Raw genomic sequence first — 57,030 nt, forward strand, 5'->3', positions numbered from 1 at the left:
GGTCGGCTGGTGGCTGTCGAGACCGTCCGGATCTGCCGCCGTATATTCGTTCATGACCTTCTCCGCTTGAGCCGTCCGTCGCCAGCATCGAACCGTGCTGGAACTTGATTGTTCCTCCACCGAACCGGCGGTAGGAACATTCCACGGAAGCCGCGGTTAGGTTCCGCGCGGCCGACCCTGCGCGGCTGAGGATCGACGTCCATGCTGGCGATAATTGCTGCGACACTGGTTCTGACGACGGTGGTTGGTGGGCTGATATCCGCCTTCTGGCTCGAGGCGCGTCATGGTCTCCATGACCCCATGCCGCCGGACATGTCGGTGCCCAGGCAACTGAACGCCCCGGCCTGGAGCCGGTGGTCCTGACATGGACGCGATCACCGCGACACTCGACCCGAGAACGCGAGCCGGCTGGCTGCTGCTCGGCTTCGCGCTCGGCGGTTTCTTCGACGGCATCGTCCTGCATCAGATCCTGCAATGGCATCATCTTCTCTCGGGCGTCGCCGATCCGGTGGGTTCCGACCTGCGCTTCCAGATCATGGCCGACGGCCTCTTCCATCTTTTCATGTATGTGCTCGCCGTCGCCGGCACGGTGCTGCTGGTGGCCGCGAGGGCGGCCGGCGCGCGGCCCGGGACCACCACGGAGATCCTGCGGCTCGCCTTCGCCGGGTTCGGCGTCTGGCATGTCGTCGATGCCGTCGTGTTTCACTGGCTGCTGGGTCTGCACCGGATCAAGATGAACAGCGACTTGCCGCTCGCCTGGGATATTGCGTGGCTGGTCATCTTCGGCATCGTGCCGCTTGTGTTGGTGCTGGTGCTGCCCAACCGCGGCGGACCGGCACGCGGTGCTTCGGCAGCGCTTACCAGCATCGTCCTGCTCGCGGGATTGGCAGCCGGCGCCGGCCCGTTCTTCAACGGTGCCGCCAATTCCATCATCGTCTTTCGGGCCGGGATGGAACCGGCGGCGATGATGCGGGCCGTTGAAGTCGCCGACGCCCATCTCAAATGGGTCGACGCCAGCGGCACCATCTGGGCGGTCGACCGCGTCTCATGGCGCGGGTTGGTATCCCTTCACGCGCGCGGCGCCCTTGTGGTCAGCACGACGCCTGTCATTGCCGGATGCCTCGCCTGGACCGATGCCGCCGGAATGAGCAGTAGCTCCAGCCAGCAGCGAGGCACTCCTGCCAGGCTATGACTTCCGGACAGGGATAGGGGAGTATCAAGCATGCAGTTCGCCACCGAGAGCAGCCACGGCCGGAGCCTGACACCGCGCATCGTCGTGGTCGGCGGAGGCTTTGCCGGTCTGGAGGTTGCCAAGGCGCTTGGCAAGGCGGAAATCGGGGTGACGATCATCGACCGCCACAATCACCACCTGTTCCAGCCCTTGCTCTATCAGGTTGCAACCGCCGCCTTGTCGGCGCCTGATATCGCCGAGCCCATCCGCAAGATCCTGGGCCGCTATCCCTCGGTTCAGGTCCTCTTCGGCGATGTCACCGAGATCGGCACCGAGGCCAGGATACTGGTGCTGGCCGATGGGACCACGGTCCCCTACGACATCCTGGTCTTGGCCACTGGTTCGCAGCCATTCTATTTCGGCCAGGAGAGCTGGGCTCGGGTTTGTCCCGGTTTGAAGACCATCGAGGACGCGCGCACGATCCGGTCACGGCTGCTGCTATCGTTCGAGCACGCGGAACGGACCACCGATCCAGTCGAGCAATCCCGGCTGATGACGATCGCCATTATCGGCGGCGGCCCGACCGGTGTCGAACTGGCGGGCTCGATCGCCGAACTCAGCCGGCACACACTGGCGCGCGACTTCCGCAACATCCGGCCCGAGAAGACAAGGATCATACTGGTAGAAGCCGGCGAGCGTCTGCTCGCCGGATTCGCCCCGGAGCTTTCCAGATATGCACGTCTGCGCCTTGAAAGCCTGGGCGTCGAGGTCGCGCTCGGCAACCGGGTCGAGGCGATCGAAGCGCATCAGATCACCGTCGGCGGCCAGGTGATCCCGGTGGCCTTGACGCTCTGGGCCGCCGGGGTGGCGGCTTCTCCGCTGGTCGCCCAGCTTGGTGTCGGGCTCGACCGCGGCGGTCGGGTGAAGGTCGAATCCGACCTGCAGGTCGTCGGCCATCCCGATGTCTTCGCGCTTGGCGACGTCGCACTGGTCCTCGATGGGAACGGCCAGCCATTGCCGGGTCTTGCCCAGGTCGCCAAGCAGCAGGGCGAGCACCTCGGCAAGGCACTGGCACGCCGGATAGATGCTGGCGATACGCTGCCCGCTTTTGTCTTCAGCAATCGAGGCAACACGGCCATTGTCGGCCGCCACGCTGCCGTGTTCGAATCGGGCAGGCTGAAACTGAAAGGCTGGTTCGCCTGGTCTGCCTGGGCGCTCATCCATGTCTACCTGCTCGTCGGTTTTCAGCACCGCGTTCAGGTCTCGATCCAGTGGCTCTGGCGCTACCTGACCTATGAGCGTGGCGCCCGGCTCATCGCCGAGGAGCGAGTCGAACCGGGTTCGAAATCATCGCCGGGAGCGGCCCCGAGAGAGCCGCTGCCAACCAAGGCAGACGCCGCCCCGGCATTGCACGCCCGCACTGACTAGATTGCCGGGTGCTCAGTTCGGAGACAGTGGCGATGCGGGGGTCAGCTCTGGATTCCGCCACGGCCCGTCGTCCCACGGCAGCCCGAACCTCGATAGTTGAGGCGGGTGGTTCCCAGCTTGTATCCGGTGCCGGCCTGATGGATCCGGATGGCACCAACGACGTTGCGTCCCTATATGAACAAATGAACACAGGCTCCTCGAAACGGGATCTGTTGAACCCCTCCTCTTCAGAGACAGCTCGTCATGACGTCACCTGCGACTGCTGAACAACCCCCGGTCATTCAGACGGGGCTTCCCGCCCTGAGCAACAGCTATGCGCAATTGCCGGAGCGCTTCTTCGCGCAAACAGATCCGAAGCCGGTGTCCGAACCGCGGCTGATCCGGTTCAACCGGCACCTCGCGGAGGAACTCGGGCTCGATGCCGACCAGCTTACCAGCCCGGATGGAGTGGCGATGCTTGCCGGCAACAGATTTCCGGAAGGGTTGCAAGCAATCGCCCTGGCCTATGCGGGCCACCAGTTCGGAAACTTCGTGCCTCAGCTTGGCGACGGGCGCGCCCTGCTGCTTGGCGAAGTGGTGGACGTCAACGGCGTTCGCCGTGACATCCAGCTGAAAGGATCGGGACCAACGCGGTTCTCGCGCAACGGCGACGGCCGCGCCGCACTCGGCCCTGTCCTGCGCGAATATGTCGTCAGCGAAGCGATGGGGGCGCTCGGCATTCCGACGACGCGAAGCCTTGCGGCGGTGCTCACCGGCGACCCGGTCTATCGCGAGGTCCGGCTGCCCGGCGCCGTCCTGACACGGGTGGCGGCAAGCCATATCAGGATCGGCACGTTCCAATATTTCGCCGCGCGCCACGACACCGAGGCGCTCAAGATACTGGCCGACTATGCCATTCAGCGTCACTTCCCACAGCTGGCGGGGGAAGCACGGCCGTACCGGGCTTTGCTGGAGGCCGTTGTCGCCGCACAGGCGGACCTGGTGGCGCGCTGGATGCTGGTCGGCTTCATCCATGGCGTCATGAACACCGACAACATGTCGATCTCGGGCGAGACGATCGACTATGGCCCATGCGCCTTCATGGACGCTTACGACCCCAGCGCGGTGTTCAGTTCGATAGACCGCGCCGGTCGCTATGCCTATGCCAACCAGCCTCGTGTCGCCACATGGAACCTTGCGCGCTTTGCCGAGACCCTGCTGCCGCTCATGAGCACGGACGAGAATGAAGCAGTGTCTGAAGCGGAAGAGGTGCTGAGGTCGTTCCAGGCCTCCTATGAGGCTGTGTTGCAGCGCGGCTTCCGCAGAAAACTCGGACTGCTGACCGAAGCGGAAGGCGACTTGCAGCTCGCTGCCGACTTTCTGGATGTGCTGGCTCTCGGCGAAGCGGATTTTACGCTCGGCTTCCGGCGCCTGGGCGATGACCTCGACGCTGCGGACGGCCAAGGCACGGCGCGGCAGTTGTTTAAGGATCCAGGTGCATTCGATGCCTGGTCGGCGCGGTGGCGCCAGCGCATCGCAAGCGAGGGCGACACGGCCACGCGCCGTTCTGCCATGCAATCGGTCAATCCCAAATTCATCCCCCGCAATCATCGCATCGAGGCGATGATCCAGGCGGCGTTGGGCGGCGACTTCAGACCGTTCGAGGAGATTCTGGCGGTCGTCAGCCGTCCCTTCGATGAGCAGCCGGGAATGGAACGCTTTGCTGAGCCGCCACGCCCGGATGAGCGCGTCCTGCAGACATTCTGCGGTACATGAGACATTCGTGATGGTCGCTTAACATGTGCAAATGCGGAAGACCCATTTGCAAGCTATCGTCACGGGCACTCTCGTAGGGGCTGAGCTATGACGATCATAGAATTGGCATTCGAATTGCTGGCACGGAAGCTCGTAGACCGTACCGGAATATCAGACGAAGATGCTCGAGACCTTGTCGCAGCCATGGGAGCTGACTGGTCATCGCTCGTGCGAGCAGCGAGGGCGATCAAAGAGACTTAGGTCTTTTGACGTCGTTTTTGCTGCCACCAGCTGCGGGCAGATCGGACCAGAGGCTGCTGCCGCGATCCAGGCGCGACACCGCGCTCGTCACCGATCATGTCAGCAACGTGGTCAAGCACTGTATTTCGGTCGCTCCAAATCGACCGGATACAACACGCTGCTCTCATGAAAGCCACTGTGGCCCGCTACGCAAGTCGCCGGAAGCTCGCAATAAACTGCGATAGCAGCCCAGGCTTAGGATTTATATTGCAGGCCCGCACCACTGGCGGGGCGACGCGGGCGGGCCTTCGTTGAAATCCGCGTTGGGAGTCAGATTCCGTCGGCACCGAAATCACAGGTGCTGACGAAGCAGACGGAACTTCCCCCCACGATCACGGTTTGGAGTCACGAGACCAACCCAAGGAGATGCAGATGTCGAGCAAAATGCCGCCCGTGCCGCCTGAGAACCAGAGCCAGAAGGGTCGAGGAGAAGGGCGACAGATTAGCCACGATGATGCCCAGCACGGCACTCACGGAGCGCCGGATCCGGAGCGCCAAGGGCAGCAAGCCAACACCAAGGTCAACACCACTCATCAGGGCCGTCAGCAGGATCGGTGATCATGTCCACATCGAAGAAACACCCGAACACGATCCGGCAGGGCGGGCCAGGCGCATCGCACGAGAACGCCAGAAAACCCCTGCAGGTCAACAAACCCCCGGCGGATGAAGACCGTCGATCCAAAAGCCGAGTTTCAGGGGGTGGCGGTGAAAAGGACAGTCATCATTCGCACAATCCAGCCAAGAAGGGTAGCAACAGTTGAACCCACGGCTTTGTGAATGATTGTGCTAAAGCGCGCCGCGTGTTCATGTCATTGTCTCACAACCGAGCCTTTTTTTGAGTGACATGCATTAGCCGACCAGGGTGAAGATCAGCGAGTCGAGACGCCCGGAAAAACCGGAGGCCGTGGGCCCGCACCACTGGCGGAGCGATGCGGGCCCGGCCAAGGGTTACGGCCCTCGACCAGCAGCGAGGGGCTCGCTGCCGGATGCAGAACAAGCCCCGTAATTTCAGGTTCCGCTAATATACAAAAAAGCCGGCCACCTTTCGGCAGCCGGCCAGTTCCAACAGAACAAGGGAACGTGCACTGATGGGGCAGTGCAACGCCCGAAGTGTTTCGAGGCGACGATGTTCCACCGGAAATCCACAGATTCGCCGTTTCGATCTACATTGGCCGGATTGAAAGATCTTTGACGATCTCTCCCAAGTTCTCGCGGAGCCCGGTCCGACGTGTGGCGCCCTGTCTGCGCCTTGGCCCTCTATGCGGCCAGCAAGCTCATCCTTGAAGAAGGCCCGCCGCGGCTGCCGCATGCGTCAACACCGGCGTGCAATTGGTCGAGCGCGCGTCAGACCGGGGACTGTCAATGCGAGCGTCTGTCGACGTAGGTGTAGACGCCGGCCCCAATGGCGACCGCGCCGACCGTGATCACGATCGATGGCGCGCCCATCAAACTGGCAAGGATCGCCCAGATGAGGGCGATGACGATAGCGCCGAGTGTTCCCAGGATCAGTCTCGGCATTGTCTACCCCTCCACGTTCGGACCGCCCGTGGATGGTCGTCACCCACCGGTCATGCGAAACACCGCATGAAAGCACAGTGTGGCCCATGAGGTGAAGGGCCGCGCCGGAATACTCCGGTGCGAAAAAGATGATGCCCGCGCCGCCAAAGCCCGGGTGTTCAATAGCCAAATGGCTGGACCGGCGCCTAGCGCCTCAGCGCGTGGACTTCCGCCATGCTTTCGCCGCCCATCGGCAGGGCCATGTCATCATCGAGCAGCCGGGTGATGCGGGCAAAGCCCGTAAACGCCTTCCTGGCTGCTTCGGCCGACATTCTGCCCGAGAGGGCCGCGGAGCAGCAATTCACGGCGCATTGATACACAGGCCCACGCCGTCCCAATGGCCATTTCTGCAAAAAGACCATCGCTTCGGCAACGCTATCGACTTCCTCGACGGGGTGTCCCTGCCCGCGCGCAATGCGCACGGGCGTAAAGAAATGCAAGCGGTCCATTTTTGTTCTCTCCCTGGTCGGCCGCAACGCGGACCAACCTTACTAAATTCGCGGATAGCGCGTTTGTTCCGCTTATTGCAAAAAAATCTGCGCTGGTGGGCTTGGGTTGCCGACGCCCGCTTTTGTCCGGAACGTTAGGCCGGCTGATGCATTTCGCTCTCGTGATTGCCTTGAGGGACACGTTCAAACCATGCGGATAGCCCATGTCGCCCCTTTGCACGAATCGGTGCCACCCCTTCTCTATGGCGGCACCGAGCGCATCGTTTCATATCTGACCGAAGGTCTGGTCGAACTCGGCCATGAGGTGACGCTGTTCGCCAGCGGCGACAGCCGGACGTCGGCCAGACTGATACCAGGTCGCGAACGCGCGCTACGCCTCGATCCGCGTCCACTGAAATCGGACACGGCGGCGCATCTTGCGATGCTTGCCGATGTGAGGAACCGAGCCCACGACTTTGATATCATTCATTTTCATCTCAGTCATTTCCTGCATTTCTCGTTCTTCGAGACCATGCCGGACAAGACGGTGACGACGCCGCATGGCCGGCTCGATTATGTCGACCTGGCGCCAGCCTATGAGCGCTTTCCGCGCTTTCCGCTGATCTCGATCTCACATAGCCAGAAGACCGGGCTTGCGAATGCCAATTGGCTGACCACCATCCATCACGGGCTGCCGACGGGTCTCTATAAGCCGACCTTCGAGACGGCGGCGGGCGAACCATACCTTGCCTTTCTCGGCCGGCTTTCGCGCGACAAGCGGCCGGACCGGGCCATCGACATCGCCTTGCGCTCGGGCATGAAGCTCAAGCTGGCGGCCAAGATCGGCGACGATGATCGCGCCTATTTCCATGAGACGATCGAGCCGTTGATCGATGGCGACCGCATCGACTATGTCGGCGAGATCGCCGAGAGTGAGAAGACTGAATTCCTCGGCAATGCCGCTGGTCTGCTGTTTCCGATAGACTGGCCCGAGCCGTTCGGCCTTGCCGCGATCGAGGCGATGGCGTGCGGTACGCCAACCATCGGCTGGAACTGCGGTGCGTTGCCGGAAGTCATCGACCATGGCGTTACCGGATTTGTCGTCGATTCTCTCGACGCCGCGGTCGCCGCGGTGCCGGCCTTGCTGCAACTCGACCGGCGAAAGGTGCGCGCCGTCTTCGAAAGTCGGTTCTCCGCCAACAGGATGGCGCGCGACTATCTCACTGCCTATGCGCGTCTCATCGGCGCCCCGGCTGAATCGAAAGCGTCGTGAACGACGGCGGACGTTCCGAGCCCGAAACAGAGATTTGTGACTGATGACCGAACTTGACGAGCGCAAGCTCGACCCTGCCGTGGCCCTTGCCTCCCTGGACGAAACCGCGCCGCGCGAGCCGCACCGGCTGTTTGCCCTGAAGCAAGGCGACTGTTTCGCCGTGGCCGATGCCTACGGCGATATCAGGGGTGCGGGCGACGGTTTCTTCCGTGACGACACCCGGGTGCTGTCGGAGTTCAGGCTCACCGTCGGCGGCCGGCAGACATCTCTGCTCGGCGCCTCGCTCAGCCAGGACAATGTGCTGTTCACCAGCAATATGACCAATTTGCCGATGCAAAGCGTCGGTGGCCGCGACATCCCCCAGGGCGCCATCCATATCGAGCGCGTCAGGCTGTTGTGGCAGGACCGGCTGTTCGAGCGCATCACCCTTTCCAACTACAGCCAGGAGCATTCGGCAATCCGCGTCTCGCTGCATTTTGCCGCCGATTTCCGCGACATGTTCGAGGTGCGCGGTTCGACCCGGCCGAAGCGCGGAATGGCGCATGCAGCGGAGATCGAGCCTGCCTCGGTGCTGCTGCGCTATGACGGACTGGACGGGCTGGCGCGGGTGTCTGCGATCACGTTCTCGCAGCCGCCGGACCAGCTGAGCGCCGAGCGCGCGGATTTCCTCATCGCAGTGACCAAGCGCAGCAGCAAGATGCTTTACGTCGAGGTCGGCGCGGAACTGACCGAAACGCCCGACCGCGACCGCTTCCGGGCGGCCGCGGCGCGCGCCCGTTTCGGCATGCGGGCCAAGCGCCGCCATGGAGCGACGGTGCACAGTTCGGGCCGCGTCTTCAACGATTGGGTCGAACGCGCTCGCGCCGATGTCGCCTTGCTGACCACCGAGCTGTCGACCGGCCCTTACCCCTATGCCGGCATCCCCTGGTTTTCGACGGCCTTCGGCCGTGACGGCGTCATCTCGGCGCTGCAGATGCTATGGCTCAACCCCGGCCTGGCGCGCGGCGTGCTTGCCTTCCTCGCCCAGCACCAGGCGACCGAGACATCGCCTTTCAGCGACTCGCAGCCCGGCAAGATCATGCACGAGACGCGCAAGGGCGAGATGGTGGCGCTGCAGGAGCTACCCTTCGGCCGCTACTATGGCGGCGTCGATACCACGCCGCTCTACATCCACCTCGCTTGCGCCTATGCCGAGCGCACCGGCGACATGGACTTCATCGCCAGCCTGTGGCCATCTCTCTGCGCCGCCGCCAAGTGGACGGAAGAGGCGAGCCGCGCAACCGGCTTCGTCACCTATCAGCGCGCCGCCGAATCCGGCCTTGCGAACCAGGGCTGGAAGGACAGCTTCGACTCCGTCTTCCACGCCGACGGGCGCATTCCCAAGGGGCCGATCGCGCTGGTCGAAGTGCAGGGTTATGTCTTCGCAGCCTTCAGGGGCCTTGCCGCTCTCGCCCGCCGCCGGGGCGAGTTCGCGCAGGCCGAGCACTGGGAAAATCGCGCCGAAGAGATGCGGATCGCCGTCGAGCGTGATTTCTGGCTGGACGATCTCGGCTTCTATGCGCTGGCGATCGACGGCGCCGGAGAGCCGTGCAAGGTGCGCACGTCGAATGCCGGACACCTGCTCTATGTCGGCCTGCCCGAACCGGCGCGGGCTAAGATGGTCGCCGACCAGTTGCTTTCGGCTTCCTTCCACTCCGGCTGGGGGGTGCGAACGCTTTCCGACGATGCTGTGCTGTTCAACCCGATGTCGTATCACAATGGTTCCATCTGGCCGCATGACACGGCGATGTGCGGCGCCGGCCTGGCGCGGTTCGGCGAGCGTGACAGCGTGGTGCGGCTGATGAGCGGCACGTTCGAATCCGCCGTGCATTTCAACATGCGACTGCCGGAACTGTTCTGCGGCTTTACCCGCTCGCCGGGTGAAGCACCGATCGCCTACCCCGTCGCCTGCCTGCCGCAAGCCTGGTCGGCAGGCTCGGCCTTCATGCTGATGCAGGCGTGCCTCGGTCTGGAAATCGACGGCTGGAACGGCGAAATCCACGTCACTCGACCCCGTTTGCCGATCGGCATCGATACGCTGACGCTCAGGCATCTGGGTGTCGGCGAAAAGAGGGTCGATCTTACCTTCCAGCGTGTCGGCGACCGCGTCGTCGCCTTTCTCGCCGACCGCCATGAAGGGCTGGTTCCGCTGATCGTGCGGACATGATCGGAACGGCTTTCAACGGGAACCGATCCCAGGGTTTGTGCGTTGCAAAAAACACAGGTTCTCACGGGCGATCGTCGGCTGCGAACACTCAAATGGAACCATGAAGAAAAAGGCCCTGACGGCCAAAATTGAGTTGGAATTGGAATGACCGATTATGGCATGGCCCTGCTCTGGGTCTTGATCCTTGCAAGCCTTGGCCTTTCGATTCTAGCCGTTCTGTTATCGATCTCCAGGCAACGTCGTAGCCATAGCTTGACGGTTGCACCGACTGCCGGCGAGGACGTCGCATCGGAAGCGACGCGCAAGGTTTTGCGGGAGTTCGAGAAGAATGGACAATCTCCCGACGCGGCGCTGGTGAACTGGTCGCCCGACACCTTGCGCAAGATACTTGCCGACGACCTGCCGGACGCGCAGGTCATCGTCGTCTCGAACCGAGAACCCTATATCCACAACATCAAGGACGACGGCGTCGAGCTTCTGGTGCCGGCCAGCGGCCTGGTGTCGGCGCTTGAGCCTATCACCCGCGCCTGCAGCGGCACCTGGATCGCCTATGGCGGCGGAACGGCGGATCGTCTGACGGTCGATAGCAACGATCGGGTTCAGGTGCCGCCGGACAATCCGTCCTATACGCTGCGCCGCGTGTGGCTGAGCGACGACGAATATCAGGGCTACTATCTCGGCTTTGCCAATGAAGGGCTTTGGCCGCTCTGCCATATCGCCTTCACCCGGCCGGTCTTCCGTGCCTCGGACTGGGAGGCCTATGAGGCCGTCAACCGCAAATTCGCCGATATGGTGGTTGCCGAGGCGCGCAATGAGCGGCCGATCGTGCTGGTTCAGGATTACCATTTCGCGCTCCTGCCGCGCATGATCCGCGAGCGCCTGCCGGAGGCGATCATCATCACCTTCTGGCACATCCCGTGGCCGAACTCCGAAGTGTTCAGCATCTGCCCATGGCGCGAACGCGTTCTTGATGGACTGCTCGGGAGCTCGATCATCGGCTTTCACACCCAGTTTCATGCCAATAATTTCACTGAAAGCGTAGACCGGTTCCTGGAAAGCCGCATCGAGCGCGCCGACGCCGCGATCTCGTATGGCGGGCGGACGACCCTGGTGCACGCCTATCCCATCTCCATCGAATGGCCGGCCGAACTCCTGGCGAAACTGCCACCGGTCGAGGAAAGCCGCGCCCGCCTGCGTGAGCGGTTCGGCCTGTCGGCGGACGTCAAGCTGTGCGTCGGCGTCGAGCGCCTGGACTACACCAAGGGCATCCTCGACCGCTTCCATGCGCTGGACGAATTGTTTACGCGCCACCCCGAGTGGATCGGCAAGGTAGTGTTCCTGCAGATTGCTGCCCCAAGCCGCGGCACGTTGCCGGCCTACCAGCAATTGCACGATGAATGCCTGCGTTATGCCAACGAGCTCAACCAGCGCTACGGTCATGACGGCTACAAGCCCGTGGTCATGGTGGCTGAGCACCATTCGCAGCAACAGGTCTATGAGATCTATCGCGCCGCCGACATCTGCATGGTCACCAGCCTGCATGACGGCATGAACCTCGTAGCCAAGGAATTCGTCGCCGCGCGTGACGACGAACAGGGCGTGCTGTTGCTCAGCACGTTTGCCGGCGCGTCGCGCGAACTGCTGGAAGCACTGATCGTCAATCCTTACGACGCGGCGATGATGAGCCAGGTGCTGCTGCAGGCGCTAACCATGTCACCGGACGAACAACGCGAGCGCATGCGCCCGATGCGCGAAATAGTGCGCGACAACAATGTCTTTCGCTGGGCCGGCAGCATGCTGCTCGATGCGGCGCGCCTGCGCAAACGCGGCGACCTCGAAAGAGCGACAAGTGTCGCCGAGCGGCCCGCAAACACCGGCAGCAACATCGTCTCACTGTTCGACCGCATGCGGAAGGTGGCGTCATGAATAGCCTGTCGAAAGCACCGGGCCTGCCAACCGCACCCGACCTGCCGGAAGGACAATGGGCGCTTTTCCTCGACATCGACGGCACGTTGCTGGAGCACGCCGCGCACCCCGACGCCGTGTCCGTGAGCGACGAACTGCGCAACCTCCTCGGCGCCGTCGACAAACGGCTGGACGGCGCCGTCGCCTTTATCACCGGCCGCTCGGTCGAGGGCGCCGACCGCCTGTTTCATCCGTTGAAGCTGCGTGTTGCCGGTCTCTATGGGCTGGAACACCGGCTGACGCCGGACGGCCCGGTCGTTACCGCCGATGCTCCCGCCGATATCGCTGCCCTTGCCGACGCCATCGAGGCCGAACTGGATGACGGCCTTGTTCATATCGAGCGCAAGGGTCCGATCCTCGCCATCCATACGCGTGCGGCGCCGCATCTGCTGGCCAGGGCAACGCATCTTGTCGAACAGGCATTGACCGAGCTTCCCAAGGGCTATCGGGTTATCCCGGGCAACGCCGGCGTCGAACTCATGCCGCTCGAAGCAGCCAAGGGCGCTGCCGTGCGGCGTTTCATGGCAATCCCGCCCTTTGCCGGACGGCGGCCGGTCTTTCTCGGCGACGACACCGCCGACGAAAACGGTTTCGAGGCGATCAACGAGGCCGGCGGCATCTCGATCCGGGTCAAGCCGCGTGGGCCGACCGTGGCCCAATACAGGCTCGATGATGTCACCTGCGCGATAGCTTGGCTTGCCGCCAATTTCGACGCATCACCGGCCCTCAACCGCAAAGCGTCCTGATCGCTGCCGTCTGCGGGTCGAATCAAGATCGCCGCGATTGCGCCGACCTTCGCCAAAAGCCGATCGATAAGCGCTGTTCTCATTGAATATCTTTAAGGCCAAAGCCGGCAAATGGATTGCTTGCCGGTTCCCCTGCGTCAGGCATAACCTGCGCAGTCGACGCGTGAGGGCGCGTGCGGCATCAAGGGGAGGACATCGCAGTGACCATACAAGGCGCATCACCTGATCTATACAATGAGGATCTGGCTCCGGCCAAAGTCCGAAACTGGGGGCCGTTCTCTATCTTCAACGTCTGGACGTCGGACGTCCACAGCCTCTGGGGCTATTATCTCGCCGCAAGCCTGTTCCTGTTTTGCGGCGGCTTCGTCAATTTCATCATCGCCATCGGCATCGGTTCGCTGATCATCTACGCGCTGATGAACATGGTCGGCTATGCCGGCGTGAAGACCGGCGTGCCCTACCCCGTGCTGGCGCGCGCCTCCTTCGGCATCTGGGGCGCCAACATTCCGGCCCTGGTGCGCGCCATCGTCGCCTGCTTCTGGTACGGCGCGCAGACGGCGGCGGCATCGGGCGCGATCGTGGCGTTGCTGATCCGCTCGCAATGGTTCGCCGATTTCAACGCCAACACGCATTTCCTCGGCCATACGGGTCTGGAAGTGATCTGTTTTGTGGTCATCTGGGCACTGCAATTGCTGATCATCCAGAACGGCATGGAAACGGTGCGCCGCTTCCAGGATTGGGCCGGACCGGCGGTGTGGGTGATGATGTTGATCCTGGCGATCTATCTCTGTGTAAAATCCGGGAGATTTGCCTTTACCAGCGACATCCCGATGGATGTGCTGCTCGACAAGACAAAGGATGCCGGCGTACCCGGAACCCCTGGCTCCTGGACGTCGCTGTTTGCGGTGGCGGCGATCTGGGTCACCTATTTCTCGGCGCTCTATCTCAATTTCTGCGATTTCGCCCGCTATGCCCCAGACAAGGCATCGCTGCGCAAGGGCAACATCTGGGGCCTGCCGATCAATCTCATCCTGTTCTCGCTGGTCGCCGGCGTGACCACCATCGCTGCCTTCGACGTGTATGGCGAAGTGCTTCTGCATCCCGACCAGATCTCGGCGAAATTCGACAGCTGGTTCCTGGCAGCGCTTGCAGCCCTGACCTTTGCCGTGGCGACGCTCGGCATCAATGTGGTGGCAAACTTCGTCTCGCCGGCCTTCGACTTCTCCAACGTCTTTCCGCGGCAGATCGACTTCAAGAAGGGCGGCTATATCGCGGCCGTAATCGCGCTGGTGCTCTATCCCTTCGCGCCGTGGGAAGGCAGTGCCGCATCTTTCGTCAACGTCATCGGCGCGACGATGGGGCCGATCTTCGGGGTGATGATGGTCGACTACTATCTGATCCGGAAGGGCGAGGTCGACGTCGAGGCACTGTACCGCGAAGATGGCGAGTTCCGCTTCCAGGGCGGCTGGCACATCAACGCCTTCATAGCCGCCGGCATCGGCGCCATCTTCTCCTCGGTCCTGCCGAACTTCACCAACTTGCTGCCGGCATGGTGGGGCGTTTATGGCTGGTTCTTCGGCGTCGGCATTGCAGGGGTCATCTACTACGTCCTTCGCACCGCCGCCCTTGGCGCAGGGGCCAGGACGGCGAAGGCGTGAAATTGAGGGATAGGGAGTAGTCAGTAGTCAGTAGTCAGTAGTCAGTAGGGAATAATACCCCTACTCCCTACTCCCTACTCCCTACTCCCTACTCCCTACTCCCTACTCCCTACTCCCTACTCCCTACTCCCTACTCCCTACTCCACCATCTCAGCCAACCTCCGCACCGTGTTCCAGTTGCGTGCGGTGCCGATGCCCATGCGCTTGTGGTTCATGGCAGCGAGCAGCCGCGAGCTTGGCCGCTCGCGCGAAAAGACGACCCAGATGTCGCCATCGACCGAAGCCACCTTCTCGTCCTCGGCGGCATAGGCCTGGAGCGCGGCCACACCATCCGCTGGCGCTGGCTTGCGCATCACCCGCACAGCCACCTGATCGCCTGCCTCGGCAGAGTCGGCCGGGAATGGGTTGCCGGCGGCAAGTTTCAGCCAATCCTCGGCAGTGCGCACGATGATGACGACGTTGCGGCCGAAGGTTTTTTCGAAGGCCGTTTCCAGCCGCTGTTCCAGCTTGGCGATGCCGGTCGCCCGTGTCTCGAAGACCAGATTGCCGGTCGCCACCAGGGTGCGCGGGTTCTTCAGCCCAAGCTGTTCAGCCATCGCCTTGAGGTCGGCCATGACGACCCGGCGGCCTTCGCCGAGGATAATGCTGTAGAGCAGCGCAACATAGGTCTGCATCAGCTGCGAAACCTCACCGTGGCCCTAGACCAGTCGCGACTGGTCCACCGCGGCCGAGATGAAGCTGGCGAACAGGGGATGCGGCTCAAGCGGCCGGCTCTTCAGCTCCGGATGGTACTGGACGCCGATGAACCAGGGATGGTCGGGGTATTCGACCGTTTCCGGCAGCACGCCGTCGGGCGACATGCCGGCAAACACCAGGCCGCAATCTTCCAGCCGCTCCTTGTAGTCGATATTGACCTCGTAGCGGTGGCGATGGCGCTCGGAAATCTGGGTGTCGCCATAGATGTCGGCGATCTTCGAACCCTTGGCGAGTTCAGCCTGATAGGCGCCAAGCCGCATGGTGCCGCCGAGATCGCCCGTTTCGCGGCGCTTCTCCAGCATGTTGCCTTTCAGCCATTCGGTCATCAGGCCGACGACCGGCTCGTCGGTCGGACCGAATTCGGTCGACGAGGCGTGTTCGACGCCGGCCAGCGAGCGCGCTGCCTCGATGCAGGCCATCTGCATACCGAAGCAGATGCCGAAATACGGCACCTTGCGCTCGCGGGCGAATTTCGCCGCCAGGATCTTGCCTTCCGAGCCGCGCTCGCCGAAGCCGCCGGGCACCAGGATGCCATGCACCTTTTCCAGCCACGGCGTCGGGTCTTCCTTCTCGAAAATCTCGCTCTCGATCCAGTCGAGCTTGACCTTGACGCGGTTGGCCATGCCGCCATGCGACAAAGCCTCGATCAGCGATTTGTAGGCATCCTTGAGGCCGGTGTATTTGCCGACAATGGCGATCGTTACCTCGCCTTCCGGATTGTGGATGCGGTTGGACACGGCCTGCCAGGGCTCCATGCGCGGCTTCGGCGCCGGATCGATACCGAAGGCGGCCAGCACTTCCGAATCGAGCCCTTCCTTGTGGTAAGCCATCGGCACGTCATAGATGTGGGGCACGTCGAGCGCCTGGATGACGGCACTTTCGCGCACATTGCAGAACAGCGACAGTTTTCTGCGCTCTTCCTTGGGGATGGCGCGGTCGGCGCGGACCAGCAGGATATCGGGCGCGATGCCGATGCCGCGCAGTTCCTTGACCGAATGCTGGGTCGGCTTGGTCTTCAGCTCGCCGGCCGTGGGGATGTAAGGCATCAAGGTCAGGTGGACATAGACGGCGTTGTTGCGCGGCAGATCGTTGCCGAGCTGGCGGATCGCCTCGAGAAACGGCATCGCCTCGATATCGCCAACCGTGCCGCCGATTTCGCACAGCACGAAATCATAGTCGTCATTGCCGTCGAGCACGAAATTCTTGATCTCATCGGTGACATGCGGAATGACCTGCACGGTGGCACCGAGATAGTCGCCGCGCCGTTCGCGCTCGATGATGTTCTTGTAGATGCGGCCGGTGGTGATGTTGTCTTGCTGGTTGGCCGAGCGGCCGGTGAAGCGCTCGTAATGGCCAAGATCGAGATCGGTCTCGGCGCCGTCATCGGTGACGAAAACCTCGCCATGCTGGTAAGGCGACATCGTTCCGGGATCGACATTGAGATAGGGATCGAGCTTTTTGATGCGTGCGCGATAGCCTCGCGCCTGCAAGAGAGCCCCAAGGGCCGCTGCAGCGATGCCTTTTCCAAGTGAGGAAACCACGCCGCCTGTGATGAATACATATCGCGCCATGGGAGTCATCGCTTAACGCGGCCGAATTGATTCCGCCAGAGAAAAAACCGCCGCTGAGGCTTTTTCCAGAGAAGGCGCGATAGTCCCGAGGTTCGAGACTGGTGTTTTGGTCAAAACAAAAGGGCCGGCAAAAGCCGGCCCTTTCGGCAGGTTTGTGAAAGCGTCAGATGATGACGACCTTGGTGCCGACCCTGACGCGGCTGTAGAGGTCCATGACGTGCTCGTTGATCATGCGGAAGCAGCCATTGGAAGCGCTGGTTCCGATCGACTGCGGCGCGATGGTGCCGTGGATGCGCAGATGCGTGTCCTTCTTGCCGTCGTAGAGATAGATGGCGCGGGCGCCGAGCGGGTTCTGGCCGCCGCCGGGCATGCCGTCCTTGTACTGGCCATAATGCTTGGGTTCGCGCTTCTGCATGTCGAGCGTCGGGATCCAGCGCGGCCATTCCTGCTTGTCGCCAACGGCAACCTTGCCCTTGAACTGCAGGCCTTCGCGGCCGACCGCGATCGCATAGCGGCGGGCGGTGAAAGCCGATTCGACGAGGTAGAGGCGGCGCGCGCTGGTATCGATGACGATCGTACCCGGCTCATAGCCGCTGAATTCGACGTCCTGCGGCACGAATTCCGGCTTCACCTTGAACTGCTTCTTGGCTTGCCGCTTGGCGAGAGCCTGGTCGAGCGCGCGCGTTTCGGGGAGATAGGCAATCGACGAGGCAGAGGACGTGCCGCCGAACAGGCCGGCGAACAGTCCGCCGCTCGTCGGCTTCTGGCCCGGGGCCTCGCTGCGCAATTCGCCATTGTTGCCGGTCAGCGCGATATTCATCGCTTCGGCCGGAAGCGGTTCAGCCGATTCGATCGGCTCGATCGGCGCGATCGGGTCAACCGGAGCGATGATCTTGGTGGTCTTCTTGCCTGGCTTGGCGTCGGCAACCACGACCGGCTTGCCCTTGCTTGCCAGGAACGCCTGGCGCTGGGCATCGGCCCTGGCTTTCGCCGCATCGCGCATCGCCAGCTTGCGGGCCTCGAGCGCCTTGACGCGGGCGAGATCCCTGTCGGCGGCGATCTTGTCTTCGAGCTTGCTGATCTGAGCCAGATCATCCGGGCTCGGGTTTTTCTTCTTCTTGAGAAGCTTCAGCTGCGTCGCATCGCTCTTGGCGGCGACGTTGATGACAGCGGTTTTGCCAACCGCCTGCGGTGAGGTCATTGCCGGAGTGCCGGCGAAGACCGCGGAGCTCATGCCGAATACGGCACAAAACCCCATGAAAATGAAGCTGCGAAGCTGCATGGCGAAGATCCGATCGTTCAATGCTTGTTGCCCACGGCGTCGCCCGGCGCCCCCCAAGGGCGCAGAAAGTGCCGCCGGCAATCTATAATCGAAGTGGCGTACGGGCCTCAAGCACGGGGTGCGGTCGAATCTTCGTGATCGTGTGCCATTTGCCGCGACTGTGTTGAAACAACAACAGATCGCGGCATCTGACGCTACCGACTACTGGTTCGGAACCTGCGGTGTCACCGGCAAGGTAACGCCATTGGTAGCCGGCGGCGTAGCCGAATCGGTTGCAGGTGGCGTCGCCGGAGATGGAGCCGTCGCCGGGGCCGTGGTGGCGGGCGGCGTGGTGGCGGCGCCGTTGGCCGCGGGCGCGGCCGGTGCGGTGTTGCCCGAAGGCGGCGTCGGCGCCGTCGTGCCGGGCAACTGATTGAGCACGCCGTTGCCGCTGTCGGCCGGCACGCGGTCGAGAATGTCGATCGGTTTTTCGCCATAGCGGGCAACGATCGAGAGTGTCAGCGACGTCACGAAGAAGGCCGCGGCCAGGATCGCCGTCGCCCGCGTCAGCGCATTGGCGGCGCCACGCGCGGTCATGAAACCGGAACCGCCGCCAATGCCGAGACCACCGCCTTCGGAGCGTTGCAGCAGCACCACGCCGACAAGGGCGAGCACGACCATGAGGTGGATGACGATCAGTACGGTTTCCATATTTTATCCTGGCAAGCCCTGCCGCTCCCTGGCGATCAGGGCCGGTGATTTGGAGGCGGCTCCATACAATGCTTTAACGGCATTTCCAAGCCCGTGGCCGGAATATGGGAAGCAATGCGCCCTTTGCAACGATTTCCGCCGAACTGCTGCGTTCATAAGTCTATGACCGAACTGGTCGGCAACGAAATTCCGGGGCCTACGAGATATTCTGGTATGCCTCGGCGATGGCGAGAAAGTCGGACGCCTTCAGGCTGGCGCCGCCAACCAGCGCGCCATCGACGTTTTTGACGCCTAGCAGTTCGACAGCGTTGGACGCCTTGACCGAGCCGCCATAGAGGATGCGCATCTTGCCGGCCACGGCTGCGCCGAGCGCTTCCGCCAGTTTTTGGCGGATATGCGCGTGCGCCTCCGCCACGTCTTCGGCGGTCGGCGTCAGGCCGGTGCCGATAGCCCATACCGGCTCGTAGGCGATAACGGTGTTGGCGGGCGTTGCGCTCGGTGGCACCGAGCCGGCGACCTGGCGCGATAACACGTCGAGTGCTGTGCCCGCTTCGCGCTCGGCCTTGGTCTCGCCGATGCAGATGATGGCGACGAGCCCTGCCCGCCACGCCGCCGAGGCCTTGGCGAGGACGATGGCATCGTCCTCGCTGCGCTGTTCGCGGCACTCGGAATGGCCGACAATGACGTGGCTGGCGCCCGCATCCTTCAGCATCTCGGCTGAGACGCAGCCGGTGAAGGCGCCGCTTTCCTTGATGTGGCAGTCCTCGCCACCGGCCCGCACCGGCGTGCGCGACAGGATTTCGACGGCGCGCGACAGTAAGGTCGCCGGCAAGCAGACCAATGCTTCGGTCTCTGCGTCGAGCCCGCTCATGAAGCCGTTGCCGATCATCCTGAGCTCGTTCAGCGAAGCGCTGGTGCCGTTCATTTTCCAGTTGCCGGCAACGAGCGGTCGAATTCCTGGCGTCATGGGGATCTGGTTCTCCGGGCGACATTGGGGTCTCGCCCTCCCTATCAAAATCAGGCCACAAAGCAATCGACAGTGAGCCGGAAGGGCGCTATTGCGCTTGTTTCAGACTCGGGCGCACGCAAAACTGCGCAAAAATCGGAAGTAACAATGCTTGGTATATTGAGAAGCGCGGCAGGGACCTGGGTCGCGAAAGCCCTGCTGTCGCTGCTGGTGTTGAGTTTCCTTGCCTGGGGCGTCACCACGCGGATGACGGGCGGCTTCCTGGCTGGCCATCATGCGGTGATCACCGCCGGCAGCACCACCGTGTCGATCACCGAGTACCGCCTCGCCTACGATCGCCAGATCGCCATGCTGCAGCAGCAGATCGGCCAGCGCATCAGCCGCGACCAGGCCAAGGCCTATGGCATCGACAACCAGGTGCTGGCTCAGTTGGTGTCCGGCGCCGTCCTTGACGAACAGGCGCGCAAGCTCGGGCTTGGCTTCTCCAAGGACAGGCTGGCCGAACTGACGCGGCAGGAACCCGCCTTCCAAGGCCCGAATGGCCAGTTCGACCGCCGGCTGTTCGAATCCCGGCTGCGCGAACTGGGAATGCGGCCGGAGGATTATCTGAAGAACCGGGCTCAGGTGGCGGTGCGCCAGCAGATCGTCGAAGCGGTTTCGGACGGCCTCAAGGCTCCGGACACCTTCTTCAAGGCAGTTGCGCTCTATCGGGGCGAAGACCGCACCATCGACTATCTGATCTTGCCAAAGGCGTTGGTGGAGCCCATCGAGGCGCCATCCGACAGCGTGCTTCAGGCTTATTTCGAGGCCAACAAGAAAACCTACGCGGCGCCAGAATACCGCAAATTCTCCTATGTCCGGCTCGAGCCCGAAGACATCATGGATGTCAGCGCCGTAACGGACCAGCAGGTCAGCGACGACTACAACAAGAACAAGGGCCGCTACACCACGCCGGAAATGCGCACCATCGAACAGCTGGTGTTCCCTTCCGCGGACGCCGCCAAGGCGGCATCCGATTCGCTGAAGACGGGCGCCACTTTCGACAAGATCGTCACCGCGCAGGGCAAGACCCCGGCCGACACGCTGCTCGGCACGCTCTCCAAGGATAAGATCACCGACAAGGCGGTCGCCGATGCCGCATTCGCGCTTGCCGTCAACGAAGTCAGCCCGGTCGTCCAGGGCGCGTTCGGTCCGGTGCTTTTGCGCGTCACCGAGATCAAACCGGAAACGGTGAAGCCGCTGGCGGAAGTGTCAGACCAGATCCGAAAGGATCTGGCGCTCGGCGAAGCAAGCCGCATCCTGCTCGACGTGCACGACAACTACGAAGACACCCGCGCCGCCGGCAGCACGCTGGCCGAAGCCGCCGCCAAACTGAAGCTCAAGGACGTCACCGTCGAGGCCATAGACCGCACCGGCCTCAAGCCGGACGGCACCATCATCAAGGACCTGCCGGCATCGCCGGACCTGATCAAGGCGGTGTTCGAGGCCGAGCCCAACACCGAGAATCAAGCCCTGACCACGCCTAACAACGGCTTCGTGTTCTATGAACTGACATCGATCACGCCGGCTCGCGACCGCACGCTGGACGAAGTCCGCCAGCGCGTGGTGGCGGACTGGACGACAGAGGAAACGACCAAGCGGCTGACCGCGAAAGCAGACGAACTCGACAAGCGCCTCAAAGCTGGCACCACACTCGACGTCATCGCCGGCGAACTGAAGCTTGAAAAGCAGACCAAGCGCGGCGTGAAGCGCGAGGCCGACGATGTCGATTTCGGCAAGGAGGGTGCTGCTGCGATGTTCGGGGTCGGCGAAGGCGGCACCGGGCTGATCCCCTCGCCCACCGGCGACGGCCAGATCCTGTTCAAGGTCGCCGAAGTGTTCGAGCCGGCCGGAGCCGACGCCAGCTCGGTACCCGACGATGCGCAAAAATCCTTCACGCAAGGCATGTCCGACGATCTGCTCGACCAGCTGGTGGCGCAGTTGCAGACGCAGTACGCCGTCAGCGTCGACCAGGCCGCCGTTTCCCAAGCCCTCGCCCAATGAATGGCCTTAGCCCAATGAACGTCTTGGCCCAATGAGCGCCCTGAAGACCCATATCGCCAAGGTCGCCACGGGAACCGGGCTTACCTTCGAGGAAGCGCGCGAAGCTTTCGACATCATCATGTCTGGCGACGCGACGCCGGGCCAGATCGGCGGCTTCCTGATGGCGTTGCGCGTGCGCGGGGAGACCGTGAGCGAGATTTCCGGCGCCGTCGCCACCATGCGTGCCAAGATGCTGCGCGTCGAAGCTCCTGAGGGCGCCATCGACATTGTCGGCACGGGCGGCGACAATTCGCATTCAGTCAACATCTCGACCGCTTCGGCCTTCGTCATTGCCGGCTGCGGCGTGCCGGTCGCCAAGCACGGCAATCGCGGCCTGTCGTCGCTGACGGGCGCTGCCGATGTGCTGGTCGCGCTCGGCGTCAAGATCGATATCCTGCCAGAGGTGATCGGCCGCTGCATCCAGGAGGCCGGCGTCGGCTTCATGTTCGCGCCGGCGCACCACCCTGCGATGAAGCATGTCGGCCCGACCCGCGTCGAGCTCGGCACGCGTACCATCTTCAACCTGCTCGGACCGCTGTCCAATCCGGCTGGCGTCAGCAGGCAGATGGTCGGCGTGTTCCTGCCGGAATGGATCGTGCCGGTGGCCGAGACATTGAAGGCGTTGGGCACCGAGCATGCCTGGGTGGTCCATGGGGATGGCTATGACGAAATCACCACCACCGGCGAAACGCAGGTGGCGGAACTGGCCGGCGGCGAGATCCGCCATTTCACGCTCACCCCGGAAGCCGTCGGCCTGCAGCGCCACACCAAGGACGAGTTGCGCGGCGGCGACGCCGCCTACAATGCCACGGCGTTGCGCGACATGCTGAGAGGTGCTGCCGGGGCCTATCGCGATACGGTGCTGATGAACGCCGGCGCCGGCATGGTGGTGGCCGGCAAGGCGACGACGCTTGCCGACGGCATGGCCGCGGCCACACAGGCCATCGACAGCGGCCGGGCGCTGGGCGTGCTCGACAGGCTGGTCGAGATTTCGAACGGATGAGCCGTGGCTGACATTCTGCGCAAGATCGAGGCCTACAAGCGCGACGAGATCGCGGCGGCGAAGGCGCGGATACCGTTGGCCGAGATCAAGGCGCGAGCCAAGGATGCCGACGCACCGCGTGGCTTTCGGAGGGCGCTTGAGGCGAAGCGCAGATCGGGCAGCTTCGGCCTGATCGCCGAGATCAAAAAGGCAAGCCCATCCAAAGGCTTGATCCGTGCCGATTTCGACCCGCCCGCACTGGCGCAGGCCTATGAGAAAGGCGGTGCCGCCTGTCTTTCGGTGCTGACCGATGCGCCATCCTTCCAGGGCGCGCCGGAATTTCTCACCAATGCACGGAAGGCAGTGTCCCTGCCCGCGCTGCGCAAGGATTTCCTGTTCGACCCTTACCAGGTCTACGAGGCTCGCGCATGGGGCGCCGATGCCATCCTGATCATCATGGCCAGCGTCGATGATGCCTTGGCGAGCGAATTGGAAGCGACCGCGTTCGAACTCGGCATGGACGCGCTGATCGAGGTGCATGACGAGGCCGAGACGCAGCGCGCGGTAAAACTCTCGTCGCAGCTGATCGGCATCAACAACCGCAATCTCAGAACATTCGAGACCAGCCTCGAGACCTCGGAACGGCTGGCATCGATGGTGCCGGGCGGCCGATTGCTGGTCAGCGAGAGCGGAATTTTCACCCACGACGATTGCTTCAGGATGCAAAAGACCGGCATCAGCACCTTCCTCGTCGGCGAGAGCCTGATGCGGCAAGAGGATGTCGCTGCGGCAACGCGGCTGCTTTTGACAGGCAAGGCGAAAGCAGAGGCCATCTGAGGATGGCAGCCGCCCTCACCCATCTCGGCGCCAAGGGCGAGGCCAACATGGTCGATGTCGGCGAGAAGGCGGAGACGACGCGCACGGCGGTCGCCGAGGGCTTTGTCTCGATGCGGGCCGAAACCCTGAAGATGATCCTCGACGGCGACGCCAAGAAGGGCGATGTGCTGGGTACCGCGCGCATTGCCGGCATCATGGCTGCCAAGAAAACGCATGAGCTGATCCCACTCTGCCATCCGCTGCTTTTGACCAAGGTGTCGGTCGACATCGAACCGGACACCACGCTGCCCGGCCTCAGGGTCACCGCGCTCGCCCGCGTCACCGGCAAGACCGGGGTCGAGATGGAGGCGCTGACCGCGGCATCTGTCGCGTGCCTGACCATTTACGACATGGCCAAGGCGGTCGACCGCGCCATGGTGATTTCCGGTATAAAGCTGGTGGAAAAGACCGGCGGCAAGTCCGGCGACTACAAGGCGGGTTCGTAAATGGCGCTGGTTCCGGTCGCCGAGGCGCTTCAACGCCTACTCGACGGCGCTGTGGCGTTGCCCGGTGAAAGCGTCGCGCTGGCGGATTCGGCCGGCCGGGTGCTGGCGGAGCCGGTCGTGGCGCTGCGTACCCAGCCGCCTTTCAATGCATCTGCCATGGACGGCTATGCCGCACGGGCGCGGGATGTGGCGACCCTCCCGGCGAGGCTTTCGGTGATCGGCAAGGCGCCTGCAGGGCGAGGCTTTGACGGCGCTGTAGGTAAGGCGGAAGCTGTGCGCATCTTCACCGGCGCGCCGCTGCCGGAAGGCGCAGACACCATCGTCATCCAGGAGAATGTCCGCGATCTCGGCGGTGGCCGGATCGAGGTCACCGAACCGACGGCGAAGAACCGTAACATCCGCCGCCTTGGACTGGATTTTGCCCAAGGCGACGTGCTGCTGGAGAAAGGCCGCGTGCTCGATCCGGCTGCATTGTCGCTGGCGGCGTCGGCCAATCATCCCCGGTTGAACGTGGTGCAACGGCCGCTGGTCGCCATCATCGCCACCGGCGACGAATTGCTGCCACCGGGTAGCGAACCTGGCCCCGACCAGATCATCTCGTCCAACGCCTATGGCGTCGCTGCTGTGGCGCAGTCGGTCGGCGCTCGCGCGCTCGATCTCGGTATAGCGGCCGATCGCAAGGAAGCGATCGCGGCGCTGGTGAAAAAGGCGGTCGATGCGAAAGCCGACGTCATCGTCACGCTCGGCGGCGCCTCGGTCGGCGACCATGATCTCGTCCATGACGTGCTGACCGGCGAAGGCATGAACCTCGACTTCTGGAAGCTCGCCATGCGCCCGGGCAAGCCGCTGATGTTCGGGCGGCTGGGCGATATCAGGTGCATCGGCCTGCCCGGCAATCCGGTGGCGAGCCTGGTCTGCTCGCAATTGTTCCTGAAGCCGTTATTGGCGCAGCTCGGCGGCCGTCCCCACCGGCAGGACATCCGCCAGGCTCAGCTTGGCGCCGCGATGCCGGCCAATGATCTAAGGCAAGACTATGTGCGCGCCGTGGTCCGGGAAGAAGCCGGCGCATTGGTGGCGACGCCGTTCGGCATCCAGGATTCCTCGATGCTGAGAATGCTGGCCGACGCCACCGGCCTGATCGTGCGCGAGCCCTTCGCTCCGGCGGCAGAAGCAGGCGCTGCTTGCAGCGTTCTGATGTTGCGCTGAAGGTCGCGGATCCAAGCCGTTAATTCCAAGAGATAAGACTGGTTGTTACTCCGCCAGCAATGTCCGCGTCAGCGGATGTGTCGGATCGGCAAGCCCGTCGACGATGCTGAAATGATGCCGGTCCGGCTCGACCACTGTGCTGGTCGTGGCGCCGAGGCCGATCCAGATGTTGGCAAGCAGCGCATTCTGGCGCAGGAACTCCGCCCGCTCGCCGCCGCCGGCCCAGCAGGTGATGCGCGCGCCCTGCATGGGGCGCAGCAGAACCGGGCTTTCGGCCAGTGCTTCCGCTTCATCGATGGCCAGTGTCGCGTTCATCCCCGTCCGCATGATCGGCCGCAGATCATGAACCCCGGAGATCGAGACGACATTGCGTATGCGGCCGGCCACATCGGCGGCCAGAGGCGTCGTTGTCGTCACCATCCTGGAGGCGAGATGGCCGCCGGCGGAATGCCCGGTCAGGATCACCGGCCCGCCGACCATCGTCGCCGCCTTGCCGATCGCCGCCGCGATTTCCCTGACGATGCCGGAAATGCGTATGTCGGGACAAAGCGTGTAAGTCGGCATTGCCACGGCAAAGCCATTGGCAACCGCGCCGTTGGCCAGATGCGACCATGGCTTGTTGTCGAACGCCTTCCAGTAACCGCCATGGATGAAGACGACGAGCCCTTTGGGCATGACATCGGGAAGGAACAGATCGAGCCTGTTGCGCGGGCTGTCGCCATAGGCGATGTCGAGCTTGGCCCGACCGGACGCCGACATTGTGTCGCGAAAAGCCTGTGCCGGTGTGTCCCATGCGGCCGGCCAGCGATTGCTGCCGGCAATGTTGTCGCCGTTGGCGTAGGCATTGTCCCAATCGGCAACACGATGTTCGAGCATCTGCATCCCTCCCGGATGGCTTCAGTTCAGTCGACAGGAATGGCCGCCGAACAGGGCGGCGTCAATGCTGCGACCTAAAAACATTTTAGGCTTGAAACAAATTTCGACTGGTGCGATCCTGCGCCTTGTTCAGCCATGGGCGCGAGGCAGACAGGGGCAGCCGAAAATGCTTGGGCCATCAGCGCATATCGACACATTCACGCGTGACAACCTGCCGCCGCCGGAGCAATGGCCGGAGTTTTTGCTCGACGGCTTCGACTATCCCGACCACATAAATGCCGGCGTCGAATTGACCGACAGGCTGGTCGAAAAAGGGTTCGGCGACCACACCGCGCTGATCGGCAATGGCCGCCGCCGCACCTACAAGGAACTGTCCGACTGGACCAACAGGCTCGCCCATGCCCTGGTCGAGAATTATGGCGTCAAGCCGGGCAACCGGGTGCTGATCCGCTCGGCCAACAACCCGGCCATGGTCGCCTGCTGGCTGGCCGCCACCAAGGTTGGCGCGGTGGTCGTCAACACCATGCCGATGCTGCGCGCCGGCGAACTCGCCAAGATCGTCGACAAGGCGGAAATCACGGTTGCGCTTTGCGATACAAGGCTGATGGACGAGATGACCGCCTGCGCCAAGGGCAATGCGTATCTCAAGCAGGTCATTGGCTTCGACGGCACGGCCAACCATGACGCGGAACTCGACCGAGCCGCCCTCGACAAGCCGGTCACCTTCACTGCCGTCAACACCGGCCGCGACGATGTCGCGCTGCTCGGCTTCACCTCCGGCACCACCGGCGTGCCGAAGGCGACGATGCATTTCCACCGCGACCTGCTGATCGTCGCCGACGCCTATGCCCGCGAAATCCTGGAGGTGACGCCCGACGACATCTTCGTCGGCTCCCCGCCCCTTGCCTTTACCTTCGGTCTTGGCGGGCTCGCCATCTTCCCGCTGCGTTTCGGCGCCGCGGCGACGCTGCTGGAACAGGCGACGCCGCCCAACATGATCCACATCATCGAGACCTACAAAGCGACCATTTCCTTCACCGCGCCGACAGCCTATCGCGCTATGCTCAAGGCGATGGATGAAGGCGCTGACCTGTCCTCGCTGCGCGTCGCGGTTTCGGCGGGCGAGACGCTGCCGGCGCCTGTCTTCGAGGAATGGACTGAGAAGACCGGCAAGCCGATCCTGGATGGAATCGGCGCCACCGAGATGCTGCATATCTTTATCTCCAACCGCTTCGAGGACATGAAGCCGGCCTCCACCGGCAAACCCGTCGACGGCTATCAGGCACGCATCGTCGATGACGAGATGCGGGAGCTGCCGCGCGGCTCTACTGGCCGGCTGGCGGTGCGCGGCCCGACCGGCTGCCGCTACATGGCCGATGCCAGGCAAAAGGACTATGTCCGCGATGGCTGGAATCTCACCGGCGATACGTTCACGCAGGACGAGGATGGCTTCTTCCACTTCGCCGCGCGTTCCGACGACATGATCGTCAGCGCCGGCTACAACATCGCCGGCCCCGAGGTCGAAGCGGCGCTGCTCTCGCATCCCGACGTCGCCGAATGCGCGGTGACCGGCGCCGAGGACGGTGAACGCGGCCAGATCGTCGAGGCGCATATCGTGCTTGTGCAAGGTGTTTCGCCGGACGCATTGACCGTCAAACGCCTGCAGGACCACGTCAAGGCAACGATCGCGCCCTACAAATATCCGCGTTCGGTGAAGTTCATCGACGCCTTGCCCAAAACCCAGACCGGCAAGATCCAGCGCTTCCGGTTGCGCGCGGAGAAGAGCAATTGAGCCAGCCGCACGATCCGGCGTCCGATGGCGCGCAGATGTCTTTCAAGGAGCGGATGTCCTACAGCGACTATCTGCAGCTGGACAAGGTGCTCGATGCGCAGGCGCCGCTGTCTTCTGCCCATGACGAGATGCTGTTCATCATCCAGCATCAGACATCCGAATTGTGGATGAAGCTGGCCCTCCACGAGATCGGCGCCGCGATCCGCTCGATCCGCGCCGACCGCCTCGAACCGAGCTTCAAGATGCTGTCGCGTGTCGCGCGAATCTTCGAGCAGCTCAACAATGCCTGGGACGTGCTGCGCACGATGACGCCCAGCGAATACACCGAGTTTCGCGACGCGCTCGGCCAATCCTCGGGCTTCCAGTCGTGGCAGTACCGCGCCATCGAGTTCATGGCCGGCAACCGCAACCTAGCCATGCTCGGGCCGCACAAGCACCGGCGCGACCTTACGGACAGGCTGGAAGCGATCCTGGCCACGCCGTCGCTGTACGACGAGGCGCTTCTGCTTTTGGCGCGCAATGGCTTCGACATCGGCGCCGATGCCGGGCGCACGGACTGGCGCGAGACGCGCGTCGAGAACGAAGACGTGCTGGCTGCCTGGCAAACCGTCTACCGCGACCCGCAGCGCTACTGGATGCTCTACGAACTGGCCGAGAAGCTGGTCGACTTCGAGGATTACTTCCGCCGCTGGCGCTTCAACCACGTCACCACGGTCGAGCGCATCATCGGCTTGAAGCGCGGCACGGGCGGCACCTCAGGCGCCTCCTATCTGAAGAAGATGCTGGAGGTTGTGCTGTTTCCGGAGCTCTGGACGGTCCGCACCCGGCTCTAGAGCATTTCACCGTTTAACGTAAACGGCGAAATGCTCTAGCTCTTTGATTGACGCAATTTCGGACGGAAAACCGCTTCACACTTTTCCTGAAATTGCTCTGGTTTCTCACGTAACCGCGGTCTTCACCGCGAAGCGGGCGTCCTGCCAGGCGCCGGTGCGCAGAATATCCTCCAGGACTTCGACCGCCTGCCAGACATCGCCATATCCGACATAGAGCGGCGTGAAGCCGAAACGGATGGTCGACGGCGCCCGGAAATCGCCGATCACGCCGCGCTCGATCAGCGCGCGCATCACCTGATAGCCATGCGGATGGAGGAACGACACCTGGCTGCCGCGCTGGCTGCCGTCGCGAGGACTTTCCAGTTCAAGCCGGTAGGCGCCGCATCTGGCTTCGACGAGCTGGATAAACAGGTCGGTCAGCGCGATGCTTTTTCTGCGCACCGCCGCCATATCGACGTCGTTCCAGATATCGAGCGCGCCCTTGAGCGCCCGCATCGACAGCACCGGCTGCGTTCCGCACAGGAAGCGGCGAATGCCGCTGCCGACGGCAAAGCCCTGCTCGAAGGCAAAGGGCCGCGCATGGCCCCACCAGCCGCTGAGCGGCTGGTGGGCATCGTCATGGTGGCGCTCGGCCGCGTAGATGAAGGCTGGCGAGCCCGGGCCGCCATTGAGGTATTTGTAGGTGCAGCCGACGGCGAAATCGGCATTGGCACGGTCAAGTTCGACCGGCAAGGCGCCGGCCGTGTGGCAGAGATCCCAGATGATCAGCGCGCCGGCGTCATGTGCCTTGCGCGTCAGCGCCGCCATGTCGCGCAACTGGCCGGATTTGTAGTTGACGTGGTTGACCAGGATGACGGCAACGCTGTCGTCGATCAGCTCCTCGATTGCGGCCGCGTCGACGCCCTCCAGCCGCAGCCGCGTTCCCGGCCGGGTCGAGGCGACGCCTTCGGCCATGTAGAGGTCGGTCGGGAAACTGTCGCCCTCGGCAACGATGACCGACCGATCCGGCCGCATGCCGAGCGCTGCGTGCAGCAGCTTGTAGATGTTGATCGAGGTTGTGTCGCAGACCACCGTCTGCCCATCAGCCGCGCCGATCAGTCGCCCGAGCTGATCTCCGAGTTCCACCGGCATGTTGAACCAGCCGGCGGTGTTCCAGGCGCGAATGAGGTCGTGCGCCCATTCCTGCGTGGCGGCCTGCTGCAGTTCGCTGAAGACGACCGCTGACGCGGCGCCCAGGGAATTGCCGTCGAGATAAATCACGCCTTGCGGCAAGACAAAGCGTTCACGCATGGAGCGCAGCGGATCGGCGGCATCCATTGCTTCGATTGTAGCGAGATCGGGTGTCGTGCTCATGATCCGGCGCCCCTCCATGGACAAACGCGCGCGGCGGAGCCTGCCGCCCAAACATGCCGGCGATCTTGAGTGGTCGCCCTTGAACTGTCAAACATTATATATAATTCACCCATTGAAAGGCTTTGATATATAATGATCCGCCCGAGCGTTTATGTCTGATGGATCACGATGCTGGATGACGAGCAGACCTCGAAGACGGAAGTGGCCTATCGCCTGCTCAGGCGCGATATTCTTGCGACCCGGCTGGCGCCTGCCGCGCCGTTGAAGCTGAGCACGCTGCGCAACACCTACGGCATCGGCTGGACGCCGTTGCGCGAGGCGCTGTCGCGGCTGGAGGCGGAACGGCTTGTGACCGCCATCAGCAACCGCGGGTTTGCGGTCGCTCCCGTCTCTCGGGCGGAGCTCGAGGATTTGGCGCGTGCGCGGCTGGTGGTCGAACTGCCCCTGCTGGTGGAATCGATCGAGAAGGGCGACCGTGAGTGGGAAGACGCGGTCGTTGCCGCCCACTATCGTCTCTCACGGTGCGGGTCTGTTCTCGACGATCCATCGGATGATGCGGTCGACGCGTGGTACGAAAAACACGATGCCTTCCATGCGGCGCTGCTCAGTGCCGCGACATCCAGCTGGCTGCTGCGCTTCAATGCGACGATTTCCGACCAATTGCATCGCCATCACCGCTTTCTGGGTCTGGCCCCGACGCTGCGCGCCGCCGCCGGCCGCACGGATGGCCACCGGAAGGCCGTGGCGGCCCTGCGCGACGCCGTGGCGATCGAACACCATACCGCCCTGATGGAAGCGGCCCTCGATCGCGACGTCGAACGTGCGAAAACTCTGATGACCGCTCACATCGGCTACACGCTGCAGGTCTATGCCCAGAGTGAACCCGGCGCGGATGCTGCGCAGCCCCGTCCGAAAAGGAAGCGGCGATCGTAGCCGACGACGCAGGGCACTTTGTCTTCGTTTCACCCCGTTGCCGGCCAACGACTACGAGCGCCGCTCGCGGTGCCGAACGTCACGCTGAACAAAACGTCAACACATTCATTAAACTTTAAAAGGTTGCGGAACACAACTGGAACAGATAGTGTTTGTTCTGGGTTTGTTTTTTCTGATTCTGGTTTCAGAACCCCTGGGGGCCGCGATGCTGACGCGCAAACAACATGAGCTTCTGATGTTCATCCATGAACGCCTGAAGGAGAGCGGAATCCCGCCGTCCTTCGATGAGATGAAGGAAGCGCTTGACCTCGCCTCCAAGTCCGGCATCCACCGCCTGATCACGGCGCTTGAGGAGCGCGGTTTCATTCGCCGGCTGCCGAACCGGGCGCGCGCGCTGGAAGTGCTGCGGCTGCCCGACTCGATCGCACCAGGCCTCAATGCGGCGAGGAAGTTTTCGCCGAGCGTCATTCAGGGCAGTCTTGGTCAAACCGGCCAAGGGCAAGGCGGCCAAGGACAAGGCGCGATGGGCCAAGGCGGTATCGGCCGCCAGATCAAGCCGGGCTCGCCGTCGCGTTCGATGTCGGCCGGCAATGACGACGCCGTTTCGGCGGTGTCGATCCCGGTGATGGGACGCATTGCTGCCGGTGTGCCGATCGACGCCATCCAGCATCAGACCCATTCGATCTCGGTGCCGCCCGACATGATCATGGGCGGTGAACACTACGCGCTCGAGGTCAAGGGCGATTCGATGATCGAGGCCGGCATTTTCGATGGCGACACGGTCATCATCCGCAATGCCGACACAGCCAGCCCCGGCGAGATCGTGGTGGCGTTGGTCGACGATGAGGAAGCGACCCTGAAACGCTTCCGCCGCAAGGGCGCCTCGATCGCCCTGGAAGCCGCCAACCCGGCCTACGAGACCCGCATTTTTGGACCGGACAGGGTGAAGGTGCAGGGCAAGCTTGTCGGATTGATCCGGCGCTACTGAGCCGGCTTGGGTTTGTACTTTTCACGCTGGTTGTAAGGCGGCAGGCCGCGCGCGTCGCGGGAGAAGCGGCGTTGCTCGTGCCAGGGGCGATACGGCTTGTCGACGGCGAACCGGATGGTTGGCGCTGCCGCTGCCGATTGCGGATCGAAGAAGACGGCGGCGCTGCCGTCGCGGGCCAGCTGTTTCTTCGTCACGACCAGGACCAGCGGGTCGCGGCACGGATTGTAGGCGGTGGCGTCATCGATGACGATCAGGCTCGCGAAGGCACAGGCCGGCCGCGCCGTCTTGCGGTCTTTCGCAAGAGCTACAATGGCTCCGGAAGGGTGTCGAGCGATACAGAGATCGCCGGTGCAATAGAAGGGCGAGCCGGGCGGCAGATCGAGCGGATCGAGATCGAACCGCGTATCTGTTGCCTCGAAAATCTCGGGCGGGATAATGGTTTCGGCCCGCAGCGCCCGTTTCCAATTGTCCGTGGTGAATTCGTTGGAGCGTTCGCGGTTGAGGGCGAGTTCGCCGCCACCGATCTGCATGGCCACCAAATGTGCGTCCTCGGATATGAGCACGTCGGGCGTAAGCACCTGCGGCACCGTCAACAGGCCGGCCAGCGCGAAAGGCACGGCCGCCAGCCTGAGCCAGGTGGTGGCCATGGTGGCGATGACGAGGGCGACTGCCACCAACAGCACCGAGCGGATGGAGATCAGCCCGACGGCGTCGACCGGCGAGCGCTCGGAAATCCAGGCCGATATAGCGATCATCGCCATCAGACCCTTGCCCATCACATAGAGGAACGGCCCGTCGGCGCCGAACGGCATCGCCAGTGCGCTGAGCACGGCAAAGGGCATGACGATCAACGAAACAATCGGCATCACGGCCAGATTGGCGATCAGGCTGAGCGGCGACACACGCTGAAAATGCCAGATGGCGAACAGCAAGGTTGCACTGCCGGCGATGATCGAGGTCATGGCGAGGCCGCCCATGGCCAGCGCGAATTTTCGCGACAGGAAGCCGACGAAGGAGCGCTTTGCCAGCGGCGTTCTCACCTTGTCGGCGCGGTAATCGGCCCAGCCGGCATAGGCGCCGACAAGGGCGGCGGTGGCGGCAAACGACATCTGGAAGCTGGGACCGACCACCTCGTGCGGCGACACCAGGATGACGGCAATGGCGGAGATCGCCAGATTGCGCATGGTGAGTGCGGCGCGATCAAACAGCACGGCGACAAGCATGACCGCCAGCATGATGAAGCTGCGCTCGGCGGCAACCACGACGCCTGAAATAACGAGATAGGCGGCGATCGAGACAAGCGCTGCCGCGGCCGCATATTTCTTCACCGGCCGGCGCGAAGAGAAAACGGGAAACAGCGCAAAGGCGCCACGCAGCAACGCCATGATGGTGCCGGCAACCAGCGCCATGTGCAGGCCGGAGATGGAGATGATGTGGTAGATGCCGGTGCGCCGCATCGCTTCGTTGACCTCGTCCGGGATGCCGGCGCGCACGCCGACAATCAGCGCCGCGGCAATCTCGCCTTCGGCGCCGCCGATCTTGCCCCTGATATGGTCGGCAATGTTTCGCGCGCGTTCTCGATTGCCGAGGAGAGCCGTGCGGTCAGCGGCGGCGGTCCCTGCGTAGCAATGGTTTTCGGATTGCCGAGAAAGAAGCCGCTGCCGCCGATACCGGTGAAATAGCTGTCGAAGGAGAAATCGTAGCTCTCCGGCCGCACCGGACCGGTCGGCGGCAACAGCCTGGCATAGCCGGTGATCAGGGAGCCGGCGGTCATATCGGCGGGAACGGTCCGCGCCGAGAGCCTGACCCGCTCCGGGGCGTAGCGCAGCTCGGGGTAAGCGGTCGAAACCACGTCGAGCGTCAGCCTGATGCGGCCGCTTTCCATCTGTTCGAGACTGACGACGCGGCCGGTCAGCCGTGTCTGAATCTCGGAGCCGAGCATCTGCGTTCCGGCGCGCCAGGTCTCGACCTTGGCGGCGACGACGCCGAGCGCGCACAGCATCGCGGCCATGCAGAACAGATGCGTCCTCGGCCGCGATCGCGTGGCGACAGCGCAACATGTCGCCAGCACCACAATGGCGATTGGCTGCGCAAAGCCCGGCTCGCCGGCCAGCGAGAAGTAGACGATGACGCCGGCTGCCAGGAAAACCGGGACCAGCAGGAAGGCGACGCCCCGGTCGAGCTCCGTGTCGGCAGCCACGGCAAGGCTGCGGCGGAGCGCGGGCCATGACGGGCGGCGAAGCCGTCTGCGCAGTCGGGCGATAGATCCGGGCGCTGTGACTTGCGCCGGCAACGCGTCACCGGGCAGCGCGGGCGCTATGCCGGGATGCGGCTCAGGCAGCGCGAGGGGCAGCGGCTCGGCATAGGGACTATCGGCAAACAGCGAGCGTTCGCTGACGCTTGCCTCGCCGCCTTCGCCTTCCTTCGTGCCCCGGCCACGTCCAGCCATCGGGTCTGCCCCTTGCGCCCCAGACCTCCTATGCTACATGAACGCGCAAAGCGCGAAAGTCCGTGCGGTCGCATCCACCGCGCCGGAATTGACCCGCCAAGGACGCTCAATCCTCAATCATATCCCGGCCCTCCGCCCTCAGGCGAGCAAGCCCATCGTGCATTGCCTTCAATTGTTCCGGTGTATGACCCTGCCATTCAGCGAGCTCCCCCAGGATGAGCAACGGATCACGGGAGCGGTAGGATTTCGTCGGATTGCCGGGAAATTTTTTATCGGTCAGGTTAGGGTCATCCATAAAAAACCCTGTCGGCTTTACGATGTAAATCCTTTGACGACCGTCACCCGTTGCAAGCTCTGCTCCCCAGATGGCGGCTTCCAGTGTCTGGGTGAAATAGATCCATGACAGTGGTTTACCTCTGAAATTGGAAGGGTGGCCGACGCTCAGCAGATCCCCGGGTTTCAAATCCGCCCGGGTACCATGGTAGAACGGATCACCCTCCGTATGGTCGGCGTTGCTGGTCATCGGGAGCCCTTCTTTCAATCATTCCTCCTTCGTGGCGAGACCGGACCGCACACAGTTGCTGTGTTCACGATAATGATTGCAGAAGGTCAATATGCGTGACCAAGCCAACGCTGTCACGGCGGCGTTGTAGTCGGGCAGTGCCGCATTCGTGAAGAAATGTCCGCTCGTCAGAGGGGGCTACCACCGTCGCAGCGATGTTCCAGGCACTGTGACGGACGCTGCAGCCGAATGAAACCCAGACATTGACGCTGCTGCCAAATGAGGTTGCGCGGAGGTGCGAACAGATTTTGTGCTACAAGGCTCCGGCGCCCGTTGACGCAACCGATAATTGCCGACGTGCCCCGGCCTCGTCCAGCCATCGGGTCTGCCCCTTGCGCCCCAGACCTCCTATGCTACATGAACGCGCAAAGCGCGAAAGTCCGCGCGATCACGCCCCGCTTTCCAAACTTCCCGAGAGTTCCATGTCCGACACGGTCGTCACCCGTTTTGCCCCCTCGCCCACCGGCTATCTGCATATCGGCGGCGCGCGCACGGCGCTGTTCAACTGGCTGTACGCCAAGCACACCGGCGGCACGATGGTGCTGCGCATCGAGGACACCGACCGCGAACGCTTCAACGAGGCGGCGACACAGGCCATTCTGGATGGGCTGACCTGGCTCGGCCTTTCCTGGGACGGTGAGGCCATATCGCAGTTCGAGCGCGCGCCGCGCCACCGTGAGGTGGCCGAGGAGCTGGTGCGCCTGGGCAAGGCCTATTACAGCTACGAGACGCCTGCCGAGCTCGAGGCGATGCGCGAGGCCGCACGCGCCAAGGGCCTGCCGCCTCGCTACAACGGCCAGTGGCGCGATCGTGCCCCCTCGGAGGCGCCTCCCGGCGTCAAGGGCGCCATCCGCATCAAGGCGCCGACCGAGGGCGAAACCGTGGTGCACGACCGTGTGCAGGGCGAGGTGCGCTTCCCCAACAAGGACCTCGACGATTTCATCATACTGCGCTCGGACGGCAATCCGACCTACATGCATGCCGTCGTCGTCGACGACCATGACATGGGCGTCACCCACATCATCCGTGGCGACGACCATCTGACCAACGCCGCGCGCCAGACGGTGATCTACAACGCGATGGGCTGGGACGTCCCGTCGATGTCGCATATCCCGCTGATCCACGGCGCCGACGGCGCCAAGCTGTCGAAGCGGCACGGCGCACTCGGCGTCGAGGCTTATCGCGCCATGGGCTATCTGCCCGAGGCGCTGCTCAATTATCTGGCACGGCTCGGCTGGAGCCATGGCGACGACGAGATCATGTCGATCAAGGACATGATTTCGTGGTTCGACATCGGCGATGTCAACAAGGGTGCGGCGCGCTTCGACTTCGCCAAGCTCGAGTCAATCAACGGCGCGCATATGCGCAAGATGGCCGATACCGAGCTGTTCGACATTTTCGTCGCCACTCTGCCATACCTCGAAGGCGGACCGGCTATCGCCGCCCGTCTCGACGATGCCAGGAAGGCGCAGCTGCTGGCCGCCTTGCCGGGCCTGAAAGAGCGCGCCAAGACGCTGGTGGAACTGGCCGATGGCGCGGCCTTCCTGTTCGTCGAGCGGCCGCTGCCGATCGACGAGAAGGCGGCAGCACTGCTCAATGCCGACGCGCGCGCGATCCTGCGCGGCGCACATGCCGCTTTGCAGACTGTTTCGGGCGAGTGGTCGGCTGCCGCGGCTGAAGCCGCGGTGCGCGAGTTCGCGACGGCAGGCGGCCACAAGCTCGGCGCCGTGGCCCAACCGCTCCGGGCGGCCCTTACCGGCCGCAGCACCTCGCCCGGCGTGTTCGACGTGCTCGCCGTGCTTGGCCGCGAGGAAAGCCTGGCGCGGATTGCGGATCAAATCGATTAGGAGCGAACTGGCCCAAGAAGATTGGCATTGAAAGGCGGGTTTCGCAGTGCAACATTAGGCCTTGGCCCAATCTGGCACGCACCTCCCAAAATGCGGTGGCGAGTTCGCGCATTCCGGTGATTTCGACGTGTCGTTTGCAGGAATTGCCTTGCCGGCATGAGGAACATGAAGGAGTTTGAGAATGAGCGAAGCTGCGACAAGACTGGAAACCGGCAGCAAGACGACGCACCCGTCGACTGCCACGCTCGAACTGGCCGGCAAGACGCATGAATTCAAGGTGCGAAGCGGCTCGGTCGGGCCCGACGTCATCGACATCGGTGCGCTCTACAACACCACCGGCGCCTTCACCTACGATCCCGGCTTCACCTCGACGGCGAGCTGCGAGTCGGCGATAACCTTCATCGACGGGGATGCCGGCATCCTGCTTCACCGCGGCTACCCCATCGACCAGCTGGCCGAGCATGGCGACTTCCTCGAAGTCTGCTACCTCCTGCTCTACGGCGAACTGCCGACCAAGGCGCAGAAGGACGATTTCGACTACCGGGTAACGCGCCACACCATGGTGCACGAGCAGATGTCGCGCTTCTTCACCGGCTTTCGCCGCGACGCGCATCCGATGGCTGTGATGTGCGGTGTGGTCGGCGCGCTGTCGGCCTTCTATCACGACTCCACCGACATTTCGGACCCATACCAGCGCATGGTCGCCTCGATGCGGCTGATCGCCAAGATGCCGACGATTGCGGCCATGGCCTACAAATACCATATCGGCCAGCCCTTCATTTACCCGAAGAACGAGCTGAACTTCGCCGCCAACTTCCTGCACATGTGCTTTGCGGTGCCGTGCGAGGAATACAAGATCAATCCGGTGCTGGCGCGCGCCATGGAGCGCATCTTCATCCTGCACGCCGACCACGAACAGAACGCCTCGACCTCGACCGTGCGGCTTGCCGGCTCGTCGGGCGCCAATCCGTTCGCCTGTATCGCCGCCGGCATCGCCTGCCTGTGGGGCCCGGCGCATGGCGGCGCCAACGAAGCGGCGCTCAACATGCTGGGCGAGATCGGCCACGTCGACCACATCCCGGAATTCATCGCCCGCGCCAAGGACAAGAACGATCCGTTCCGGCTGATGGGCTTCGGCCATCGCGTCTATAAGAACTACGATCCTCGCGCGAAAATCATGCAGAAGACGGCGCATGAGGTGCTGGGCGAACTCGGCATCAAGGACGATCCGCTGCTCGACATCGCCATGGAGCTGGAAAAGATCGCGCTGACCGATTCCTACTTCATCGAGAAGAAGCTCTATCCGAACGTCGATTTCTATTCCGGCATCACGCTGAAGGCGCTGGGCTTCCCCACCACCATGTTCACCGTACTGTTCGCGGTCGCCCGCACCGTCGGCTGGATCGCGCAGTGGAAGGAAATGATCGAGGATCCCCACCAGAAGATCGGCCGTCCGCGCCAGCTCTACACCGGCGCGCCGGAACGCGACTACGTGCCGATTGCGAAAAGGTGAAAGAGAGTGAATGGTGAATGGTAAGTAGTGAATAGCAGGTAGTAAGTAGCAGCTTGATTATAGGCGAGAGCGCGTTAATCCTATTCACTATTCACTATTCACTATTCACTATTCACTACGGCCTATTCGCTCTCCCGATGTGGCGAAGAACGACATCGGCGGCGATGTCGCCGGAGGGCCTGTCGGTGGCCATGCGTCTGGCAACCTCGCCAAAGCCGTCCTTTTGCCAGGCGCGGTAGGCGGTGTCTGAAAACAGTGCCTCGAGCTGCCGCGCCAGATAGTGCGGCCGCACATACTGGTTGTAGCTTTCCGGCACGACCGGCCGGTCGGCAATAAGGTTGGGCAAAGCAGCGCTCCACACCGTGATCAGGCTCTGCGCCATCAGCATGATCGGATCGAACTTGTAGCAAGAGATCATCGGTACACCCGACAACGCCAGTTCCAGCGACACCGTTCCTGACGCGATCAGCGCCGCATCGGCCTTGCCGAAGGCCTGCCACTTGCGCTCGGGATCGAGGATGACTTCCGGCTCCTGATCCCAGCGCGCCACCGATGTTTTGACCAGTTCGGCGACATGCGGCACCGTCGGCAGCAACAGCCGCAGCCGGTGGCCACGCGCGCGCAGCGCCGACACCGTCTCGCCGAACGGACCGATAAGCCGGCTCACCTCGCCGCGCCGCGACCCTGGCAGGACGAGCAGCGTCTTGACGTGATCGGCCGAGAGATCGCGTGGCTGGGCTTGCGCCCTGGCCGCGCCCAGCACGCCTGGATCATGCGTGAGGCGATGTCCGACGTAAGTGCCGGGCGGGCCGCCGAGACGGCTGAGCTCCTTTACCTCGAAAGGCAGGATGCACAGTATGTGGTCGACATACGGCTTCATCGCGGCCGCCCTACCCGGCCGCCACGCCCAGACGCTCGGGCAGACATAATGGACGATCGGGATCGACGGATCGGCGGCGCGGATCTTTTTGGCGACGCGCAGCGAGAAATCGGGGCTGTCGATGGTGATCAGACAGTCGGGTTTTTCGGCGGCAACAGCACTTGCCGTCTGGCTGATCCGCCGCATCAGGCGCGGCAAGTCACGGAGGATGGCGCTGAGCCCCATCAGCGCGATCTCGGCGCCGTCGAACAGCGGCGCCAGTCCGAGCGCCTGCAGATGCCGCCCGCCAGTGCCGACGAGTTGCACCTCGCGCCCGGTCATGCGCTTCAGCGCCTGCACGATGTCGGCGCCCAGCAGGTCGCCGGATTCTTCGCCGGCGACGATGGCAATCTTCAGCGGCTTCTCAGCTGCCATGGACAGACTCCGCAGCCGGCAGGCCGAACACGAACAGGCCGAGCGCATTGGCGCGCGCGACAACGGCGGGGCCTTCGAGGATGAGCGAACGGCCGGCTTCGACGGCAATGCCGGCCAGCCCCGCGGCATGCGCCGCCTCGACGGTCCGGGGGCCAATAGATGGCAGATCGGCACGCAATTCCTGGCCAGGCTTGGCGCATTTGACCAGGACACCGCGCGTCTTGCCGGCCAGCCTGCCATGGCCGCGCAACTGCTGCGTCCGCTCGAGCAGTCCGTGGGTGCCCTCGACGCCTTCCAGGGCAACAGTGCGGCCACCGATGGCAATTGCCGCCTGACCAATGTCGAGCGCGCCGATGGCCTTTGCCGCCGCGTGTGCCGCCTCGATATCGCGCCAGTCGGACTTTCGCGGCGCTGCTTTGGTCAGCGGCCCTTCGGCCGCGACGAGCCGGGGCACGACTTCATGCGCACCGACAACCTTGACGCCCCGTGCCTCCAGGCCGCGGGTCAATATCTTCAACAGCCCGTCATCGCCGCGGGCAAGCGCCATGGCGAGCGAGGGTATAAGTGCCAGTAGCCCAAGGTTCGGACGCATGTCGACCAACCGCGGCCTGCGCCTGATCTCGCCGGCAAGCACAAGATGGGTGATTCGCCGGCGCCTCAGCAACGCAACCAGCGAGCCGATGTCTTCCAGCGCAAGGCTTTCATGCTCATAGATTGTGAGGTCGGACTGACGGTCGGCCTGACCTTCGACCAGGATGATGACGGGCGGATGTCCGGCCTCCGCCAGGCCGGCGGCAACTTCGACCGGCAAGCTACCGCCGCCGGCAATGATGCCGACCCTGGCGTCCGGCGCAAGATCGAGGCCCGTTGAAGTGGCCTCAGCCTTCGTCATCGGCATCGTCGCCGTCGCCACCCTTAAGCGACGGGACGGCAAAATGCCGCTTGCCGCGACTGGTGATGAAATCGATGATTTTCATGGCCGTCGGCGACGACGCAAACTCGGCCTTGGCGAATTCGATGTTCTCGCCGACAGTGCGGGAGCGGTCGAAGATGGTCTTGTAAGCCTTGCGCAGCAGGTAGATTTCGGCGCGCGGCAACCCGGCGCGCTTCAGGCCGATGATGTTGAGTCCACGCAGGCTGGCGCGATTGCCCACCGCAATGGCGTAGGGAATGACATCGCCGACAAAAGCCGAGCAGCCGCCGAGAAAGGCGTTGTCACCAATACGCACGAACTGATGAACGGCGCTGAGGCCGCCAATATAAACGCTGTCACCGACCTCGCAATGGCCGCCCAGGGTCGCGCCATTGGCGAAGGTGGCGTTTTTACCGACGACGCAATCATGGGCAATGTGGGCATAGGCAAGGAAATTGCCGTTGTCGCCGACGGTCGTCTCACCGCGGCTGGAATCGGTGCCGAGATGCATGGTCACGCCTTCGCGGATCGTGCAGTGCTGGCCGATGACCAAAGTGGTGCGGCCGCCCTTGTGCTTGGTGTTCTGCGGCGGTCCGCCCAGTGTCGCCATTGGATAGACCTTGGTCGCGGCGCCAATGGTTGTCGCGCCCAGCACCGAGACATGGCTGACCAGTTCGACGCGGTCACCGATCACGGCGTCAGCGCCGACATAGCAGAAAGGTCCTATTGCGGCGCCTTCGCCGACCTGCGCGCCGGCCTCGATGACGGCCGAGGGGTGGATTGAAGTCTGTATTTTCATGAGCATTTCGAACCGTCAGCCGGTAACCATCATTGCCGAGATCTCGGCTTCGGCGGCCTTTGTGCCCTCCACCATGGCCTCGCAGGCGAATTTGAGCAGGTTGCCGCGCATCTTGATTTTCTTGACGTGGATTTTCAACTGGTCGCCCGGGACGACCGGTTTGCGGAATTTCGCATTATCGATGGTCAGGAAATAGACCAGCGACGGCTTTTCCGTGTTGAGGTTACGGATGCAGATCGCGCCGGCCGTCTGCGCCATGGCCTCGACGATGAGCACGCCCGGCATCACCGGCTGATCCGGGAAATGGCCCTGAAAATGCGGCTCATTGATGGTCACGTTCTTGATGCCGATGGCAGAATCATTGCCGTCGATTTCGATGATGCGGTCGATCATCAGGAAGGGATAGCGATGCGGTAAAGCTTCATCAACCCCAATATATCGACCGCTTCGAGCGTCGCCGGCACCATCTCAGCTACTTCCCCCTTCGCCCTGCTTGCGCGTCCTGGCGAGCTTCCTCAGCATGGCGATCTCGCGCATGGCTTCCGCCATCGGCTGCGCCGGATAGCCTCCCCAGATCTCGCCCGCCGGCACGTTGCTCATGAACCCGCTTCTTGCAGCAAGCTTGGCCCCTGATCCGATGGTCAAATGATCGGCAAGGCCAACGCCGCCCCCCATGGTGACACCGTCGCCGACGGTGACGGAGCCGGAAATACCAGAGAGCCCGGCAATAATGCAATTGCGGCCGATGCGAACATTATGGGCGATCTGCACCAGATTGTCGATCTTGGTCCCCTGACCGATGACCGTATCCGACATGGCGCCGCGATCGACGGTCGTGTTCGAGCCGATTTCGACATCGTCCTGAATGATGACGCGGCCGACCTGCGGCACACGCTCAGGGCCTTTGGCGCCGCCGACAAAGCCGAAGCCGTCCTGGCCGATCCTGGCGCCGCCATGAATGATGACGCGGTTGCCGATCAGCGCGTACTGGACGCTGACACCTGGTCCGATATAGCCGTCGCGGCCGATCTGGCATGACGGACCGATAACGGCGTGGGGGGCAATGACCGTTCCGCTGCCGATGGAAGCACGCGGGCCGACGACGGCTCCGGCCTCGATGATCGCGCCTGCCTCGATATGCGCCGTGGTATCGACATGAGCTTGCGGCGAGACCCCGGTTTCGCTGGTCATCGGTCCCGGCGTAGCCGCTGTCGGGAACAGCAGCCGGCCGATCATGGCGAAGGCCTGCTGCGGGCGCGGATGCACCAGAACCGCAATGCCGGCCGGCGCCTTGCCGGCGAACTCGGCGGGACAAAACACGGCCGCCGCCTTCAGCGACTGCATCAGCGCGAAATTGCGCTTGCCGTCGACGAAGACGAGCGCACCCTCGCCGCCTTCGTTGGCTGGCGCCAACGCATCGATCGATATGTGGGCAAGATCGGAATCGACAAGCCATGCGCCGGTCAGATTCGCGACTTCGCCGGCCGTATACCGGCGTGATGGCGCGAAGAACACCGGATCGGTCATTCCAGAAGCAATATCCAGCTTGGTCGGATCAATTCTCTTCCGGACCCCAACGGCCCGGAAGCATCGTTACCGCAAGATCAGAAGCGGCTCGACATGCCGAAGTTGAATTCCTGCACGTCGTCGGTCTTTTCCTTCTTGACGGGCATCGCGTAGTCGATGCGGATCGGGCCGAAGGGCGATGACCACAACAAGCCGACACCAACCGACGCGCGCAACTTCATATCAACCGAGGCCTGAGTGACGCCAGGAGTATCAATCTTGCTGCCGTACAGTGTGGCGGCATCAGCAAACACAGCGCCACGCACGCCAAAGCTTTCCGGAATGACCGGTATCGGGAACTGAGCTTCCGCCGAAGCATTGAAATAGGTGGTGCCGCCGAGGTGGTCACCTGTTGCAATATCCACAGGGCCAATGCCACCATACTCGAAGCCGCGGATCATGCGGTCGCTGCTCTTGAACTGATCGAAGATACGCAGTCCATTATCGCCATAGCCCGCGATATGGCCAGCACCGCCGGAGATCAGGCCGACCAGATCCAACTGTTCTGATAGAGTCTGGTAGACGGTGCCGCGACCGGTAACCTTGACGAATTTGGCATCGCCACCAAGGCCGGCCACTTCCACAGTCGTGGTGGCGTAGATGCCTTCATGCGGGCTCTTCATGTCGTCTATGGTGTTGTAGACCAAGCCGAGACTGACGGACGATTTGATCCAAGGGCTTTCATCAATACCCTCTCGAATTGCGGCAGAAACGTCGCATTTCGAGGGATCATAGGTGCCGCTGGTCAAGCAGTCATCATCATATTTATACTTTTCCTGCGCGATATTGTACGCTAGCTGCGTCGAGATATTATCGGTGATCGGCAGGCCGAAGCGAACCGTCGCACCCAGCGTCTCGCTGTCGTAGTCCGAATAATTTCGCGTCTGCTGGAAGATATCGAAACCGGCGGCGATACGGCGCCCGAGGAAATAGGGCTCGGTGAAGGACAGGCTGTAGTCGCGCGAATTCTTGCCGCCGCCGGCTGAGACCTTGATGTACTGGCCGCGACCGAGGAAGTTGCGCTCCGCAACCGATCCCTCGACGGACGGACCGGCAGTCTCGCCACCGGTCGAATAACCGGCGCCGATCGAGAACTCACCAGTCGACTTCTCGACCACGTCGACCACAAGCACGACCTGGTCAGGCTCGGAACCCGGAACAGTCGAAATGTCGACTTTCTCAAAATAATCCAGCGCTTCCAGCCGCTTCTTCGCGCGCTGAATGAGAACCTGGTTGAAGGCGTCGCCTTCGCTGACATCGAATTCGCGCCGAATGACATAGTCGCGCGTGCGGTCGTTGCCGCGGATTTCGATGCGCTCGACATAGGCCTTGGTGCCCTGGTCGATCGTGTAGACGACCGAAATGGTGTGATTCTCGAAGTTACGGTCGCCGCGCGGCGTCACCTGGGCGAAGGCATAACCAGAACCCGCCACCTTCTCGGTCAGCGCGATGATGGTGTCCTCGACATCCTTGGCGTTGTAGACGTCGCCCTTGTGGGTCTGAACCACCGATTCCAGCGCCTTCGAGTCGACTTCGGGAATGGTGCTCTCGACGCTGACGTCGCCGAACGTATAGCGGTCCCCTTCCTGGACGGTGATGGTAACGGTGTATTGGTTGGTCGTGTCGTCGAGCTCACCGACAGCAGAGACCACCTGGAAGTCAGCATAGCCGTGATTGTAATAGAAGCGGCGAAGCGATTCCTGGTCGGCGCGAAGCTTGTCCTCGTCATAGACGTCGTCACGCAGCACGAAGGACAGGAAGCTTGAGCGCTTGGTGGCGATGACGTCGGACAGGCGGCGACTCGAATAGGCGCTGTTGCCGACGAAATTGACTGCGGCGATCTTGGTGCGGCCGCCTTCGTTGATGTTGAAGACCACGTTCACGCGGTTGTCGCCGAGGTCCATGATCTGCGTCGTCACGGCGGCATCGTCGCGGCCAATTCGCTTGTAGGCAGCTTTCACCGCCTCGACATCGGAGTCCAGCGTTGCCTGCGAGAACGTTCCGCGCGGCTTCAACTGCACGGCGATTGCCAGCGCATTGTCCTTGAGCTTCTTGTTGCCCTGGAACAGAACCTGGTTCACGACCTGATATTCGGCAACCTTGACCACCAGCGTCGAACCGACCTGATTGATCTGAACGTCCGAGAACAGCCCGGTACCAAACAGTGCCTTGACCGCATCGTCGATATCGGCGCTGGAAAACGCCTTGCCCGGCTTGATCGTGATGTAGTTGCGGATGGTGTCGGCGTCTACGCGCTGGTTGCCGTTGACCTCGACTCTCGAGACAACGGCTGCTTGCGCCGCAGATGTGGCAACGAACTGCACGGCGAGCGCACCTGGTACAACCAGAGCGGCGGACATAGCCACCGCGGACGCGGCGCTCAAAAATTTGGATGCTGCCTTCATCGGGCTTTTGTACCTTTTCTCGAAGTCCCCACGGCGAGAAAACCGGACGTGCGGTAATTTCTCCTACCGTATTAACCGGATTTTCCCTACACGCAAGGCTTCAGGTTAATTTGTAATTACTTAACCCTGATGCGTGGCTTTCGCGTCACGCATACCCCCGTGCATGGTAAACGGCGTCTCAACATTGCCGGTGCTGAAGCCAAATTTCTTCATGATTTCAGCACCCAAACAGATCGTTCCAGAAGACGAAGCCCATAAATCCCAGCACCAGAAAGAGGCCGGCCCGGTATCCCATTTCCATCATCCGCTCCGATACCGGACGCCGGAAAACGGCTTCGAGTGCGTAGAACAGGAGGTGGCCGCCGTCGAGGGGGGGAATCGGCAAAAGGTTCAGAATTCCGATCCCGACCGACAGTCCGGCGACGAGCTGCACCAGCCACAGGAAGCCCAGCTTTGCCGCCTGCCCCGACATCTTGGCGATCTTGATCGGGCCGCCCAGCTGGCATTTGTCTTCGCGGCCGACAACGAATCGCTGCAGGAACTGGCCGGTGCGCTGAATGACGTGCCCCGTCTCCTCGACCGCGGCGCCGACTGCTCCGACAGGGCTGTAGGTGATCAGCCTGGGCTGGCCGACATCCTTGTTGTTGACGACGCCGATGACGGCCACCTTGACCTTGTTGCCCAGTGCGTCCAGCTGCTCCATCGGCTCCGGCGTCGCGACGACCGTGACCTCCTTGCCGTCGCGCAACATGGTGAAGGTGATGGCGTCGCCGCCGCGGCCCGAAACTAGGCGCTGGACGTCGGCGAAGGTCTCAACCTTGCTGCCGTCGACGGCGACGAATCGGTCGCCTGGCAAAATGCCGGCCCTTGCGGCTGGACTGCCGGCGGTGACCGCCGCCACCATCGGCTCAAACACAGGGCGGCCATAGAGGGAAAACAGCACGGCAAAGACGGCAATGGTCAAAAGGAAGTTGAACAGCGGTCCGGCCACCACCGTGGCGGCGCGTTTCCAGATGGGTTGCGTGTGGAAGGCGACCTTGCGTTCAGCGTCAGTCAGCGTTTCCAGATCTTCCGAACTCGGCTGGCTCGACGTGGCGCTCATGTCGCCGACGAATTTGACATAACCGCCGAGCGGTATGGCGCAGAGCTTCCATCGCGTGCCGTGGCTGTCGTTGAAGCCGAGAAGTTCGGGGCCGAAGCCGATCGAAAAGGCCTTCACGCCAATGCCGCACCAGCGGCCGACCAGGTAATGGCCCATTTCGTGAATGAAGACGACCACGGTCAGCACGAACAGAAACGGCACCAGCGTGCCGAGGACAAAGCCTTCCGTGCTGAAAAACGCGTGAAGAATTTCGTTCAAGTCATGCCCTCAAATTCACCCGCGGCAAAAGGTGTCGCCGCGACTGTGACATCAATCCAGGCGAATCCGTGGCGTGCGCCATTTCTTCGCCGTGAAATATCACTCAAGCCGGAAACAGCCCCTGCGCCGGATGATCGGCGCCCGCCGAAATCCAGCCGATCACGTATAGGGCAAAAGCCGCCGCGACAAGCCCGTCCACCCTGTCCATGACACCGCCATGCCCGGGTATCAACGCGCTTGAATCCTTGCGGCCGTGGCGGCGCTTGACCCAGGATTCGAAGAGATCGCCAGCCTGGGCAACAATCGACAGCACCAGCGCAACCAAGGCGAGGACGCCAAGATTGCCGGCCCCGGCGGCGGCAGCCAGAAGCACGCCGGCGGCCACGCCGCCGACAGCGCCGCCAAGCGCGCCGCTCTGCGTCTTGCCGGGGGATATAGATGGCGCGAGCTTGGGCCCACCGACGGAGCGGCCGACGAAATAGGCGAAGATGTCGGTCGCCCAGACCACGGCGAACAGAAACAGGATTGCGATCAGGCCGGGATGGTCGCCGCCGCGCAGCAGCGCCAGCGATAAGCCGGACAAGGCCGCGTAGGCAAGACCGGCTGCATCCCATTGCGCCGCTCCACGCATACGGGCGCCGACAGCAGCGACCACAACCATGGCCAGGACAAGAGACAGAAGCCACGATGCCGGCACGCCTGCAACCAGGGCGACGACGAAAACCAGAAGCAGCGCTTCGGGAATGAAGCCGAGGGTCGCACCGGCCAAGGGGCGCGACATGCGCGCCCATTCATAGAAGATGACCGCCGATATCCCGGCGCAAAGCAGGCGGAACCACAGCCCTCCCAACCAGGTCAGGCCAAGCGCTATTGCGGCCAGCACCAGCGCCGAGACGATGCGAAGCTGAAGATTGTTCATCCCGCCGCCGATCACGAGGCAGCGACATCTTGAGCGGCAAGCCCGCCAAAACGGCGCTCGCGGCCAGCAAAATCGCGCAATGCGTCGGCCAGGTGTTCGCGGCTGAAGTCAGGCCAGTAGCAAGGCAGAAAAACCAGTTCGCTGTAGGCTGCCTGCCACAGAAGGAAGTTCGACAGCCGAAGCTCGCCACTGGTGCGGATGACCAGCTCCGGATCGGGAATGCCTGCGGTGTCGAGGGCGCCGGCAAAAGTGTCTGCCGTGATCGCCTCTGCGTCGATCTCGCCGCGCGCCACTGCGGCTGCGAGCTTGCGTGCCGTGCGCACGATCTCGTCGCGCCCGCCATAGTTGAAGGCGATGACCAAGGTCAGCGATTCATTGCGCGCAGTCAGCGATTCGGCCTCTTCGAGCAGGCCCCTGATGTCCGGCTGCAGCCCCGCCCTGTCACCGATGATCCTGACGCGCACGCCGTTCTGGTGCAGTTCGGCCAGATCGCGGCGGATGAACAGCTTCAACAGCCCCATCAGATCGCTGACTTCGGCCTTGGGCCGCGACCAGTTTTCCGACGAGAAGGCATAGACGGTCAGGAAGGAAATGCCGAGACCCGGCGCGGCGCGCACCGTCTTGCGCAACGCCTCGACGCCGGCGCGATGGCCGGCAAGCCGCGGCATGCCGCGCGCCTTGGCCCAGCGTCCGTTTCCATCCATGATGATCGCGACATGCGCGGGCGTTGCCATTGTCTCGCTTTCGGGCCGGTGTGGGCCGACCCTAGACCTGCATGATTTCAGCTTCCTTATCGGAAAGCAGGTGATCGATGGTGCTGATCGTCTCGTCGGTCAGCTTCTGAACCTGATCGGAGCGCTTGCGCTGATCGTCCTCGCTGATGTCGCCGTCCTTTTCCGCCTTCTTCAAGAAATCCATGCCGTCGCGACGGACATGGCGCACCGCGACGCGGGCGTTCTCGGCGTAGCCATGCGAAATCTTGACCAGTTCCTTGCGGCGCTGCTCGTTGAGCTCGGGCAGCGGAATCCTGAGATTGGTGCCGTCGACGATCGGATTGAAGCCGAGATTGGATTCTCTGATCGCACGGTCGACCGCGCCGACCATCGACTTGTCCCATACCGAAACCGAGATCATGCGCGGCTCCGGCACCGACACGTTGGCCACCTGGTTGATGGGCATGGTGGTGCCGTAGGCCTGGACCTGGATGGCGTCGAGCAGATTGCTGGAGGCACGGCCGGTGCGCAGCGAAGCCAGATCGTGCTTGAAGGCGGCGATCGCGCCATCCATGCGCCGCTTGAGGTCGTCGAACTCACCACTCATCTTAGTCTCCTCGACCCGTTTGATCCGGGTTCAGTGCTTAGGGCCTATATCCGGACCCGCTTTCGAAAACTGATCCTTTTTAGGAGAGTATACTCCGGATTATTCGTCGGCGACGATCGTGCAACGGCCGCCGCCCCGCAGAATATCGCCGAAACCACCTTTTTCGTGGATCGAATAGACGATTATCGGGATGTTGTTTTCGCGCGCAAGTGCAATTGCGGCGGTATCCATGATCGAAAGGCCCTTGTTGATGACTTCGGCATGGCTGATGCGCTCGAAGCGGGTCGCATTCGGATCCTTCTTGGGATCGGCCGAATAGACGCCGTCGACCTGGGTGCCCTTGAACAGCGCGTCGGCGCCGATCTCGGCGGCGCGCAAGGCCGCGGCCGAATCGGTGGTGAAGAACGGATTGCCGGTGCCGCCGGCGAAAATGACGACCTTGCCCTGGTTCATATAGGCGGTGGCCTGGCGCTGGGAAAAACTCTCGCAAAGTTCGGGCATGGCGATGGCCGACAGCACGACGGCATCGACGCCGATCTTGTTCAGCGAGGTGCGCAGCGCCAGCGAGTTGATGACGGTGGCCAGCATGCCCATGTGGTCGCCGGTGACGCGGTCGCCGCCCTTGGATGCCACCGCCACGCCGCGAAAGATATTGCCGCCGCCAATGACGACGCCGACCTCGATGCCAAGTGCGCGGGCTTCGGCGATGTCGGCGGCGATTCGGTCGACCACCGAGACATCGATGCCGAAATGCTGCTCGCCCATCAACGCTTCGCCCGACGCTTTCAGCAGGACACGTCGATAGAGGGGCTTTGCCGTCATCTGGACCTCGTCATTGTTGCGTGTGGCAGCCTGGGCAGGCCGCCCTCGCGCGGGCGCCGCCGCTGGCGCGATGCCGAGTTCCGATACACGAAGGGCGCCGCGATGTCACGCGGCGCCCCTCGCCCAATTCCGCCTTCCCGTCGCGGCCCGTCAGTTGCTGGTGATGCTGACGGCGTCGCCGTCGACCAGCAGCGGCGGCGCATAACCCAACGGCTTGTCGCCGGTCACGGCGCCGCCGGTAACCCGGGCTTGTATGTCGGAACCGAAATAGGCGTACGGGAATGGCGGCGGTGTCTTGCTGACCGTATCCAGCCGCGCGCGAAGCTCGGCGGGTAAAGTGAAATCCAACGCCGCCAGATTGTCCTGCAACTGCGGCAGCTTGGTGGCGCCAAGAATCACGGTGGCGATGCCCGGTTGCGTTGCCACCCAGTTGAGCGCGACCTGCGCCATGCTGCGTCCGAGTTCGGCGGCAACTTTTTCGAGCTCCGCCACGATCGCCCAGTTGCGCTCGGTGAACTTCTGGAACCCCGGATGAGTGGTGTTGCGAAAGCCGTCGAGCCGGCCGGCATGGCCTTCCTGCGTCGGCCGGTACTTGCCGCTGAGCAGCCCGCTGGCCAGCGGGCTCCACACCATGATTCCTGCGCCATGGCGGGTGCCGAAGGGCACGAACTCATTTTCGATCGAACGCTCCGCCAGCGAATATTCAAGCTGCAGGGCCGACACCGGCTCGTAGCCGCGCCACTCGGCGATCGTCTGCGCGCGGGCAGCATACCAGGCCGGCACATCGGACAGGCCGACATGGCGAATTTTGCCCGCACGCACGAGATCATCCATCGTGCGCATGACCTCCTCGGCCGGCGTCAGCCCGTCCCAGACATGGAGGAGGTAGAGGTCGATATAATCAGTGCCCAACCGCTTCAGGGAAGCGTCCACGGCGCGCAAGATGTTCTTGCGGCCATTGCCGCCGGCGTTCGGATTGCCGGGCTCCGCGTTGAAGGTGAATTTCGTGGCGATCACCGCTCTGTCGCGCAAGCCTCGCTCGGCGATGAATTCGCCGAGCCAGGTTTCGGCTGTGCCGCCGGTGTAGAGGTCGGCGGTGTCGAAGAAATTGCCGCCGGCCTCGACATAGGCGTCGGCCATGGCGCGCGCGGTTTCCCTGTCCGCGCCCCAGCCCCATTCGGTGCCAAAGGTCATGGTGCCCAGTGCCAGCCGGCTGACGCGCAGGCCGCTGTTGCCCAGTGTGTAATAGCTCATGGTCATGGTGTTTTTCCTATCCTGATTTCTTGACGCCGGCTCACTGGCCAGGCGTCATCTTGACCCAGGGATTGCCGCGCTCATGCGTGGCGCGGAAAACGAAGCCGTCGACTTTCCAGCCGGTCCCGGAGCGAACCAGATGGTGCTCGTAGGTGCCCCAGACTTCCCACAGCGGGTCGCCATTGCCTTCCATCCGGTTCCAGGCATAGCCGTTCGAAGAGACGGTCGCCGCGTCCGCCTCAAAGATCACCTGGTGATTGGTGCGCAGATGCAGGCTGGTCTTGCTGCCCCTGAGGTTGCCGGCCCAGGTACCGATCAGATTGTCGGAGGGGATGGTGGCGGCAGGCTGTCCTGACAGGCTGCTGAAGTCGACGGTGACACGGTCGGCGAAATAGGAGCGGGCAAGCTTCCAGTCCTGCGCATCGACGGCACGGTCGATGGCATCGGCGATGCGGATGACGGCGCGTTCGTCGGCGAGCGCGCGCCAACCGGACGGCTCGGCGCCGCCGGCATCGACCGGCGCTAGGGCAAGGCCTGCGGCGAAGGTAGCGTGTTTCAAGGCATCCATCTCTCTTCTCCTTTGTGCATCGGTGATGGCAATATGGGTCAGCCTGTCGGCATCGAGAAGATTGAAGTGTTCGCAAGGACTATGCGATATCATGCATGAATGGATCGGGATCTGCTCAGTCATTTGCCTGTCATCGTCGCCGTTGCCCGACGCGGCGGCTTTGCGCTAGCTGCGGCCGAACTGGGCATGTCCCCATCCGCCGTCAGCCATGCGGTGCGCCTCGTGGAGGAGCGGATCGGCCAGCCGCTGTTTGCGCGCACCACGCGCAGCGTCTCGCTGACGGAAGCCGGCAAGGCGCTGGTGGACACGGCAGCCCCTGCCCTCCAGGATATCGCCGACCGGATGGACCGCATCCGAGCCATCAAGGGCCGGCCCTCCGGCTTGCTCAGGTTGAACGTTCCCAACATCGCCGTTCCACTTGCCGTCACTCCCGTGGCCGCCGCGATGGCTGAACGCTATCCTGATGTGACCATCGAATTGCTCACCGACCAGGGGCTGGTGGACATTGTCGGCGAGGGTTTTGATGCCGGCATCCGGCTGGGCGAGATGATCGCACAGGACATGGTCACGGTCCGGCTGACGCCGCCATTCAACGCCGTGATCGTCGCCTCCCCCGCCTATGTCGGCCGGCATGGCCGTCCGCGCGGTGTGGCGGATCTTTCGGACCACAATTGCATCGGCTACCGGCTTGTGCGCTCCGGCGCACTCTATCGCTGGGACCTGACTGAGGACGGCAAGGATGTCGTGGCCGAGACGAAGGGTACGGTCATCGTCACCGATTCGCTGGCCGCGATCGACCTTGCGCTTGCCGGCGTCGGGCTGACCTATGTGTTCGAGCCGCTGGTGCGCGCGGAATTGGCCGCCGGCCGCCTCGTTCAGATCCTGCCGCAAACGGCGATCGAGGAGCCCGGCCTCTTCCTTTACTTCCCGCGCAGGGCGTCGACGGCGCCAAAGCTCAGGGCCTTCATCGACACCGCACAAGAAATCGGCCGAGCATCCTTGCGGACACCCGGCCGAGTTGCCTGAGCTGAGAAGCCCTTTTCGGGGCTATTTTTAAAACTACTTCTTCACCGCCGCCGCGACTTCCGCCGCGAAATCGGTCTCTTCCTTTTCGATGCCTTCGCCCAGCGCAAAGCGCAGATAGGCGGAGATCTTGGCCGGAGCGCCGATGTCCTTCTCGGCATCCTTCAGCGCCTGCTCGACAGTGATGTCGGGATTGAGCACGAAGGCCTGCTTGAGGAGCACGACTTCCTCGTAGAACTTGCGCAGGCGGCCTTCGACCATCTTTTCGATGATCGCTTCCGGCTTGCCGGACTGGCGCGCCTGGTCGGCGAAGATCGCCTTCTCGCGCTCGACCGCTGCCGGATCGATCTGCTCGGCGGTCAACGCCAGCGGGTTGGTGGCAGCGACATGCATGGCGACCTGGCGGCCAAAGGCGTTGGCGGCATGCTCATTGCCCGTCGTCTCGATCGCGACCAGAACGCCGAGCTTGCCAAGACCATCGGCAACCGCATTGTGGACGTAGGTTGCGACAGCACCGTGCGGGACGGTGAGCTTGGCCGAACGGCGGAAGCTCATGTTCTCGCCAATGGTGCCAACGGCGTCCTTGATGGTGTCGGTGACCGACTTGTCCGAACCCGGATACTTTGCGGCAGAGACAGCCTCCGTCGTGCCATAAGCAAGCGCGACTTTGGCGACATTGCGAACGATCTCCTGGAACTGCTCGTTGCGGGCCACGAAATCGGTCTCGGAGTTAACCTCGACGATGGCGGCCTCGCGGACGCCGGAGTCGACGCCGATCAGGCCTTCGGCGGCAGTACGGCCAGCCTTCTTGTCGGCCTTGGAAATGCCCTTCTTGCGCAGCCAGTCGACGGCCTCTTCGATGTTGCCGTTGGTCTCGGTCAACGCCGCCTTGCAGTCCATCATGCCCGCGCCGGTCAAGTCGCGGAGTTCTTTGACCTGTGCAGCCGAAATGCTCATTGTCGCCTCTTTGTTTTAAATGCACCGACGCACCACCGGTACTCGGTGATGCGTCCGTCTAGCGTGCCAAATATGAGAATGATGAAGGCCGCAACCGGCCTTCGATTGTCAAGCTTCCGGAGCGTCCGCAGCCGGGGCCGGAGCCGGATCAAGCGCCGGTTCGACCGGAGCTTCGACCGAGGCGCCGATGTCGACGCCGAGCGCGCCCTGCTGGCGGGCGATGCCGTCGATGGCAGCCTTGGCGATCAGGTCGCAATAGAGCTGGATGGCGCGCGCCGCGTCGTCATTACCGGGGATCGGGAAGTCGATCTTGTCCGGATCGCAGTTCGAATCGATGATGGCAACGACCGGAATGCCGAGGCGCTTGGCCTCGAGAATGGCGATCGCTTCCTTGTTGGTGTCGATGACGAACATCAGGTCGGGCGTCGAGCCCATGTCCTTGATACCGCCGAGCGCCTTGTCGAGCTTCTCGCGCTCGCGGTCGAGGTTCAGGCGTTCCTTCTTGGTCAGGCCCTGGGCTTCGCCGGCCAGCATCTCGTCGAGCTTGCGCAGGCGCTGGATCGAATTCGAGATCGTCTTCCAGTTGGTCAGCATGCCGCCGAGCCAACGCGAGTTGACATAGTATTGGGCCGAACGCTGTGCGGCGTCGGCGACGATGTCGGACGCCTGGCGCTTGGTGCCGACGAACAGCACGCGGCCGCCCTTGGCAACGGTGTCGGAAACCTGCTTCAGAGCCTGGTGCAGCAAAGGCACCGTCTGCGACAGGTCGATGATGTGGATGTTGTTGCGGGCGCCGTAGATGTAAGGCGCCATCTTCGGGTTCCAGCGGTGGGTCTGGTGGCCGAAGTGAATGCCAGCTTCCAAAAGCTGGCGCATGCTGAAATCAGGCAGTGCCATTCTTAGTTCCTTTTCCGGTTAGCCTCCACGGACACAGGCATTTTTGGACTTTGTCCTCGAACGCCACCGGAGGTTTCAGCCGGATTTCTCCCGGGCAGACACCAAAGTCCGTGTGTGGAATGAGCGCGCATATAGAGGGGAAGCGCTGCAAACGCAAGCGGTGAGGTGCTTCATCGCTCAGCGTGCGGCAATCAGCGCTCCGGTGCCGATCATGGCGCTGCCGGCGAACCGGTTAATCAGCCGCATGCGTTCGGGCGTCCTGAACCAGCCGGATGCCCTGCCCGCCAGCGCGGCGTAGATGCCCATGGTGAGAATATTGGCGCCGACGACGACTGCCACCACCAGCAGGCCGTCGGCAAACGTCATGGTGTCGAGGTTGAGGATCAGCGGCATGATCGAGGCGTGGAACAGGATCGCCTTCGGGTTGCCGAGCGCCACGGAGGCGCCAAGCAGGAACGAACGCGACAATCCGGTTTGGGGGATTCCTTGCGCGGCCGATTGCGCGGCCGCGGCCCGCCACATCTTGATGCCGAGGAAAATCAGGTAGGCCGCACCGGCGTATTTCAACAGGAGAAACACCCATTCGAAGGTCTGGGCCAGCGCCACCAGCCCGAGCAGTGCCAGGGTGACCAGCACGGCATCGCCGGCGGCAATGCCCATTCCGGCGACGAACGCACGCAGGAAGCCGCGTGCCACGCCGTTGGTGATCACCGTGAACATCGCCGGTCCCGGCGTGGCGGCGGCAAGTGTGATGGCAAGGCAATAAGCCAGGAATGCCGTTAGGGTCACGATCGGCCCTTTCCGTTGGGTACCCGTACGCGCCTGAAGATCGCAACGATCTCCTCGCGGCTGCATTCGATGGCGCCGAGCCGCACCGCCCGGTCGCGCTCGAAGCCGGTTATGTCATAGTGCGGCGCCGATGTCCTGGGCGGCCCCTGGTAGGACGAACGCTTGACGCCAAGCTCGGCGGCGAAACGATGCAGTTCGTCCGTATCGTCGGCCATCAGGTGGCACCAGCGATGGCCGGCCCATTTCCAGATCGCCGCATCGACATAGACCGCCATCGGGAACTGCCATCAAGCCTGCCGTGGCCAGCGCCGCATTGTTGCTATTTCGAGACCGGGCAAGGCTTGGTCTGATCGAACAGCGACAGGTTGACCAGCTTTCCGGTCATCGAGAACTCGCCATAGTCCATTGTGAGGTCGCGGGTGATGCCGTTCTCGTGCAGCTTGAAGCTGATGCGGTATTCCGGCACCTCTTCGCCCGATTTGTCGGTCTCGTCGAAATAGGCGATGTCGACCGGCCAGTATTTGTCGCCTGCAAGCTTGGCCAGCGCCGGCGCTTCGGGGTCGGCCTTGTCGCCCTCGGCCTTCTTGCCGACGATGACGGTGGTGGTCATCACCTTGTTGGCATCCTCCGAACCGTCGAACAGGCTGGTTTCGTAGAAATTCTCGCCCTTCTCGGCCTTGCCGATCAGTTCGACCAGATGCTGGGTCGGGAACTGAGTAGCGGCGAGTTCCAGGCTGTTCTTCTCGGGCTTGTCGATGTCGACCTTGAGGCCCTTGGTCTCTTTCGTGGCGGTGCCCTTGACCTCCTTGTCTAGGTTCTGGTCGACGAAGGATTTGGTCACGAACGAGAAGGTCTTGCCTTCGGCGTCCTCGAACGTGGTCGTCTGCTGGTCGGTCAGCCTGGTGTTGTCGCCGGTGGCGATCTGGGTGACGAAACGGAATTTTACCGTATAGCCCTCGCAGGGCGAGCCGTTGAACTCATAGACCATGCGGCCGGAAATGCCGGTGATGCCCGATCGGTCCGACGCCTTGTCGAGGGTAAGATCGTAGACGGCGCGATGCGCCTGCAGCGCCGGCACGGCAAAGGCTGGAGCCATCGAGAACAGCACCGGAACGAGAACGGCGTGGAAGGCAAGGCGCGTTGCGCGCATAAAGGGCTCCGATCGTCGCAGCTGATGGCAGGCCGCAGGTAAGGATGGTCCAGCTTAAAAAAAGTCGTGGCGGAAGCGAGGCAAAAATAGCAATTTCGGCCCGGCCAGCGCGGCGTCTCCAAGCAATAGGGAAATACGATGAGTGAAACAATCGAAAAGCGGCTAAGCGATCTCGGCGTGACGATACCTGCCGCCGCAGCGCCCGCCGCGAACTATGTGCCCTATTGCAGGTCCGGCAATCTTTTGTTCACCGCCGGGCAGTTGCCGCTCAAGGACGGCAAGCTGCAGGCAAGCGGCCTGCTCGGCCGCGACGTCGACACGGCAACCGGCAAGGAAGGCGCAAAGTACTGTGCAATCAACATCTTGGCGCAGGCAAAAGCAGCACTTGGCGATCTCGAAAAAATCCAGCGGCTGGTCAAGATCACCGTCTTTGTTGCATCAGTGCCGGATTTCGTCGAGCAGCATCTGGTCGCCAATGGCGCCTCCGATTTCCTGGTCGCGGCCCTTGGCGAGCGCGGCAAGCA

At 63.0% G+C, this 57,030-nt stretch carries 52 protein-coding genes and 2 pseudogenes (2 of these 54 running past the window's edge); 24 read left to right on the forward strand and 30 right to left on the reverse strand.

What is annotated here, in order from left to right; all coding sequences use genetic code 11:
* Positions 1-54, reverse strand: partial view of a cytochrome c oxidase subunit I gene (gene ctaD, locus NKL06_RS32050; RefSeq protein WP_023693467.1) — the 5' portion only. It extends 1,605 nt beyond the left edge of the window; 54 of the gene's 1,659 nt are visible here — the first part of the coding sequence; it begins with the start codon at positions 52-54; its stop codon lies beyond the left edge, outside the window.
* A 147-nt stretch (positions 55-201) separates the two neighbouring features.
* Between ctaD and NKL06_RS32055 the strand changes: the two genes are divergently transcribed.
* The 6 genes from NKL06_RS32055 to NKL06_RS32080 all read left to right on the forward strand — a co-directional run bounded on the left by NKL06_RS32055 (position 202) and on the right by NKL06_RS32080 (position 5,394).
* A complete protein-coding gene (locus NKL06_RS32055; RefSeq protein WP_023693466.1) occupies positions 202-363 on the forward strand; it encodes a hypothetical protein in 162 nt (53 codons plus the stop codon).
* A gap of 1 nt (position 364) precedes the next feature.
* Complete coding sequence (locus NKL06_RS32060) at positions 365-1,192, forward strand: DUF2243 domain-containing protein (protein WP_023696175.1); 828 nt, start codon at positions 365-367, stop codon at positions 1,190-1,192.
* 30 nt (positions 1,193-1,222) lie between these two features.
* Positions 1,223-2,599 carry an NAD(P)/FAD-dependent oxidoreductase gene (locus tag NKL06_RS32065; protein ID WP_023693465.1) on the forward strand — a complete coding sequence of 459 codons (1,377 nt, stop codon included), beginning with the start codon at positions 1,223-1,225 and terminating at the stop codon, positions 2,597-2,599.
* A 243-nt stretch (positions 2,600-2,842) separates the two neighbouring features.
* Positions 2,843-4,354: a protein adenylyltransferase SelO gene (locus NKL06_RS32070; RefSeq protein ID WP_023693464.1), complete on the forward strand. Its 1,512-nt coding sequence runs from the start codon at positions 2,843-2,845 to the stop codon at positions 4,352-4,354.
* A 651-nt stretch (positions 4,355-5,005) separates the two neighbouring features.
* Entirely contained in the window at positions 5,006-5,191 is a 186-nt protein-coding gene (locus NKL06_RS32075) for a hypothetical protein (protein ID WP_023682450.1), read from the forward strand.
* A 2-nt stretch (positions 5,192-5,193) separates the two neighbouring features.
* Entirely contained in the window at positions 5,194-5,394 is a 201-nt protein-coding gene (locus tag NKL06_RS32080) for a hypothetical protein (RefSeq protein WP_081725396.1), read from the forward strand.
* Between the two features lie 598 nt (positions 5,395-5,992).
* Here the strand turns inward: NKL06_RS32080 and NKL06_RS32085 are convergent.
* Positions 5,993-6,151: a hypothetical protein gene (locus NKL06_RS32085; protein WP_023693462.1), complete on the reverse strand. Its 159-nt coding sequence runs from the start codon at positions 6,149-6,151 to the stop codon at positions 5,993-5,995.
* Between the two features lie 185 nt (positions 6,152-6,336).
* Positions 6,337-6,639 (reverse strand): DUF982 domain-containing protein, encoded by a 303-nt coding sequence (locus tag NKL06_RS32090; RefSeq protein ID WP_023688551.1) that lies wholly within the window; start codon positions 6,637-6,639, stop codon positions 6,337-6,339.
* A 190-nt stretch (positions 6,640-6,829) separates the two neighbouring features.
* Between NKL06_RS32090 and NKL06_RS32095 the strand changes: the two genes are divergently transcribed.
* The 5 genes from NKL06_RS32095 (at position 6,830) to NKL06_RS32115 (ending at position 14,466) form a co-directional block, all read left to right on the forward strand.
* Complete coding sequence (locus NKL06_RS32095) at positions 6,830-7,891, forward strand: glycosyltransferase family 4 protein (RefSeq protein WP_023693461.1); 1,062 nt, start codon at positions 6,830-6,832, stop codon at positions 7,889-7,891.
* A gap of 43 nt (positions 7,892-7,934) precedes the next feature.
* Complete coding sequence (locus NKL06_RS32100) at positions 7,935-10,097, forward strand: amylo-alpha-1,6-glucosidase (protein ID WP_023693460.1); 2,163 nt, start codon at positions 7,935-7,937, stop codon at positions 10,095-10,097.
* A gap of 144 nt (positions 10,098-10,241) precedes the next feature.
* Positions 10,242-12,023: an alpha,alpha-trehalose-phosphate synthase (UDP-forming) gene (locus NKL06_RS32105; RefSeq protein WP_023693459.1), complete on the forward strand. Its 1,782-nt coding sequence runs from the start codon at positions 10,242-10,244 to the stop codon at positions 12,021-12,023.
* Entirely contained in the window at positions 12,020-12,808 is a 789-nt protein-coding gene (gene otsB, locus NKL06_RS32110; protein ID WP_023702849.1) for a trehalose-phosphatase, read from the forward strand. The genes NKL06_RS32105 and otsB overlap by 4 nt, the downstream gene beginning before the upstream one ends.
* A gap of 200 nt (positions 12,809-13,008) precedes the next feature.
* Positions 13,009-14,466, forward strand: a complete 1,458-nt coding sequence (locus tag NKL06_RS32115) for an NCS1 family nucleobase:cation symporter-1 (RefSeq protein ID WP_023693457.1) — start codon at positions 13,009-13,011, stop codon at positions 14,464-14,466.
* 137 nt (positions 14,467-14,603) lie between these two features.
* Here the strand turns inward: NKL06_RS32115 and NKL06_RS32120 are convergent, their stop codons facing one another.
* From NKL06_RS32120 to tpiA, 5 genes are all read right to left on the reverse strand, one after another.
* On the reverse strand, positions 14,604-15,140 hold the full coding sequence (locus tag NKL06_RS32120) for a DUF1697 domain-containing protein (protein ID WP_023702848.1): 537 nt from the start codon (positions 15,138-15,140) through the stop codon (positions 14,604-14,606).
* Between the two features lie 24 nt (positions 15,141-15,164).
* A complete protein-coding gene (gene pyrG, locus NKL06_RS32125; protein ID WP_081725397.1) occupies positions 15,165-16,802 on the reverse strand; it encodes a CTP synthase in 1,638 nt (545 codons plus the stop codon).
* A 154-nt stretch (positions 16,803-16,956) separates the two neighbouring features.
* The gene (locus tag NKL06_RS32130) at positions 16,957-18,075 is read right to left on the reverse strand and encodes a L,D-transpeptidase (RefSeq protein ID WP_023693456.1); all 1,119 of its coding nucleotides are present in this window, start codon (positions 18,073-18,075) and stop codon (positions 16,957-16,959) included.
* Positions 18,076-18,276: 201 nt separating this feature from the next.
* Positions 18,277-18,765, reverse strand: coding sequence for a preprotein translocase subunit SecG (gene secG, locus NKL06_RS32135; protein ID WP_023693455.1), 489 nt, complete (start codon positions 18,763-18,765; stop codon positions 18,277-18,279).
* A 196-nt stretch (positions 18,766-18,961) separates the two neighbouring features.
* Positions 18,962-19,732 carry a triose-phosphate isomerase gene (gene tpiA, locus NKL06_RS32140; protein ID WP_352581587.1) on the reverse strand — a complete coding sequence of 257 codons (771 nt, stop codon included), beginning with the start codon at positions 19,730-19,732 and terminating at the stop codon, positions 18,962-18,964.
* Positions 19,733-19,879: 147 nt separating this feature from the next.
* Between tpiA and NKL06_RS32145 the strand changes: the two genes are divergently transcribed.
* The 5 genes from NKL06_RS32145 to NKL06_RS32165 are packed head-to-tail and all read left to right on the forward strand — an operon-like array spanning position 19,880 to position 25,324.
* On the forward strand, positions 19,880-21,775 hold the full coding sequence (locus NKL06_RS32145; protein WP_023688560.1) for a peptidylprolyl isomerase: 1,896 nt from the start codon (positions 19,880-19,882) through the stop codon (positions 21,773-21,775).
* 31 nt (positions 21,776-21,806) lie between these two features.
* Positions 21,807-22,817 carry an anthranilate phosphoribosyltransferase gene (gene trpD / locus NKL06_RS32150; protein WP_023684712.1) on the forward strand — a complete coding sequence of 337 codons (1,011 nt, stop codon included), beginning with the start codon at positions 21,807-21,809 and terminating at the stop codon, positions 22,815-22,817.
* Between the two features lie 3 nt (positions 22,818-22,820).
* Positions 22,821-23,633: an indole-3-glycerol phosphate synthase TrpC gene (gene trpC, locus NKL06_RS32155; protein ID WP_023684711.1), complete on the forward strand. Its 813-nt coding sequence runs from the start codon at positions 22,821-22,823 to the stop codon at positions 23,631-23,633.
* Between the two features lie 2 nt (positions 23,634-23,635).
* Complete coding sequence (gene moaC / locus NKL06_RS32160; RefSeq protein WP_023684710.1) at positions 23,636-24,118, forward strand: cyclic pyranopterin monophosphate synthase MoaC; 483 nt, start codon at positions 23,636-23,638, stop codon at positions 24,116-24,118.
* On the forward strand, positions 24,119-25,324 hold the full coding sequence (locus tag NKL06_RS32165; protein ID WP_023693454.1) for a molybdopterin molybdotransferase MoeA: 1,206 nt from the start codon (positions 24,119-24,121) through the stop codon (positions 25,322-25,324).
* A gap of 45 nt (positions 25,325-25,369) precedes the next feature.
* Here NKL06_RS32165 and NKL06_RS32170 read toward each other — a convergent pair whose 3' ends face one another.
* A complete protein-coding gene (locus NKL06_RS32170) occupies positions 25,370-26,206 on the reverse strand; it encodes a hormone-sensitive lipase (RefSeq protein ID WP_488376730.1) in 837 nt (278 codons plus the stop codon).
* Between the two features lie 160 nt (positions 26,207-26,366).
* Here NKL06_RS32170 and NKL06_RS32175 point away from each other — a divergent pair, with 160 nt between their 5' ends.
* Both NKL06_RS32175 and kynA read left to right on the forward strand, forming a co-directional pair.
* Positions 26,367-27,992: an AMP-binding protein gene (locus tag NKL06_RS32175; protein ID WP_023693452.1), complete on the forward strand. Its 1,626-nt coding sequence runs from the start codon at positions 26,367-26,369 to the stop codon at positions 27,990-27,992.
* The gene (gene kynA / locus NKL06_RS32180) at positions 27,989-28,825 is read left to right on the forward strand and encodes a tryptophan 2,3-dioxygenase (RefSeq protein ID WP_031208168.1); all 837 of its coding nucleotides are present in this window, start codon (positions 27,989-27,991) and stop codon (positions 28,823-28,825) included. Before NKL06_RS32175 ends, kynA begins: the two co-directional genes overlap by 4 nt.
* 105 nt (positions 28,826-28,930) lie before the next feature.
* On the opposite strand, the gene kynU is transcribed toward kynA, so the two are convergent.
* Positions 28,931-30,178, reverse strand: a complete 1,248-nt coding sequence (gene kynU / locus NKL06_RS32185; protein WP_023684705.1) for a kynureninase — start codon at positions 30,176-30,178, stop codon at positions 28,931-28,933.
* A 168-nt stretch (positions 30,179-30,346) separates the two neighbouring features.
* On the opposite strand from kynU, the gene NKL06_RS32190 reads away from it, so the two are divergent.
* Positions 30,347-31,111, forward strand: a complete 765-nt coding sequence (locus tag NKL06_RS32190) for a GntR family transcriptional regulator (protein ID WP_023693450.1) — start codon at positions 30,347-30,349, stop codon at positions 31,109-31,111.
* Between the two features lie 205 nt (positions 31,112-31,316).
* Positions 31,317-32,099 (forward strand): transcriptional repressor LexA, encoded by a 783-nt coding sequence (lexA, locus tag NKL06_RS32195; RefSeq protein ID WP_023693449.1) that lies wholly within the window; start codon positions 31,317-31,319, stop codon positions 32,097-32,099.
* Here lexA and NKL06_RS32200 read toward each other — a convergent pair.
* Both NKL06_RS32200 and arr read right to left on the reverse strand, forming a co-directional pair.
* A pseudogene (locus NKL06_RS32200) lies at positions 32,093-34,548 on the reverse strand (ComEC/Rec2 family competence protein). The gene lexA and the pseudogene NKL06_RS32200 sit on opposite strands and share 7 nt — an antisense overlap.
* Positions 34,549-34,654: 106 nt before the next feature.
* Positions 34,655-35,071, reverse strand: a complete 417-nt coding sequence (gene arr, locus NKL06_RS32205) for an NAD(+)--rifampin ADP-ribosyltransferase (RefSeq protein WP_023671039.1) — start codon at positions 35,069-35,071, stop codon at positions 34,655-34,657.
* A gap of 461 nt (positions 35,072-35,532) precedes the next feature.
* On the opposite strand from arr, the gene gltX reads away from it, so the two are divergent.
* Positions 35,533-36,957, forward strand: a complete 1,425-nt coding sequence (gltX, locus tag NKL06_RS32210) for a glutamate--tRNA ligase (protein ID WP_023671038.1) — start codon at positions 35,533-35,535, stop codon at positions 36,955-36,957.
* A gap of 181 nt (positions 36,958-37,138) precedes the next feature.
* Positions 37,139-38,470: a citrate synthase gene (gltA, locus tag NKL06_RS32215; RefSeq protein ID WP_023671037.1), complete on the forward strand. Its 1,332-nt coding sequence runs from the start codon at positions 37,139-37,141 to the stop codon at positions 38,468-38,470.
* Positions 38,471-38,585: 115 nt separating this feature from the next.
* On the opposite strand, the gene lpxB is transcribed toward gltA, so the two are convergent.
* The 13 genes and pseudogenes from lpxB to NKL06_RS32280 all read right to left on the reverse strand — a co-directional run bounded on the left by lpxB (position 38,586) and on the right by NKL06_RS32280 (position 51,690).
* A complete protein-coding gene (lpxB, locus tag NKL06_RS32220; RefSeq protein WP_023684699.1) occupies positions 38,586-39,764 on the reverse strand; it encodes a lipid-A-disaccharide synthase in 1,179 nt (392 codons plus the stop codon).
* The gene (locus NKL06_RS32225; RefSeq protein ID WP_023684698.1) at positions 39,754-40,656 is read right to left on the reverse strand and encodes an LpxI family protein; all 903 of its coding nucleotides are present in this window, start codon (positions 40,654-40,656) and stop codon (positions 39,754-39,756) included. Before NKL06_RS32225 ends, lpxB begins: the two co-directional genes overlap by 11 nt.
* On the reverse strand, positions 40,643-41,476 hold the full coding sequence (lpxA, locus tag NKL06_RS32230; RefSeq protein WP_023693447.1) for an acyl-ACP--UDP-N-acetylglucosamine O-acyltransferase: 834 nt from the start codon (positions 41,474-41,476) through the stop codon (positions 40,643-40,645). Before lpxA ends, NKL06_RS32225 begins: the two co-directional genes overlap by 14 nt.
* A 15-nt stretch (positions 41,477-41,491) precedes the next feature.
* Positions 41,492-41,943 (reverse strand): annotated as a pseudogene (fabZ, locus tag NKL06_RS32235) (3-hydroxyacyl-ACP dehydratase FabZ).
* A 1-nt stretch (position 41,944) separates the two neighbouring features.
* On the reverse strand, positions 41,945-43,003 hold the full coding sequence (lpxD, locus tag NKL06_RS32240; RefSeq protein WP_023693446.1) for a UDP-3-O-(3-hydroxymyristoyl)glucosamine N-acyltransferase: 1,059 nt from the start codon (positions 43,001-43,003) through the stop codon (positions 41,945-41,947).
* 77 nt (positions 43,004-43,080) lie between these two features.
* Positions 43,081-45,447: an outer membrane protein assembly factor BamA gene (gene bamA, locus NKL06_RS32245; protein ID WP_023693445.1), complete on the reverse strand. Its 2,367-nt coding sequence runs from the start codon at positions 45,445-45,447 to the stop codon at positions 43,081-43,083.
* Between the two features lie 217 nt (positions 45,448-45,664).
* Positions 45,665-46,807, reverse strand: coding sequence for an RIP metalloprotease RseP (gene rseP, locus NKL06_RS32250; protein ID WP_023693444.1), 1,143 nt, complete (start codon positions 46,805-46,807; stop codon positions 45,665-45,667).
* A 103-nt stretch (positions 46,808-46,910) separates the two neighbouring features.
* On the reverse strand, positions 46,911-47,726 hold the full coding sequence (locus NKL06_RS32255) for a phosphatidate cytidylyltransferase (RefSeq protein ID WP_023693443.1): 816 nt from the start codon (positions 47,724-47,726) through the stop codon (positions 46,911-46,913).
* Between the two features lie 11 nt (positions 47,727-47,737).
* Complete coding sequence (locus NKL06_RS32260; RefSeq protein ID WP_023748403.1) at positions 47,738-48,460, reverse strand: isoprenyl transferase; 723 nt, start codon at positions 48,458-48,460, stop codon at positions 47,738-47,740.
* A 31-nt stretch (positions 48,461-48,491) separates the two neighbouring features.
* Positions 48,492-49,046, reverse strand: a complete 555-nt coding sequence (gene frr / locus NKL06_RS32265; protein ID WP_023671027.1) for a ribosome recycling factor — start codon at positions 49,044-49,046, stop codon at positions 48,492-48,494.
* 99 nt (positions 49,047-49,145) lie between these two features.
* Positions 49,146-49,868: a UMP kinase gene (gene pyrH / locus NKL06_RS32270; RefSeq protein WP_023671026.1), complete on the reverse strand. Its 723-nt coding sequence runs from the start codon at positions 49,866-49,868 to the stop codon at positions 49,146-49,148.
* Positions 49,869-50,018: 150 nt separating this feature from the next.
* The gene (locus tag NKL06_RS32275) at positions 50,019-51,128 is read right to left on the reverse strand and encodes an aldo/keto reductase (RefSeq protein ID WP_023693442.1); all 1,110 of its coding nucleotides are present in this window, start codon (positions 51,126-51,128) and stop codon (positions 50,019-50,021) included.
* A 34-nt stretch (positions 51,129-51,162) separates the two neighbouring features.
* Positions 51,163-51,690 carry a nuclear transport factor 2 family protein gene (locus NKL06_RS32280; RefSeq protein WP_023671025.1) on the reverse strand — a complete coding sequence of 176 codons (528 nt, stop codon included), beginning with the start codon at positions 51,688-51,690 and terminating at the stop codon, positions 51,163-51,165.
* Between the two features lie 99 nt (positions 51,691-51,789).
* Between NKL06_RS32280 and NKL06_RS32285 the strand changes: the two genes are divergently transcribed.
* Positions 51,790-52,716: a LysR family transcriptional regulator gene (locus NKL06_RS32285; RefSeq protein WP_023684689.1), complete on the forward strand. Its 927-nt coding sequence runs from the start codon at positions 51,790-51,792 to the stop codon at positions 52,714-52,716.
* A 33-nt stretch (positions 52,717-52,749) separates the two neighbouring features.
* On the opposite strand, the gene tsf is transcribed toward NKL06_RS32285, so the two are convergent.
* The 5 genes from tsf to NKL06_RS32310 form a co-directional block, all read right to left on the reverse strand.
* Entirely contained in the window at positions 52,750-53,670 is a 921-nt protein-coding gene (gene tsf, locus NKL06_RS32290) for a translation elongation factor Ts (RefSeq protein WP_023684688.1), read from the reverse strand.
* A gap of 108 nt (positions 53,671-53,778) precedes the next feature.
* Positions 53,779-54,567: a 30S ribosomal protein S2 gene (rpsB, locus tag NKL06_RS32295; RefSeq protein WP_023671022.1), complete on the reverse strand. Its 789-nt coding sequence runs from the start codon at positions 54,565-54,567 to the stop codon at positions 53,779-53,781.
* A 177-nt stretch (positions 54,568-54,744) separates the two neighbouring features.
* The gene (locus tag NKL06_RS32300; protein WP_023688582.1) at positions 54,745-55,356 is read right to left on the reverse strand and encodes a LysE family translocator; all 612 of its coding nucleotides are present in this window, start codon (positions 55,354-55,356) and stop codon (positions 54,745-54,747) included.
* On the reverse strand, positions 55,353-55,631 hold the full coding sequence (locus tag NKL06_RS32305; RefSeq protein ID WP_023671020.1) for a DUF4031 domain-containing protein: 279 nt from the start codon (positions 55,629-55,631) through the stop codon (positions 55,353-55,355). The genes NKL06_RS32300 and NKL06_RS32305 overlap by 4 nt, the downstream gene beginning before the upstream one ends.
* A 44-nt stretch (positions 55,632-55,675) precedes the next feature.
* Positions 55,676-56,506, reverse strand: a complete 831-nt coding sequence (locus tag NKL06_RS32310) for a cell envelope integrity EipB family protein (protein WP_023671019.1) — start codon at positions 56,504-56,506, stop codon at positions 55,676-55,678.
* 138 nt (positions 56,507-56,644) lie between these two features.
* On the opposite strand from NKL06_RS32310, the gene NKL06_RS32315 reads away from it, so the two are divergent.
* Positions 56,645-57,030, forward strand: the 5' portion of a protein-coding gene (locus NKL06_RS32315) for a RidA family protein (RefSeq protein ID WP_023693441.1). It continues 79 nt past the right edge of the window; the window shows 386 of its 465 coding nt (coding positions 1-386); it begins with the start codon at positions 56,645-56,647; its stop codon lies beyond the right edge, outside the window.

The sequence above is a fragment of the Mesorhizobium sp. C268A genome (assembly GCF_040324475.1).
Taxonomy (GTDB): Bacteria; Pseudomonadota; Alphaproteobacteria; order Rhizobiales; family Rhizobiaceae; genus Mesorhizobium.

Excerpts from the sequence above, each read along its gene's own strand:
- NKL06_RS32105 (WP_023693459.1), top strand. The coding sequence starts at position 10,242 with ATGACCGATTATGGCATGGCCCTGCTCTGGGTCTTGATCCTTGCAAGC.
- secG (WP_023693455.1), bottom strand. The coding sequence starts at position 18,765 with ATGGAAACCGTACTGATCGTCATCCACCTCATGGTCGTGCTCGCCCTT.
- NKL06_RS32305 (WP_023671020.1), bottom strand. The coding sequence starts at position 55,631 with ATGGCGGTCTATGTCGATGCGGCGATCTGGAAATGGGCCGGCCATCGC.
- arr (WP_023671039.1), bottom strand. The coding sequence starts at position 35,071 with ATGACCAGCAACGCCGACCATACGGAGGGTGATCCGTTCTACCATGGT.
- NKL06_RS32145 (WP_023688560.1), top strand. The coding sequence starts at position 19,880 with ATGCTTGGTATATTGAGAAGCGCGGCAGGGACCTGGGTCGCGAAAGCC.
- gltX (WP_023671038.1), top strand. The coding sequence starts at position 35,533 with ATGTCCGACACGGTCGTCACCCGTTTTGCCCCCTCGCCCACCGGCTAT.
- NKL06_RS32170 (WP_488376730.1), bottom strand. The coding sequence starts at position 26,206 with ATGCAGATGCTCGAACATCGTGTTGCCGATTGGGACAATGCCTACGCC.
- lpxD (WP_023693446.1), bottom strand. The coding sequence starts at position 43,003 with ATGACCGATCCGGTGTTCTTCGCGCCATCACGCCGGTATACGGCCGGC.
- frr (WP_023671027.1), bottom strand. The coding sequence starts at position 49,046 with ATGAGTGGTGAGTTCGACGACCTCAAGCGGCGCATGGATGGCGCGATC.
- NKL06_RS32175 (WP_023693452.1), top strand. The coding sequence starts at position 26,367 with ATGCTTGGGCCATCAGCGCATATCGACACATTCACGCGTGACAACCTG.
- gltA (WP_023671037.1), top strand. The coding sequence starts at position 37,139 with ATGAGCGAAGCTGCGACAAGACTGGAAACCGGCAGCAAGACGACGCAC.
- NKL06_RS32280 (WP_023671025.1), bottom strand. The coding sequence starts at position 51,690 with ATGGATGCCTTGAAACACGCTACCTTCGCCGCAGGCCTTGCCCTAGCG.
- moaC (WP_023684710.1), top strand. The coding sequence starts at position 23,636 with ATGGCAGCCGCCCTCACCCATCTCGGCGCCAAGGGCGAGGCCAACATG.
- lexA (WP_023693449.1), top strand. The coding sequence starts at position 31,317 with ATGCTGACGCGCAAACAACATGAGCTTCTGATGTTCATCCATGAACGC.
- rpsB (WP_023671022.1), bottom strand. The coding sequence starts at position 54,567 with ATGGCACTGCCTGATTTCAGCATGCGCCAGCTTTTGGAAGCTGGCATT.
- lpxA (WP_023693447.1), bottom strand. The coding sequence starts at position 41,476 with ATGAAAATACAGACTTCAATCCACCCCTCGGCCGTCATCGAGGCCGGC.
- otsB (WP_023702849.1), top strand. The coding sequence starts at position 12,020 with ATGAATAGCCTGTCGAAAGCACCGGGCCTGCCAACCGCACCCGACCTG.
- NKL06_RS32260 (WP_023748403.1), bottom strand. The coding sequence starts at position 48,460 with ATGGCAACGCCCGCGCATGTCGCGATCATCATGGATGGAAACGGACGC.
- pyrH (WP_023671026.1), bottom strand. The coding sequence starts at position 49,868 with ATGACGGCAAAGCCCCTCTATCGACGTGTCCTGCTGAAAGCGTCGGGC.
- trpD (WP_023684712.1), top strand. The coding sequence starts at position 21,807 with ATGAGCGCCCTGAAGACCCATATCGCCAAGGTCGCCACGGGAACCGGG.
- NKL06_RS32095 (WP_023693461.1), top strand. The coding sequence starts at position 6,830 with ATGCGGATAGCCCATGTCGCCCCTTTGCACGAATCGGTGCCACCCCTT.
- NKL06_RS32120 (WP_023702848.1), bottom strand. The coding sequence starts at position 15,140 with ATGCAGACCTATGTTGCGCTGCTCTACAGCATTATCCTCGGCGAAGGC.
- NKL06_RS32090 (WP_023688551.1), bottom strand. The coding sequence starts at position 6,639 with ATGGACCGCTTGCATTTCTTTACGCCCGTGCGCATTGCGCGCGGGCAG.
- NKL06_RS32130 (WP_023693456.1), bottom strand. The coding sequence starts at position 18,075 with ATGCAGCTTCGCAGCTTCATTTTCATGGGGTTTTGTGCCGTATTCGGC.
- NKL06_RS32285 (WP_023684689.1), top strand. The coding sequence starts at position 51,790 with ATGGATCGGGATCTGCTCAGTCATTTGCCTGTCATCGTCGCCGTTGCC.
- lpxB (WP_023684699.1), bottom strand. The coding sequence starts at position 39,764 with ATGGCAGCTGAGAAGCCGCTGAAGATTGCCATCGTCGCCGGCGAAGAA.
- NKL06_RS32190 (WP_023693450.1), top strand. The coding sequence starts at position 30,347 with ATGCTGGATGACGAGCAGACCTCGAAGACGGAAGTGGCCTATCGCCTG.
- tpiA (WP_352581587.1), bottom strand. The coding sequence starts at position 19,732 with ATGACGCCAGGAATTCGACCGCTCGTTGCCGGCAACTGGAAAATGAAC.
- NKL06_RS32065 (WP_023693465.1), top strand. The coding sequence starts at position 1,223 with ATGCAGTTCGCCACCGAGAGCAGCCACGGCCGGAGCCTGACACCGCGC.
- pyrG (WP_081725397.1), bottom strand. The coding sequence starts at position 16,802 with ATGACTCCCATGGCGCGATATGTATTCATCACAGGCGGCGTGGTTTCC.
- NKL06_RS32070 (WP_023693464.1), top strand. The coding sequence starts at position 2,843 with ATGACGTCACCTGCGACTGCTGAACAACCCCCGGTCATTCAGACGGGG.
- kynU (WP_023684705.1), bottom strand. The coding sequence starts at position 30,178 with ATGAGCACGACACCCGATCTCGCTACAATCGAAGCAATGGATGCCGCC.
- NKL06_RS32225 (WP_023684698.1), bottom strand. The coding sequence starts at position 40,656 with ATGACGAAGGCTGAGGCCACTTCAACGGGCCTCGATCTTGCGCCGGAC.
- NKL06_RS32075 (WP_023682450.1), top strand. The coding sequence starts at position 5,006 with ATGTCGAGCAAAATGCCGCCCGTGCCGCCTGAGAACCAGAGCCAGAAG.
- NKL06_RS32255 (WP_023693443.1), bottom strand. The coding sequence starts at position 47,726 with ATGAACAATCTTCAGCTTCGCATCGTCTCGGCGCTGGTGCTGGCCGCA.
- tsf (WP_023684688.1), bottom strand. The coding sequence starts at position 53,670 with ATGAGCATTTCGGCTGCACAGGTCAAAGAACTCCGCGACTTGACCGGC.
- NKL06_RS32100 (WP_023693460.1), top strand. The coding sequence starts at position 7,935 with ATGACCGAACTTGACGAGCGCAAGCTCGACCCTGCCGTGGCCCTTGCC.
- NKL06_RS32085 (WP_023693462.1), bottom strand. The coding sequence starts at position 6,151 with ATGCCGAGACTGATCCTGGGAACACTCGGCGCTATCGTCATCGCCCTC.
- NKL06_RS32060 (WP_023696175.1), top strand. The coding sequence starts at position 365 with ATGGACGCGATCACCGCGACACTCGACCCGAGAACGCGAGCCGGCTGG.
- NKL06_RS32310 (WP_023671019.1), bottom strand. The coding sequence starts at position 56,506 with ATGCGCGCAACGCGCCTTGCCTTCCACGCCGTTCTCGTTCCGGTGCTG.
- NKL06_RS32165 (WP_023693454.1), top strand. The coding sequence starts at position 24,119 with ATGGCGCTGGTTCCGGTCGCCGAGGCGCTTCAACGCCTACTCGACGGC.
- NKL06_RS32275 (WP_023693442.1), bottom strand. The coding sequence starts at position 51,128 with ATGACCATGAGCTATTACACACTGGGCAACAGCGGCCTGCGCGTCAGC.
- bamA (WP_023693445.1), bottom strand. The coding sequence starts at position 45,447 with ATGAAGGCAGCATCCAAATTTTTGAGCGCCGCGTCCGCGGTGGCTATG.
- NKL06_RS32055 (WP_023693466.1), top strand. The coding sequence starts at position 202 with ATGCTGGCGATAATTGCTGCGACACTGGTTCTGACGACGGTGGTTGGT.
- NKL06_RS32080 (WP_081725396.1), top strand. The coding sequence starts at position 5,194 with ATGTCCACATCGAAGAAACACCCGAACACGATCCGGCAGGGCGGGCCA.